Raw genomic sequence first — 56,911 nt, 5'->3', positions numbered from 1 at the left:
GGCCCGGTCGACCCGGTGCGCGACGAAGTCGTCGGTCCGGCCGGCCCGACCACCGCCACCCGCATGGACAAGTTCACCGAGATGATGCTGGCCAAGACCGGCCTGATCGCGATGGTGGGCAAGGCCGAGCGTGGCCCGGTCGCCATCGAGGCGATCAAGAACCACAAGAGCGCGTACCTGATGGCGGTCGGCGGCAGCGCCTACCTCGTCTCGAAGGCCATCAAGGCCGCCAAGGTGGTGGGCTTCGCCGATCTGGGCATGGAAGCGATCTACGAGTTCGACGTCGTCGACATGCCGGTGACGGTGGCGGTGGACGCCGGCGGCACCTCGGCCCACATCGAAGGGCCGAAGGTCTGGCAGGCCAGGATCGGCAAGATTCCCGTCGTCGAAGGCTGACAGGCGCCCTCAGGCGGGAACAGGGGAACCGGACGGCACCAGGCGGAATCGCACCGCCCGCCTTCCGCAACCTCCTTACCGCCCGAGAGATGAGCCTGACCGCATCCAGCCCTCATGACCCTCTCCTCCAAGCGCCGCTGGCCTACCGGATCGGCCTGGCGCTGATCCGGCGCCGCTGGCGCGGCAGCAGCCTGCTGTTCGACCGGCTGGTCCGGCCGGGCCTGGCGCAGCAGGTGGTGCGCTACCGGCTCTCGCCGTCGCTGCACATCGACACGCCGCTGTTCACCGACAACCTCTGGGACGAGGAGCTGCTGCTCGGCTACGAGCAGGCCTTCGTCGACCAGATGCAGTCGCTGCTGGCGGTGCTGCCCCGCCCCATCCGCTTCGTCGACTGCGGCGCCAGCTTCGGACTGTTCTCGCTGCGCATGGCCCAGGCCGAGCAGCCACCAGACGCCTGGCTGGCCTTCGAGCCCAATCCGCACATGTTCACGCTGCTGCAGGCCAATCTGGCCCGCTTCGGTGAGCGCGCGCGCTGCCTGCCCCGGGCGGTCAGCGACTGGCATGGGCGCGGCGCCCTGCACTCGCCCGCGCATGACCCGTCGCCGGACGCGATGTTCCTGGCGCCTGACTCGAGCGGCCCGATCGAGGTGAGCACGCTCGATGCCGAGCTGCCCGCCGCAGCCGAGCTGGCCCAGGGCAGCGTGATGCTGAAGATCGATGTCGAGGGCCAGGAGCTGGCGGTGCTGCGCGGTGCGCGCCGGGTGCTGGAGCAGGCCCGGGACCTGGTGGTGGCCTTCGAGGCCCATCCGGAGGTGGCGCGCCGCACCGGCATCGATCCGATGGCCTGCCTGAGCCATCTGCAGTCGATCCGGCCTTTCGAGATCCGCATCGCCGAGCGTCCGGACCTGCGGCCGGATCCGCAGCAGCCGCTGTTCGATCAGCTCAGACCGGCGCGCATCTGCAACATCATCTGCCGCTCGACACGCCGAGACGGCGGCGCCGGCGGGACAGCACCCGCCAGCGCCAGATCCAGCCGACGCCCAGATAGACCAGTGCCCCGAAGCCGCAGGCAAAGACCGTCAGCCCGAGCAGCAGCGGCTTGCCCACGCCGGTGATCCGGTCCCACCAGCCGAGATCCTCGGCCGATGCGGCGGCGGTCTCGTCGGCGCGGACCGCAGGCACAGCCGTGTCGCCAGGCACCGGCTCGGACAGCAGCCAGCCGCCGACCTGCCAGGCCGCGTAGTACACCGGCGGAAAGGTGATCGGATTGGTCACCAGCGTGCTGGCCATCGCGCTGGGCACATTGGCGCGCAGCGCGACCGCCACCGCGGCGGACACCGGAATCTGCGCGATCGGGATCAGGAAGCCGAAGAACACCCCGATCGCCGCCCCCAGCGCCACCGCGCGGCGACTGGCTCGCCACAGGCGGGGATGATGGAGCGCCGGCCCCAGCCAGCGCAGCCAGCGGTTGGAGGCGGCGGCCTCGGGCGTGGGCAGCAGTCGGCGCAACTGTTCGATCATGACAACCAGGCAAGGACAGACGTGGCGGAAGCCGGATTGAGAATGATGCGCCAGCAGAAAGTTCAATCCGTGACCGAGGCCGCCACAGCCGCCGAGACCTGTGGCAGCCGCTGCTCGAACTCGGCCGCCGGCATCGGCCGGCCGAACAGATAGCCCTGCAGTTCGTCGCAGCCGAGCTGGCGCAGCGCGGCGGCCTGCGCCTCGCCCTCGATGCCTTCGGCCACCGAGTGCTTGCCCAGCGACTGCGCCAGCGTCAGGATCGCCCGGGTGATCGCCTGCGCCGAGGCATCGCTGCCCAGGTCGCGCACGAAGGCGCGGTCGACCTTCATCACGTCGATCGGCAGGTCGCGCAGCGTCGCCAGCGAGGAGTAGCCGGTGCCGAAGTCGTCCAGCGCGATCAGCACGCCGCGCTGGCGCAGCTCGGCCAGCTGCGCGCTGGCCTGACGGGCATCGCCCACCAGCAGGCTCTCGGTGACCTCCAGCTCGAGCTGGCGCCACGGCACGCCGTGGCGCAGCAGCGCCGCCTCCACCGTCTCGACCAGCCGGCCCGACTGCAGCTGGCGCGGCGAGACATTGACCGACAGCCGGTCCAGCACCCGCCCCTGGCGGCGCCAGAGCGCCAGCTGGCGGCAGGCCTCGTCGAGCACCCAGCTGCCGATGGACTCGATCAGGTCGGACTCCTCGGCCAGCGGAATGAAGACGCCCGGCGGCACCAGGCCGCGGCCGGGATGCTGCCAGCGCACCAGCGCCTCGGCCGAGCGGATGCCGCCATCGGCCGCGGCCACCCGGGGCTGGTAATGCAGCAGCAGCTCGCGCCGGGCCACCGCCTGGCGCAGGTCGGCCAGCAGCGCGCCGCGCTCGTGCAGCCGCGCGTCCAGTGGCTCCTCGAACATCGCGTGGCGGCCGCGGCCGCCTTCCTTGGCGCAGTACATCGCCATGTCGGCATGGCGCATCAGCACCGAGCGGCTGCGACCATGCAGCGGCGCCAGCGCGATGCCGATGCTCGCGCCCAGGAAATGCTCGCGCCCCCCCACCTGGAAGGGCAGCGCCATGCGCCGGCAGATCGCCGTGGCCACCTCGGCCGCGTCGGCCGCATCCGCCGCCTCGAGCACGACCACGAACTCGTCGCCGCCCGGGCGCGCCACCGGCGAGCGCGCCGGCACGCAGGCCTCGATGCGGTCGGCCGCCTGGCGCAGCAGCTCGTCGCCCAGGCCGTGGCCCAGGCTGTCGTTGACCGACTTGAAATGATCCAGATCGATGAAGAGCAGTGCCAGCTCGGCGGGCTCGGACGCCTCCGGATCGCCCAGGCGGGCATCGAGCAGCTGGTGCAGGCCGTTGCGGTTGAGCAGACCGGTCAGGTCGTCGTGCCCGGCCTGCCAGGTCAGCTCGCGCTCGCGCAGCTCGGCCGCCAGCGCCACCGCCAGCCGGTCGCGCAGATCGGTGGCGCGGCGTCGTGCCAGCGCGCCGGGCTCGCGCGGCCAGGCCAGCAGCATCACCCCGAGCGTGCGCGACTGCCAGCGCAGCGGAAAGGCCTGCAGATCCTCGCCCAGCGCCTGGCTCCAGGCACAGGCCTGCGGCCAGGCGCCATCGTCCTGCAGCGCCAGCAGCATCTGGTGCTCCGGCGGGGTCAGCACCCGCACGCTGCGACGGATCTTGTGCAGATGCTGGCGGTCGTTCCACTGCAGCAGCAGCCGCGGCATGCGGCCGGGCTCGATGCGCGCCAGCGCCATCGCGCGGGCATCGAGCCGACCGATCGCCTCGACCAGCATGCGCCGGAAGAGTTCGTCCACCGGCTGCCGACCGACGATGTCCCGGTCCACCGAGGCCAGCAGCTCCAGCGACACGAACTGGTCGGCGATGCGCTCGGCCATGCGGTTGAAGGCCCGGCCCAGCTCGGCGAACTCGTCGCTGCCACGCACCTCGACCCGGGCGCCGGCCTCGAGCTGCTCGACCCGACGCACGCCGCGGCGCAGCTGCTGAAGCGGCCCCAGCGTGCGCCGGATCATGCTGACGCTCAGCAGCAGCACCAGCAGCAGCGTTCCCGCCAGCGTGCCGGTGACCAGGCGCCGGATCGACTGCCCGGCCAGCAGCACCGGCTCGACCGGCGCGCTCAGATCGAAGATCCAGTCGCCGGCCGAGGCCAGCAGGAAGTCACCCTCCAGGAACAGCGGCCAGCGTGCATGCAGTCGCGCGGCCTGCCCGGAGGCCTGAGCAGAGGCCTGCGCGCCGCTCTGCGGCACCGCCGGGCAGTGCAGCATCAGGCCCTGGCCGTCCTGCACGCACCAGGCCGCACCGTCCAGCCCGGCATCGAGCAGCGGCTGCCACAGGTGGGCCGGCGACAGCTCGGCCAGCCACAGCCCGGCCGGCTCGACCGGCAGCAGCAGCATCAGCGCCGCGCGGCCGTTGCGCTCGCGCACCAGCAGCTGCGCGCGGTCCGGCGTGACGGCGGGCAGCGGCGCGGCCATCTCGCGCAGCAGATCGTCCCCGGCCAAGCGCGCCCCGCGGCCGTCCAGGTGCAGCACCCGCACGAACTGCCGGCCCAGCCCGGGCAGCGCCGGCAGCTCAGCCGTCTCGCCCGCAGGCACCGGCCAGCTGTGCATCTGGTCGCGCGCCACCAGCAGCCGCTCGCGCACCTGCAGCGCCACGCCACGCAGCAGCAGCTCCTGCTCGCGCTGGCCGGCCTGGCGCTCGAGCAGCTCCAGCATCCGGCTGCTGCCCGCGCCCAGCAGCAGCAGCGGCACGGTGGCCGCGACCAGGAAGAGCAGCAGGATGCGCCGCGCCAGCGGGCTGCCCAGCAGCGGCAGCCGCCAGCGCGGACGGCGCGGCGCGGTGAGCGACGACGACGGATCGGTCACGGGCCGGCCCTGCTCCTTCAGTCGGTGAACGCGGTGGCCACGCCGATGAAGCGGCCGTTGTTGGCCCGCACCACATCGTCCTGAGAGACCGCGGCGGTCAGCGCACGCTCGCTCTCGCCGTCGGGGCCGAGGCTGTAGAGGTCGAAGTCGCTGTTGACCGGGGTCAGCGAGCGGTTCTTGCGCGCCTCGCTGGGATTGCCGGTCTCCAGGTTGTAATAGACGTAGGGACGTTTCCAGGGATCGAGCCGGCCGGCCATGCCGACGGCGGCCAGCGAGGCCGGCGAGCCCTGGTTGTCGAGCCGGTACTGGGCGAGCACCGCGGACATCGCGCCCAGCTCCTGGGCGGCCTGGCGCTGCAGCGCGCGGTCACGGTGGCTCTTCCACATCGGCAGCGCCAGCGCCAGCAGCACGCCCAGCAGACCGATGACCAGCATCAGCTCGACCAGCGTCAGCCCGGTCTGGCGGCTTGATGCCGCAACAGAAGCACAAGCACGCGACGGAGGGAGCGCAGAAGCCATGATCGACAAGCCGTGACCGGCAAAAACAGTTCGTTGCCATATCGGCCTTGCCGGTTCCGGCTTGAGGAATTGCCAACAATCGCACACTGCGCCAGACTGCACGCGGCCCCGGCGGGCCGGGCATTCCCGCTCCGGACGCCGGCCCGCCGCCCGGAGCCCTTCTTGATCCTGCCGCCCTCGCCCTCTCTCGCCGGAACCCCGCCCCCCCGGATCCTGGCCGTCGATGACGACCCGGTCTTCCGCCGCTCGGTCGCCTTCGCGCTCGACGGCTACCGCTTCCAGGGACGCGAGGTCGAGCTGCTGCAGGCCGGCAGCAGCGCCGAGGCGCTCGAGCAGCTGGCCCGCCATCCGGACATCGGCGTGATCCTGCTCGATGTGGTGATGGAGCATGACGACGCCGGCCTGCGGCTGGTGCGCCGGCTGCGCGGCGAGCTGGGCCGCCAGGACATCCGCATCGTGCTGCTGACCGGTCAGCCCGGGATGGCGCCGATGCACGACGTGATGCGCGACCTCGATGTCGACGAGTACTGGCACAAGACCGAGCTGGGCAGCGAGCGGCTCGAGGCGCTGCTCAACGCCAACCTGCGCAGCCACCAGTCGATCCTGCGCGAGCAGCAGGGCCGGCGGCGCTTCGAGCGGCTGCTGCAGGCGGTCGACCGCGCCAGCCGGGGCCAGGACCTGACCGGCCTGGCGCGCCAGCTGCTCGACGATGTGGCGGCGCTGCTCGAGACCGAGCCGGCCGGGCTGGTGGCGATGTGGCCGCCGCACACCACCGGGCCGCTGGTGATCGGCGCGGCCGGCGCGCAGACCCCGCTGCAGGGGCTGACGCTGGCCGCCGGCGACGCCGACACCGGCACCACGCCGCTGCTGGCCGCGCGCATCGAGCATGTGCTGGGCGCGCCGGCACCCGCTGCCGGCTCGGGCGACGACGAGCTGCACGAGCTGCTGCTGCCGCTGCACCCCGGCGCGCTGCCGCCATCGGCGCTGCGCGGCGCCACCGACAGCGCACAGCAGACGCTGTTCGCGCTGTGGGTGCCGCGCCCGCAGGCGCCGGACGAGGCCGAGCGCGAGATGGTGCGCCTGCTGGCCACCAATGTCGGCGCGCAGATGCGCCGCCTCGACCTGATCGCCCAGCTCGATCGCCTGGCCTACCAGGACGAGCTCACCGGCCTGCCCAACCGCAACGGCCTGCTGCGACGCATGCACGCCGCCGGCGAGCGGCTGGGCTCGATGGTGCTGCAGTTCGAGGATGTCGACCAGTTCTCGAACCTGAACCTGATGCTCGGCTTCGAGACCGCCAACCGGCTGCTGCAGGCGCTGGCCGAGCGGCTGCGCGAGGAGGCCGGCCCGGACGTGATGGTGGCGCGGGTGGACAACGACACCTTCGCGCTGCTCGGCCCGGCCGACCAGATGGTCACGCAGATGTACCGCGACCGCACCGAGGGCATCACCGTCAGCGACGGCCACTTCTCGGCGGTGCTGCACCTGACCGGCGCGCAGGTCGACCTCTCGCTGGTGAGCGGCCCGCCCGAGGAGACGCTGGCGACCGCGCGCTACCTGCTCAACGACGCCAAGCGCCACGGCTGGGGCCAGCAGGTCTGCTACCGCCCCGGCATGGAGACGCAGGCGCGTGACAACTACCGCCTGGGCCAGGCGCTGCACGAGGCGCTGCGCGCCGGCGAGATCCGCATCGCGCTGCAGCCCCAGGTCTGGCTGCAGGACGGCTCGCTCAAGGGCTTCGAGGCGCTGGCGCGATGGACCGACCGGCGCGGGCGCGAGATTCCGCCGCTGACCTTCATCGCGCTGGCCGAGGCCTCCGGCCACATCTCGGCGCTGTTCAACCAGGTGCTGGAGCAGTCCTGCCAGGCCTGGCGGCTGCTGGACTCGCTCGGCCTGGGCCATCTGCGCATCGCGGTCAACCTGTCGGCGCTGCAGCTGGCCGATCCGGCGCTGGCGCAGGACATCGCCGCGCGCTGCAGCGCCGCTGGCGTGCCGCCCGAGGCGATCGAGCTGGAGGTGACCGAAAGCGCGGTCATGGTCGACGCCGATGGCGCGACGCTGCAGCTCGACCGGCTGCGCCAGCTCGGCTTCGAGATCGCGCTGGACGACTTCGGCACCGGCTTCTCGTCGCTGGCGCGGCTGCGCGGCTTCGACCTCGACTGGATCAAGATCGACCGCGCCTTTCTCGGCGAGATCGGCCAGCGCCCGGACGAGGAGACGCTGCCGGGCATGATCGTGTCGCTGTCGCGCCAGCTCGGGCTGAAGTCGCTGGCCGAAGGCGTCGAGACCGACGCGCAGCGCCACTGGCTGATGCGCAGCGGCTGCCAGGCCGCGCAGGGCATGCTGATCGGCCGGCCGATGCCGATGTGCGATCTGCCCGGCTGGCTGCGCACCCAGGGCCATCTGCCGCAGCCGCTGTCGCTGCCGCAGTGAACGCCGGATGGCGCTCGACAGACGCCCCCGCGCCAGCGAAGGCCGCATCCTGGTGCTGCGGCTGCTGCCCTGGCTGCTGCTGATCGGCCTGATCGGCGCGCTCAGCTATCTGCGGCTGCTCGACCTGCGGCTGTCGCCGCTGCGCGCGCAGGCCCGCACCCTGCTCGAGCAGGGCATCGCGCTGACCGGCTCGGAGCTGGCCGACCTGTCGCGCTCGGCACTGGTGCTGGGCCAGATGCCCGCCATCGGCGTGGCCGCGGCCAGCGCCGACACCTCGGCGATGGCCAGCGCGCTGCTGGCGCATGCACGCGCCTCGCCGCGCCACGCGGAAATCTCCTGGATCGACGAGCACGGCCGGGAGCGGGTGCGCACCGAGCATCTCGACGGCATGGCGCTGCTGGCCACCTCGAGCGCGCTGCGCCGCCCGGCGCAGATGCCCTGGCTGGCGCATTTCGCCGACCTGCTGCCGGCCGAGGCGCGCTTCAGTCCGCTCGGGCGCGAGGGCGGGCGCCACACGCTGCGGGCGGCCTCGCCGGTCTATGACGCCGCCGGGCGGCTGCGCGGCATGGTGGTCATCCAGCATGATCTGCAGGCGATGATGGCGCGGCTGGCCCGGCTCAAGCAGCCGGCGCTGGAGCCGCTGCGCCTGTACGACAGCGAGGGCCGCGCGGTCAGCATCGCCGAGCCGCAGCCGCTGGCGATGCGCGACCCGGAACTCTGGCGCATGCTGCAGGAGCAGGGCCGCGGCCGGCGCGAGCTGGACGCCGGCATGTGGCATTTCCAGGACTTCCTGCCCGCCGAACCCGGGGCGGGCCGGCTGGCGATGCAGCCCTGGTTCTTCGTCGCCCATGTGCCGCGCGACAGCGTCGAGCCGCTGCGCCATGCCAGCGCCTGGCAGTGCCTGCTGGCCTGCACCGCCGCCTTCGGGCTGGCGGTGCTGCTGGTGCGACGCCAGCGCCGCACCGAGGTCGAGCGCGAGCGGCTGCTGGCCGATCTGCAGACCAACCACCGCGCGCTGGCCGAGGCCAAGGCCGGCGCCGACGACGCGCTGCGCCGGCTGCGCCAGCTGCAGGACGAGCTGGTGCAGGCGGAAAAGCTCGCCTCGCTCGGCCTGCTGGTGGCCGGTGTCGCTCATGAGCTCAACACCCCGCTGGGCAGCGCGCGCATGACCGCCTCGACGCTGGTGCGCCGGCTCGGCGAGGCCGAGCGCGAGCTCGGCGCCACCGCACCGCTGCCGGCACCGGTCACGCGGCTGCTGGAGCGCCAGCGCGCCGGGCTGGACATCATCGAGCACGGCCTGGAGCGCGCCAGCCAGGTCATCCGACTGTTCAAGCAGCTCGCGGTGGACCGCGGCGCGGTGGAGCGACGCCGCTTCGAGCTCGACGAGGTGCTGCAGGATGTGCGCCGGCTGCTGGTGCCGCGCCTGGGCAGCGAGGCGCCGCCCCGGCCGGTGCCGGTGTCGCTGCACATCGCCTCGGGCGCCGGGCTGGTGCTCGACAGCTATCCCGGCCCGCTCGGGCAGGTGATCGAGAACCTGATCGGCAACGCGCTGATGCATGCCTTCGACCCGCCGCCGCCCGGGCTGATGCAGGGCAGCATCCGGGTGCTGTGCCGGGTCGATCCGGCCGATGGCGACAGCGATGACGAGCGCCACGGCCATCGCCCGGACGAGCTGGCGATCGAGGTGATCGACGACGGCTGCGGCATCGACCCGCTGGTGCTGCCGCGCATCTTCGACCCCTTCTTCACCACCCGGCGCGGTCGCGGCGGCACCGGCATCGGCCTGCACCTGTGCCACCATTTCTGCACCCAGGTGCTGGGCGGGCGGCTGCTGGTGGAGAGCTGCCCCGGCGAGGGCAGCCGCTTCATCGTGCGGATTCCGCTGCGGGCGCCGTGACCGGCGGCGCCACCTCCGCCTGCAGCGCGCCCTGGAAGCGCACGACCCGCTGCGGATACGGAATGCCCACGCCCTCGCGGCGCAGCAGCGCCAGGATGGCCAGATTGACCTCCGAGCGCACATTGCCCTGACCGTTCTCCGGATCATCGATCCAGAACAGCACCGTGACCTCCAGACCATCCGCGCCGAAGTTGCTGAGCTGCACCGCCGGCCCCGGATCGGCCAGCACCCGCGGCACCCCCGACACCGTCTCGACCAGCTGCGCACGCAGTCGCTCGACATCGGTGTCGTAGTCGACGCTGACCAGCGTGCTGAGCAGCACCCGGCGGTCGGCCAGCGACAGGTTCTGCACCGCGGTGGTGATCAGCGTCTCGTTGGGCACGATCGACTCGCGCCCCGAGGGCGCGCGGATCACGGTGTAGCGGGTGGTGATGTCGGTGATCGCGCCCTCGAAGCCGCCGACGTTGACGATGTCGCCGATGCGCAGCGAGCGCTCGGCCAGGATGACGAAGCCGCTGACATAGTTGGCCGCCAGCTTCTGCAGGCCCAGGCCGATGCCCACGCCGAGCGCGCCGCCCAGCACCGACAGCGCCGTCAGGTCGATGCCCACCGCCGACAGCGCCATCAGCAGGCCCACGAAGAGCAGGATCGCTCGCAGCGCGTTGGCCGCCACCTTGCGCAGCGACAGCTGCGCGCCGCTGGCGCCGGCCAGCAGCCGCGCCTCCAGCGCCGCCGAGATCCACAGCACCACCACCATCACGAAGCCGGCCGACAGGCCGCCCTCGATGATGTTGCGCAGGCTCAGCGTGTTGGCGCCGATCTTCCAGCGGATCTGGTCGAGTTCGTCGAGCATCACCGGCAGCACCCCGGTCACCCACAGCACCATGCCCAGCCAGGCGACCCAGGAAATCGTGCGCTCGACCGCGCGCATCAGCGCCGACGCCGGAAAGGCCGCGCTGAGCACCCGCACGCTCAGCCGGATCACCGCCAGCGACAGCAGCACCGGAATCGCCAGCCGGAACACCGCCAGCGGCTGGCCCAGCTCGAGCAGCACCCGGCGCGCCACATAGGCCAGCGCCAGCGCCAGCAGCGGAAACAGCACGCCGTCGACCAGATGGGTACCGAACCAGATCGAGGGACTCGAATCGCCCGGCCCGGTGCGGTCGCGCATGCCGCGCAGCAGCCACACCAGCAGCCCGCTGGCAGCCAGCACCGCCGCCAGCACCGCCAGCTCGACCAGCGAGGACGGCCGCATCAGCGCGGCCAGCAGCGTCGGGAAATCCAGGGTGGACAGGTCAGTCGTCATCATCGGTCGGCGTCATGCAGTCGGGAGGCGCGATTGTGCCGCCCGATCGCGCTCGTCCCGGTGACAGGCTGTCATGCCCGCGCAGCGCCGGCGACAATGCCGGCGATGGACGACGACATCGAACTGATTCACCTCGACGCGGCGATGCTGGTGGTGCGCAAGCCCGCCGGCCTGCTGTCGGTGCCCGGGCGCGGGCCCGAGAACGCCGACTGCGTCGCCGCGCGGGTGCAGCGCCGGGTGCCCGACGCGCTGATCGTGCACCGGCTCGACATGGCCACCTCCGGCCTGCTGCTGATGGCGCGCGGCGCCGAGATGCACCGCCGGCTCAGCCGGCTCTTCGCCGATCGACAGGTCGACAAGCGCTACGAGGCGGTGGTGGCCGGCTGCCCGGCCGAGGCATCAGGTGCGATCGACCTGCCGCTGATCTGCGACTGGCCGAACCGGCCGCGCCAGAAGGTCGACCCGCTGACCGGGCGGGCGTCGCTGACCCGCTGGCAGGTGCTGGGCCGCGACGCGACCGCAGGCACCGCCCGGCTCGCGCTCGAGCCGGTGACCGGCCGATCGCACCAGCTGCGGGTGCATCTGCTGTCGATCGGCCACCCGATCGTCGGCGACGAACTCTATGCGCCGACGCCGTGGCGCGAGGCTGCGCCCCGGCTGCTGCTGCATGCCTGCCGGCTCGCCTTCGCGCATCCGGCCGACGGGACGCCGCAGGTCTTCGAGGACACGGCGCCGTTCTGACGCCTTCCCGGATGCAGGCCTCAGGCAGAGCGACCCGCCGCGGCACGGGCCGCCTGCTCGGCCGCCTCCGTGTCCTGGCGGATGTGCTTCATGAAGTAGCTGATGTAGAAGACCAGCATGCCGATCGTGGTGGCGAGCACCAGCGCGCTGAGAATGCCGTAGTCGGTGGAGAAGAAGTCGATCAGGGCGTGCATGGTGTCTTGTCCCCTTGCGGATTGAACATGCATCCATCTGATCGCAGCCCGGGCCGGGCGTCCTTGCGTCAGGTCAACCCGCCGGGGTATGCAGGACAGGGTCGAAAAAAAAGACCTCCCGGCTTGATCTGGGCCAGGAGGTCAATGCTCTGATGCGCCGACCACGAGGGCGATGAAACCTTCGCGCGACAGATGGAGACTAGCGCCATCGGCGCGGCGCCGCACTAGGGAATGCGTTGATCAAGCCGCGGTGAGCCTGTCAGGCGTGCGTTAGTTGGCGCGGGGCGGGCGCATGCGTGCCGGAATGCCCAGCGCGGTGTGGCCGGCCGGCACATCGTGCAGCACCACCGCATTGGCGCCGACCCGCGCGCGGTCGCCGACCGCCACTGCGCCGATGATCTTCGCGCCCGAGCCGACGAAGATGTCGTCGCCCAGCCGCGGGAAGCCGCCGCGGTTCTCGCCGATCACCACGCTGCTCTCGAGCCAGACATTGCGCCCGCCGCGCACGCTGGAGTTGATGACCACGCCCACCGGGTGGATCAGCACGAAGCCGGGCCCGAACTGCGCCTTCACGCCGATGACGCAGCCGTTGAGCCACTTGTTGAGGATGTGCGGAATCAGCGCCAGCGGCGCCAGCCCGATCCGCGCCAGCCAGGCCTGCAGCCGGTACAGCGCATTGGCCAGCGTGCCGTCGGCCAGCACCACCTTGATCAGCGAGACCGGCGGGCCGCCCTCGCCGTAGAGCACCTGCTTGGCGCGCAGGTCGGACAGCAGCAGCTTCATGCCCGCTCCCCTGCCCTCAGCGGCCCTTGACCCGCTCGCGGAAATCGACGAGCTGCAGGATGTTGTTGCGCCACTGGCGCTCGCGGGCGATGTAGGCGCGCGCGGCCTGGCCGACACGGCGCAGGTTGTCGCTGTCCTGGCTGCGGCGCAGCACCATCTGCACCGCGCTCTCCAGGTCGCCGGCCTTGAACATCCAGCCGGTCTCGTCTTCCTTCAGCACCTCGCGGATCGGCACGAAGTCCGGCGCCACCGGCGGAATGCCGCAGGCCATGAACTCGAACAGCTTGACCGGCGAGGTGTAGTCGCCCGCGCTGGGCAGCACCGCCATGTCCATCGCCGCCAGCAGGCCCGGCACCTCGTCATGCGAGACGCGTCCGGTCATCACCACCTGGTCCTGCAGGCCGTGCTTCTGCACGAACTCCTGCACCACGGGGAAGGTGGCGCCGTCGCCCACCAGCAGCAGCTTGAGCTGCGGATTGGCCTTCAGGCGGTCGGCGATTCGGTAGACGAACTGGTCGATCGCATGCCACGGCACGAAGGCGCCGAGGTAGCCGCAGACCACGCTGCCGTCCAGCTTCCACTTCGCCCGCGCGGCGGCGCGCTGCTCGGGCGTGGGGCTGAACTTGTCGATGTTGGCCGCGTTGTGCGAGACGATGGTCGGCGCGATCTTGCCGCCATGCGCCTTCGTCACATGGTCGCGGAAAGCGCCGGAGACGAAGACCAGGCCATTGGCGTTGCGGAACACCCAGCGCTCGATCATCGTGGCCAGACGCTGGAAGAACAGCGGCCGCACCCGGTAGACGGTGGTGGAGTCGTTGATCTCCAGGATCACCGGGATCCTGCGGGCCCGCGCGATCATCACCGCGACGAACATGTAGAGCGAGTAGCGCTCGTAGATCAGGTCGACGTCCCTGTGCGCGTTCAGGTACTCGCGGATGCGCCAGCCGGCCACCGCGTTGTAGCCCAGCTCGGCCAGCTCGAACAGCGGCTCGGGCAGGCTGGTGACCCACTTCATCCAGGGCCGGGCCTGCTTGGTCGGGCTCAGCGCCTTCGGGCTGGCGTAGGGGTCGGCACCGGGCAGCGAGATGATGTCCACCGTCACGCCCTCGGCGCGCAGTGCATCGGTGATGCCGCGGATGTGCACGCCCTCGACCGCCTTGCCCTGGGTGCGATGGTGATAGAGGACGCGGCGCAGGGGGGGCTGGACAGCAGGCTTGTTCATGCAGGGATCGTCGATCGTCAAGGGTCGGAAACGCGGATAAACGCGACAAACGCGGGCCGGATCTTAAGCTGCCGGATCGACAATTCCTTGGCACGCAACGATGTTTCCGCGACACACCGCGGTACCTCGTCATTTCAGATTAAGCCGCTTCGGTACCACGGCCGGGGGTGCAGGCGTGCCGCCGTCATCCGGGCGCATTAGGATCGGACCTTTTGCACGAACCGTCGCCCGGATCATGAGTTTCGCGGTCTTCCTGCTCTATGTGTTCCTCAGCTTCTTCCGGCCGATCGAGCTGTTCGCGCCGGAAATGGCGGAGTACCGGCCGATGCTGGTGCTGTGGACGCTCGGCTTCGTCCTGGCCGCCAGCCGCGCCATCGTGCGCAAGGAGATCGCCGCGCGCGGCATCGACTTCAAGCTGCTGTTCGCCTTCATGGTGATGCTGGGCGTGTCGCTGGCGCTCAACGGCTGGGCCGGTGGCGCCTTCACCGCGATGAACGACTTCACCACCTCGTCGATGCTGTTCGTGCTGGTGGCGCTGAACGTGACCTCGCTGCGCCGGCTCAAGCTCGCCTGCGCAGCAGTGGTGCTGTCGATGCTGGTGGCGGCCCTCTTCGGCATCCAGGCCTATCACACCGGGCAGTTTGCCCAGCAGCTGGTGCTGCGCCAGACCGCGCCCCAGCATGAGGACGAGGACCCGAGCCGGGCACCGCCGTCAGCCGCCTCCGAGATCCCCGCGCTGGACCAGACCGGCTGGTATCTGTGGCGCGTGCGCGGCCAGGGCTTCCTGAGCGATCCGAACGACTTCTCCCAGGTGCTGGTGATGTGCCTGCCGCTGCTGTTCGTGCTGTGGCGCCAGCGGGCCTGGCTGCGCAACACCCTGCTGATCGTCGCGCCCGGCGCGGTCATGCTCTACGCCATCGTGCTGAGCCAGTCGCGCGGCGCGCTGCTGGGTGTGGCCTCGCTGCTGTTCTTCATCGTGCGCGACTGGCTGGGCACCACCCGCACCGCGGTTCTCGGCGGCCTGGCCGGCGTGGCCTTCCTGGGCGCCAGCGCGGTGGGCGGGCGCGGCTTCTCGTCGCAGGAGCAGTCGGCCGGCGAGCGCATCGAGGCCTGGGCGGTCGGACTGGAGCTGCTGAAATGGCGTCCGATCTGGGGCGCGGGCTACGGCAACTTCACCGACCACCACCATCTGACCGCGCACAACTCCTTCGTGCTGTGCTTCGCCGAGCTCGGCCTGGTCGGCTATTTCCTGTGGGTCGGCATGATCGTGCTGACCTTCAAGAGCCTGAGCGCGGCGGTCGAGACCCTGCCCGCGCGCAGCCCGCACCGCCAGATGGTGGTGCTGCTGCGCAACTCGCTGGTCGGCTTCCTGGTCTGTGCCTGGTTCCTGTCGCGCACCTACCAGCCGGTGCTGTACTTCCTGCTGGCGCTGTGCGTGTCGGCCTGGTGGTGTGCCAGCCACGCTCCGGGCATGACCGACAAGGAATCGCCCAAATACGAAAAAATTCACACGATCCCCTGGGTTCGCAGCACCTTCATCATCATGTTCCTGACGATTGTTGCAATTCGTGGCTTCGTGTTCTCGCATCAGCTCGGGCGTGGCGGCTGATTCAGGCCATGCCGGCCCCCTCCGGTAAGGCGGCCCCAGGGAAAACCGCAATCGCACGATGCTAGAGTTCGCCCCGATTGCCTGCGGCGAATCGTTTGCATTGCGCTTTAGTCAGACTCTGTCGACTCCATCTTTGATTCCTCCAAGACTCCGATGACGCTCGTCCATGTGCTTGTCGTGCTCCTGCTGCTGCTGTGCGCCGCGGTCGTGCTGTTCATCCGCCAGCGCAACATCCAGGAATGGCTGTTCAGCTATCTGAAGCAGGACTGGCGCGCCCCGGTGCCGCCGGGCACCACGAAGCATGTGATGTTCTGCTTCGTCGACCACTACGAGCCGATGTGGAAGCAGCCGGACTACGCCACCGAATGCCGCCGGGTGGCACGCTGGCGCCAGGAGTACCCGGCGCTGTGCGACCAGTTCCGAGACGCCGACGGGCGCGGCCCGATCCACAGCTTCTTCTACCCGGAAGAGGAGTACCGCCCCGAGCACCTCGATGCACTGGTGGAGATCTGCCGCATGGGCTACGGCGAGATCGAGATCCATCTGCACCATGACAAGGACACCGAAGCCGGCCTGCGCGAGAAGCTGCGCCGCTTCACCCGCACGCTGGTCGACCGCCACGACGCGCTGCCGGTCGATCCGGTGACGAAGCAGCCGCGCTGGGCCTTCATCCACGGCAACTGGGCGCTGGACAACTCGCACCCGCACGGCTTCGGCTGCGGCGTGAACAACGAGCTGATCGTGCTGCGCGAGGAAGGCTGCTATGTCGACTACACCTTCCCGGCCTCGCCCGACCCCTGCCAGACCTCGACGATCAACAAGATCTACTACGCCAAGGACGATCCGGAGCGCTGCAAGTCGCATGACACCGGCATGCGGGTGAAGGCCGGCGGCAAGCCCTGGGGCGACCTGATGCTGATCCAGGGCCCGCTGGGCTTCAAGTGGAACGACCGCAAGTTCGGCATCATCCCGCGCATCGAGAACTCCGACATCCGCACCAGCTGCCCGCCCACGCCCGACAGGGTCGATGCCTGGATCGAGACCGGCATCCATGTCGAGGGCAAGCCGGAGTGGATCTTCGTGAAGATCCACACCCACGGCACGCAGGAGCGCGACATGGACACGCTGCTGGGCGAGCCGATGCGCCGCTGCTACGAGCATCTGCACGCGAAGTACAACGACGGCCGCGAGTGGAAGCTGCACCATGTCAGCGCCCGCGAGATGTACAACATCGTCAAGGCCGCCGAGCAGGGCCTGCCCGGCGAGCCCGGCCAGTACCGCGACCTGGTCATCCCGCGCCCGGCCTACCGCCCGATGCCGGCGGGGAACTGAGCGGTGGTCGAGCTGCTGCTGGCCATCGTCGCGATCGGAGGGGTCGTGGCGGTGGTCTACTCCTACGCCCTCTACCCGCTCGCGCTCTTCGTCGTCGGCGCGATCAGCCAGGGGCTGCGCGACGTCGCCTTCGTCTTCCGCAAGAGCGAGCGCCGGCTGGAGATGCAGCGCTCGGCCGCCGGCACCGAGCCGGACTGGCCGCCGGTGGCCATCGTCATCTCGGCCTACAACGAGGAACGCCACATCGTCTCGCGCATCGAGAACCTGCTGGCGCTCGACTATCCCGCCGACCGGCTGCGCGCCTACATCGGCTCGGACGGCAGCCGCGACCGCACCGCCGAGCTGATGGGCCGCTTCGCGGGCGAGCCGCGCCTGGTCGCGCTGCCCTTCGAGCAGAACCGCGGCAAGGCCAGCGTGCTCAACGACCTGGTCTCGCGCACCACCGAGCCGATCGTCGTCTTCTCCGACGCCAACACCTACTTCGAGCGCGGTGCGCTCAAGAAGCTGGTCTCGCGCTTCGACGACCCCAAGGTCGGCGGCGTCACCGGCGAGCTGCGCCTGCTGGGCAACGCCGGCGGCGACAACCAGGACAGCCTGTACTGGCGCATCGAGCAGTTCCTGAAGTTCTTCGAGGCCCGCATCGGCGCGCTGCTGGGCGCCAACGGCGCGATCTACGCGATCCGCCGCGCGCTGTGGCAGCCGATCCGCCCGGACACCATCTGCGACGACTTCGTCATCGCGATGAATGTCTCGGCCGGCGGCCACCGGCTGGTCTACGAGCCCAAGGCCTGGGCCGAGGAGGACACGCCCGAGGAGATCGGCGAAGAGGTCAAGCGGCGCATCCGCATCGGCATCGGCAACTTCCAGGCGCTGGTGCGCCATCCGCAGTACCTGACACGCACCTCGGCGGCCACCGCCTTCGCCTATGTCTCGCACAAGGTGCTGCGCTGGACCGCGCCGCATCTGCTGCTGCTGGCGCTGGGCGCCTCGGTGGCGCTGGCGGTGCAGACCGGCTCGTCGGGCTGGGCGCTGTACGCGCTGGGCCAGGCGCTGGCCTATCTGGCCGCCTGGGCAGGCTGGCAGATGAGCAGCCGCGGCGTGAAGCTGCCGACGCTGGTCAAGCTGGCGGCCTTCCTGTTCGCGCTGAACTGGGCCTTCCTGGTCGCCTCCTGGCGCTATGCCACCGGCCGCTATGCCGGAAGCTGGGGCCGCACCAGCCGCTGACCCGCGGAGCGATCCGCCAGAAAAATCGTGTTTCTCTCCGGGAGCGAGATGTGTTGAGGGTAGGAATCATCGGCTGCGGCAAGATCGCCGACGGCCATGTCGAACAGATCCGCGCGATCGGCCGCGGCGAGGTGGTCGCGGTCTGCGACCGCGAGCCGCTGATGGCCGAGCAGCTGGCGGTGCGCATGAAGATCCCCGGCCGCTATGACGACGCGGCCGAGATGTTCGCCAAGGAGCGCCTGGACGTGGTGCACATCGCCACGCCGCCGGACTCGCACCTGTTCCTGGCGAAGATGGCCTTCGCGGCGGGCTGCCATGTGTTCATGGAGAAGCCCTTCGCGCTGACCGCGGCGCAGGCGCTCGAGATCCTGAAGCTGGCCAGGGAAGCCGGCCGCAAGGCGGGCGTCAACTACCTCTACAACTACGAGACGCCGGGCCTCGAGCTGGAGACGCTGCTGCAGAAGGGCGAGCTGGGCGAGATCGTCCACCTCGACACCAGCTACGGCTACAACCTGTCGGGCGACTACGGCCTGGCGGTGATGACCGACCCCGGCCACTGGGTGCACCGGCTGCCGGGCAAGCTGTTCCACAACGTGCTCGACCATGTGCTGGCCAAGGTGGTGCCCTTCCTCGGCGACGAGATCGACACCCGCGTGCTGGCCTTCCGCCGCCGCGGCCCCACCGGCTCGGCCATCGTCGACGCGATGCCCGACGAGCTGCGCTTCATCCTGAGGAGCGGCGGCGTCACCGTCAGCGGCAATGTCAGCGCGCACGGCCGCCCGGTGCCGCACACGCTCAAGGTGGTCGGCACCACCGACTCGGTCGAGCTCGACTACACCTCGCGCACGCTGATCCGTGCCTCGCGCTGGTCGGCGCCCAGCGCGCTGGGCCGCCAGTTCATGGCCTGGACGCAGGCCCGGCAGCTCGCCGCCAACGGCCGGCGCAACATCGGTCGCTTCCGCAAGTACGAGTTCCACTACTTCCAGTGCATGCGCGTGCTGCTGGAGCGCTTCTACGACGCGGTCGAGGGCCGTGGCGCCGATCCGGTGCCGCCCGAGCAGATCCTGCGGGTGTGCCGCGTCATCGACCAGATCGTCGAGGGCGTCGACGCCTGCATGGCCGACCCGAAGAACTCCACCTCCGCCACGGAGGCCCGCGCATGAAGATCCTCCTCACCGGCGCCGGCGGTTTCCTCGGCAAGCAGATCACCCGCAGCCTGCTGATGGCAGGCCAGAACGACCTGCGGCTGCACTTCCGCAGCCGCGCCCCGGCCGGCCTGATCGAGTCGCTGCAGCGGGAATTCCCGCAGGCCCGCCTCGAGACCGCAGGCGCCAACCTGATCGCGCGCGGCTCCTTCGACGCGATGCTCGAGGGCGTCGACTGCGTCATCCATGCCGCCGCCGGCATGAAGGGCGCCGCCGCCGACATGTTCGCCAACACGGTGATGGGCAGCCGAAATGTCTTCGAGGCCTGCGGGCGCGTCGGCACGAAGCGCATCGTGCTGATCAGCTCCTTTGCGGTCTACAAGACCGACGCGATGAAGCCGGGCGACACGCTGGGCGAGGACACCCCGATCGAGCCGGTCGGCGTCGACAAGGGCCCCTACGGCTACGCCAAGACCCGCCAGGAGCACATGTTCCTGGACTTCGCCAGGCAGTACGGCTTCGAGACGGTGATCCTGCGCCCGGGCGTGATCTACGGCCCCGGGGGCGGCGCGCTGTCGCCGCGCGTCGGCCTGAAGGCGATGGGCCTGTTCGCCAGCCTGGGCAACGGCGCGCTGCTGCCGCTGACCTATGTCGAGAACTGCGCCGACGCGGTCGCGCGCGCCGCGGTGCACGCGCCCAGCGGCAGCGCCTTCGCGGTGGTCGACGACCAGATCCCGACCTGCCGCCAGTACCTCGACGGCTACCTGAAGAACGTGCAGAAGATGCGCGTCGTCACGCTGCCCTTCGGCGCCTTCCTGTGGGTGTCGGGCAAGCTGGTGGCCTACAACAGGAAGTCCAAGGGCCAGATGCCGGCGGTCTTCACGCCCTATGTCGTGAAGTCGATGTACACGCCGATCCGCTACAGCAACGACGGCCTGAAGAAGATCGGCTGGACGCAGCGCGTGCCCACGCCCGAAGGCCTGAGCCGCACCTACGCCTGGCTCAAGGCTCAGCTGCCGCCGCGCTGATCCTGATTGGCTGCGGCGGCGGCAGCGGCTGCCGCCCGCAGCTTGTCCTTCTTGCTCGGGCGCCGGCCCTTGATGCCGCCGGCGGACTGCTCCGGCGTGGCGGTCTCGGTCGGCTCGTAGCCGGCGAGCTGCTCGCGCGGCACGCGCCGGCCCTGGCGCTTCTCGATCAGGCGGAAATGCGCCTCGGTCGCGGCGCTGACGAAGCTCACCGCGGTGCCGCTCAGCCCGGCGCGGCCGGTGCGGCCGATGCGGTGGGTGTAGTCGTCGGTCGAGCGTGGCAGGTCGTAGTTGACCACCGCCGGCAGCGCCGGGATGTCGATGCCGCGCGCGGCCAGATCGGTCACCACCAGCACGCGGATGCGCCCGGCGCGGAAGGCCGCCAGCACCTCGGTGCGGGTGCCCTGGCTCAGCTCGCCGTGCAGCGCATGCGCCGGCACGCCCTCGCGGCCGAGCTTGTGCGCGACCAGCTCGGTGGCATGGCGGGTGGCGACGAAGACCAGCACCCGGTCCCAGCCATGCGTCTTCAGCAGCTGGCGCAGCACGCCGGTGCGCCGGCCGGCGTCGAGCGCAATCGCGCGCTCGTGGATGTCGGGATGGGCCGCGGCGCCCTCGCCGCCCTCCCCGGCCGCGCCGGCGACCGGCCCCGGCGCGATGTCGATGCGCACCGGCGCGCGCAGCAGCGCATCGGCCAGCGACTGCACCGACGCCGGAAAGGTCGCCGAGAACAGCAGGTTCTGCCGGCGCGCCGGCAGCAGCGCCAGCACGCGGGTCAGCTCGTCGGCGAAGCCCAGGTCGAGCAGCCGGTCGGCCTCGTCGAGCACCAGCGTGCGCACATGGTCGAGCCGGATCGCGTTGTGATCGACCAGATCGAGCAGCCGGCCCGGCGTGGCCACCACCAGCTCGGTGCCGCCGCGCAAGGCCATCATCTGCGGATTGATCGACACGCCGCCGAACAGCACCGACACCCGCGGCGGATCCGGCAGCCGGCGCGCCAGATCGCGCAGCAGCTCGCCGGCCTGCATCGCCAGCTCGCGCGTCGGCACCAGCACCAGCCCGTGCGGCGCGCGCGGCCAGGCACGGGTGGCGGCCAGATCGGCCTGCAGCAGCGGCAGCGCGAAGGCCAGCGTCTTGCCCGAGCCGGTCTGCGCCGAGACCTGCAGATCCGCGCCCGAGAGCGCGGCGGGAATCGCCTCGGCCTGCACCGGCGTGGGCTGCGTGAAACCGAGTTCGCGCAGCGCGCTCAGCAGGGGCGGCTTCAGGCCGAGGGAAACGAATGACATGGGCGGTCCAGGCGGAGGAGACAAGGCAGGAGGGCCGCGATTGTCGCAGCCTGCGACCCGCCCGAGCCTCACCGCCCCCGAGCGCGCTGGTAGAACGCGCTGCAGGTGCGGTAGAGCGCGCCGATCGAGGCGTGTTCGCTCACCCAGTCGCAGGCGGCCTGGCCCAGGCGCTCGCGCAGCGCGGCGTCGGCCAGCAGCCGCTCCAGCGCGGCCTGCAGCGGCTCGCCCTGGTCGGGCGGCACCAGCAGGCCGGTCTGGCCGTCGCGCACGATCTCGGGGTTGCCGCCCACCGCGGTGGCAACGATCGCCAGCCGGGTCGCGCAGGCCTCGAGCAGCGCGATCGACAGGCCCTCGGTCAGCGAGGGCATCGCGAAGATGTCGAAGCCCGGCGTGAGGTCGGCCACATCCTTGCGCTGGCCGGTGAAGATCACCCGCGCGGCCACGCCCGCAGTCTCGGCCTGCGCGCGCAGCTCGGCCTCCAGCGGGCCGGAGCCCACCAGCGCCAGATGCAGCGAGGGGTGCCGCTTCAGAAGCGCCGGCATCAGCGCGATCAGCAGCCGGTGGTTCTTCAGCGCCACCTGGCGGCCGACCGCACCGATCAGCAGCGCGTCCTCGGGCACGCCCAGGCGCTCGCGGGCGATGCGACGGCGCTCGAGCGTCCAGCGGAAGCGCTCGACCGGGATGCCGTTGAGCACCGTGGTGGCCCGCTCGGCCGGCACCAGGCCGTCGCCGACATAGCGGCCGTGCACCTGCGAGCCCACCATCGCCACGCCACGGGTGTGCCTGAGCGACCACAGGAAGTACTGGCGCAGCCGCTTCTCGCGCTCGAGCCGGAAGCCCATGTCGTGCAGGCTGCAGACCTGCACCGGGCCGCCGAACATCGTGCGGATCGCCGCGGCGGCGTGGTAGTTGGGCACGAAGTTGTGGGCATGCACCAGATCGATGTTGCGCCAGGCCATCGCGCGGCGCAGCCTCAGGATCAGCCCGAGATCGAGGCCGTCGCGCTTGTGGCCGACGATCACCTCGACGCCGGCGGCCTCCAGCTCGGGCTTGAGCCCCTCGGTGGCCAGCAGGCTGAAGACGCAGACCGTGTCGCCGCGGCGCTTCTGCTCGATCGCCAGATCGGTGACCACCCGTTCAAGTCCGCCGAACTCGAGCGAGTCGACGATGTGCATCAGCCTCATGAAATCCTGTCCTCTCCCTGTGCCAGGGTGCTTGTGGCGCGGGATGTTAGCGCAGCGCTGCGGCAAGATCGGGGCTTTCCCGACCCTCGCCCGACGCACCGACAGGAGACCTTCAGCATGCCCCTGCCCGCCCCCCGACTGCTCGGCCTTGGCCTCCTTGGCTTGAGCGGCCTGACCCTGCTGCACGGCCTGCCTCAGGCCCAGACCGTGCGCGTGCCCACCGAGCACAGCGGCCAGCCCGCCGCAGGCTGGCCCAGCGCCGAGTCCGGCCGCTTTCTCGACAGCGCGCCGGCGCCGGTGCCCACGCCGGAAGCACCGGCCGCGGCGGCCAGCCAGGCCGCCGCGCCGCGCGAGGACGGCCCGTGGCCGCCGCCGGTGGTCGAGCCGGCCCGCGCCGACGGCTGCAGCACCGCGCTCACCGGCAGCGGGCGCACCTTCCATGTCGGTCCGGGCCAGACCTTCACCGAGCTCGACGAGGTGCCCTGGCTGTCGCTGCAGGCCGGCGACGTGGTCAACATCCACCACCGCCCCGAGCCCTACCGCACCAAGATCGGCCTGCGCGCGCAGGGCCGCGCCGATGCGCCGGTGGTGCTCAACGGCGTCACCGACGCGCAGTGCCGCCGCCCGGTCATCAGCGGCGAGAACGCCACCACCGCCCGCGATGCCGCCGCCAGCGGCTTCTTCAGCAAGCAGTACAGCGAGCCCTACGGGCTGATCTTCATCTACAAGTCGCGCGACCAGGCCTGGGGCAGCCGGCCGCGCCACATCCGCATCCAGAACCTGAAGCTCACCGGCGCGCACAAGGACAGGCGCTACACCGGCATGGACGGCCAGAGCGGGCGCTATGTCGCCGGTGCCGCGGCGATCTACGCCATCGTGGTCGAGGACCTGACCGTCGAGAACTGCGAGATCACCGGCAACGGCAACGGCATCTTCGTCAACAGCCGCTCCGACGAGGAATCCAGCCGCAATGTCTTCATCCGCCACAACCGCATCTGGAACAACGGCAATGTCGGCAGCTGGCTGGAGCACAACCTGTATGTGCAGACCGCACGCGCGCTCTACGAGGGCAACGACATCGGCCAGCTGATCCCCGGCGCACGCGGCTCGTCGCTGAAGGACCGCTCCAGCGGCACGGTGGTGCGCTTCAACCGCATCACCGCGGCGGCGCGTGCGCTCGATCTGGTCGAGATCGAGGGCGGCGTGCGCCCGGTGCGCGAGGATCGCCACTATCCGGACGCCTGGGTCTACGGCAACCTGATCCTGAACGACCTGTCGCTGCCGGGCTCGGGTTCGGTCAAGCTGATCCACTGGGGCGGCGACAACGACGAGCGCCATTTCCGCAACGGCACGCTGCATTTCTTCCACAACACCGTGATCCACAGCGGCACCCAGCAGCAGGCCTGGTACATGGCGCTGTTCGACATGCCCGGCGCCCGCCAGACGGTGCGCGCCACCGGCAACCTGATCGTCAATCTGGGCAGCACCCAGATGCGGGTCGGCCACCAGGCCGGCACGGTCGAGTTTGCCGGCAGCAACTGGATCTCGCGCGACTGGGCCCAGGCCGGCCCGGACTCGGTCGTGCGGGTGCGCACCAGCGGCGCGCAGCTGTTCGAAGGCCCGCCGCCGGCCATCAGCACGGCCAGCGGCCGGATGCGCACGCCGCTGGCGCGCCTCGATCAGCCCGCCGGCGATCTGCCGACCGACTCGGCCGGTCAGCCACTGCGCCTGAGCCATCAGATCGGGGAGGAGCGCGGCCTGGCCAAACGCCCGGTCCGCGGCCGCGGCCCCGATCTGGGGGCCATCGAGCAGCCCTGAGCGCGGCACCCGCTGCGCCAGCCACCGGCGCGGCCATGAATCTGCGAGATTCGGCCACGCCGCAGCCGGAAATATTCCGCGACATCGATCGAATGAATTGCGGGGCATTTCCGGCCAGTTGTAATTGCAGGCCGCCGGCCGGTACACGAAAAACCCGGGAGGACCACGCCCCCTCCCCCGGAACAGGCGGCCGACCGGTACCGCACGGTTCGTGCCGATGCGCACGAATGAAGGAAACCCGCCCACAAATACCAGGCTGAGCCTGAAAAACCCGTCCACGGGGTTTTTCATGATCTTTCACCCTCGGATTGACCGGTTTCGAGGCGCCGCAGTTACAGATTCCCCTACTTGCTTACGGGCGGCCCCCGGCGGTCTGCCTACCTTTCGCTCCGTGAATTTCGCCCGGCACTGAACCCCCGCATCCAGATGCCGACATCCATCAGGGGGGAATGACAGTTTTCCAGATCAGGAGATTCTGTCGTCTTCTCAGGCTCATTTCCGGCTCGAAAGGTTGTCTCCATGTTTCATTGCAGCGTCGCCACCGAAAATATCGCATTTCGGGGCGCAGTCACCGGTCTGGCCGGACTGATGGCCGGCAGCGCCCTGATGGCCCTGGCGGCACGGCCGGCGCAGGCCCAGGTCGTCATCCGCACGGCGAACGCCACCACCGCCGTCACCTCGGTCACCGCCGTCACGGCAGCCAGCGCCAGCACGCTGACCCGCACCATTTCCGCGCCGCCCGGCGTGCTGGCCATCGGCAGCACCCGCAGCACGGTGGCCGCGGCCGCGCTGGGCCTGACACCCTGCCAGCCCTCGGGCAAGGGGCGGGACTTTCCGGTCGGACCGGGACTGGCCTACACCACGCTCGACCAGGTGCCCTGGGAAAGCCTGAAGGCGGGCGACACGGTGCGCATCCACCCCGCGCCGACGCCCTACCGCGGCAAGTTCGCGATCGTCGCCCAGGGCACGGCCGACGCGCCGGTGCGCATCTGCGGCGTGCGCGGCGCCGACGGCTCGCGCCCGGTCATCGACGCGGATGGCGCCACCACCCGGGCCGCGCTCTCCGGCCTCTACGGCTCGAGCACCTACGCCCGCGACATTCACCAGGACCGCAGCCTCATCGTCATCAAGTCGGACCCGGCCCAGGGCTGGACCGCCTACCCGCGCCACATCCGCATCGATGGCCTGAAGATCACCGGCGCGCATCCGAGCCGCAGCTTCCGCAATGCCGCCGGGGCGCTGCGCAGCTATCTGCCCTTCGGAGCCTGCGTCTGGGTCGAGCGGGGTCACGACATCTCGATCGTCGACAACGAGATCACCGACTGCCAGATGGGCGTGTTCAGCAAGTCGACCGACGACGGCGACTTCGCGGTGACGCGCAATCTGTACATCGCCGGCAACCGCTTCGCCGGCCACGGCATCGTCGGCAATGTGCACCAGCACAGCACCTACACCCAGAGCATCGGCACGGTGATCGAGTTCAACCGCTACGAGCCGCTGCGTCAGGGTGCGCTGGGCAACGGCGTCAAGGACCGCTCGGCCGGCACGGTGGTGCGCCACAACCGCATCGAGGAGGGCTCGCACGCGATCGATCTGGTCGAGGCCGAAGATTTCCCGCTCACCGCGATGGCCACGCCTGCCTATCGCAACACCTTCGTCTACGGCAACCAGATCATCAAGACCGGAGACACCGGCAGCGTCATCACCTATGGCGGCGATCATTTCGGCAGCCAGGCCGGCGCGACCTGGGGCGAGCCGATCTTCCGCAAGGGCACGCTGCACTTCTTCCACAACACGCTGATGCTCAAGGGCACCGCGGCCTGGGTGTTCCGCATCGCCACCACCGAGGAAAAGGTCGAGGCCTGGAACAATGTCATCCACTTTGCCCCGAGCATCCGCGACAAGAACATGCGCATGGACCGCGAGGTGGCCGCACCCTGGATCGGCGGGGGCATCGTCAACCTCGGACGCAACTGGATCAGCAGCGGCTGGCAGGACTCGGACATCTGGCACAAGGTGCGCGGCCAGCTCAATCTGGTCGAGCCGCAGCTCGGCGACACGACACAGCCCTTCGACGCCGCCTCCTTCCGCCCGGTGGCCGGATCGGCGCTGATCGACGCGGGCAAGCGCAGCACCGCCTCCCCGGTCAGTCTGGTGCTGAGCCATCAGATCGACGCGCTCGGCCTGCCGCAGCTGCGTCGCATGAGCGGCCTCGGCCACGATCTTGGCGCGGTCGAGCGATGAGCCTGCGATGAACTTCCGCTGAGCATCTGGCGGGCGGCGGCGTTGTCCGCTCCCGCCATCGGCCGATCAGTTGCAACCTCATGTAGGTGCACATGCCCGCAGGCCGTCCCGGACTGAAGCGGACAGACCACTCCTGAGGCGCAGCGGCTCGCAGCGCACTTCAAGATACTTCACACGGCTGCCACGATGACCGTGAAACAATTCACGAATAAGTTGATTTGATGCGCAGGCAAATCACATCAATGTTTCACTAATTCCTTTTTTACACCCCCTATTCGCGGGGGGTGTCATTTTGTGCATGACAGTTACATGCACGGGAAATGCTTACCCTGTTCGATTCGGCCGTCCCTATCGTCGCGAACCTGCGGCGCCGACGTCTCGTCGGCGAGGACGATTCACGACAACGAACACTGAAACAGGCGAACGGCCCATGGACAGCATGATGGACAAGACTCGGGCACGACGCGTGCGCATGCTCTGGGCAGGCACCGCCCTGGCGCTGGGTGCGGCCCTGGCCGGCTGCGGCGGCGGCGGCGAAGACACCGGATCGGGCGGCACCACGCCGAGCCCCTCGCCCGCCCCGACCCCGACGCCGCCGGTCGAGACGCTGGAGCTGAGCACCTGCGAAGCCTCGGGCAAGGGCACCGACTACCAGGTCGGTCCGGGCAAGACCTACACCGCACTCGACCAGGTGCCCTGGGAAAGCCTGAAGGCCGGCGACACCGTCCGCATCTTCTATTCGTCGACGCCCTACAAGGGCAAGTTCCTGGTCGCGGCCCAGGGCACGCAGACCGCACCGGTGCGCATCTGCGGCGTGCGCGGCCCGAACAACGAGCGCCCGATCATCGAGGGCAGCGGTGCCACCACCCGCAGCGCACTGCTCAGCGCCTACGGCAACACCGCCGAGACGCAGGACATCCACCAGACCCGCAGCGTCATCGTCGTCAAGGCACTGGCCAGCGGCACCTACACCGACTACCCGACCTGGATCCAGATCGACGGCCTGAACATCCGCGCCGCCCACCCGAGCTACACCTTCACCGATGCGGCCGGCGCGACCAAGAACTATGCGCAGTTCGGCGCCTGCGTCTGGATCGACCGCGGCCAGAACATCCTGATCGCCGACAACGAGATCAGCGACTGCCAGATGGCCGTCTTCAGCCGCTCGACCGACGACGGCGACTTCATGGTCACGAAGAACATCCGCATCGCCGGCAACTACCTGTGGGGCCACGGCATCGCCGGCAGCGACCGCGAGCACACCACCTACACCCAGAGCGTCGGACTGGTGATCGAGTTCAACCGCTACGGGCCGCTGCGCAGCGGCGCGCTGGGCAACGCGGTCAAGGACCGCTCGGCCGGGCTGGTGGTGCGCTACAACCGCATCGAGGGCGGCGCGCGCTCGGTCGACATGGTCGAGGCCGAGGACTTTCCCGTCACCGCGACCGCGCTGGCGGCCTACCGCAGCACCTTCGTCTACGGCAACCAGTTCAAGAAGAACGGCGACGACGGCAGCTTCTTCCACTACGGCGGCGACCACTTCGGTGCCGCGGCCGGCGCGAACTGGGGCGAGACACTGTTCCGGCGCGGCACGCTCTACTTCTTCAACAACACCGTGCACGGCACCGGCACCAATGTGCGCCTGTTCCAGATCTCGACGACGCTGGAAACGGTGGAGGCGTGGAACAACGTGTTCTGGTTCGACGCGTCCGTGACCTCGCTGAACCTGCGCCAGGCCGAGAACGATTCGCTCTCCACCAGCTACACGCCCGACGGCATCCTGAACCTGGGCGTGAACTGGATCCGCAGCGACTGGACCGACACCACCGCCTGGAAGACGCTCAAGGGCCAGGTCAACGGCACCGCCAACCTGCTGACCGGCAGCAGCGCGCCCTTCGACACCAGCAGCTTCGTGCCCAATGCCTCGAGCGCGATCATCGATGCCGGCAAGGCCGGTCCGAGCGCAGCCAGCGCCTACGGCGTGAACTACCAGCTCGACAGCAGCTACGCGCCGGTGGCGCGCACCGTCAAGGGCGCGGCCATCGACCTGGGCGCCACCGAGCGCTGAGGCCCGGCGGCCGGGGCGGCGCTCACAGCCCCTCGGCCGCCAGCAGATCGCGCACGCTGGCGAGCTGGCGGCGCGACACCGCCAGCCACTCGTCGGTGGCGGCGATGCGCACCGCCCAGACCTCGCTGGCCTCGGCCTCGCCGCGCTCGTCGCTCCAGCGGCGCCGCTCCAGCGCCGCCACCGCATCCAGCGCCACCAGCGCGTTGCGGTGAATGCGCAGGAAGCGGCGCCCGAGCCGCTCCTCCAGCTCGGCCAGCGACTCGTCGAGCAGCAGCGTGCGGTGTGCGGTGCGCAGCGTCACGTATTTCTGCTCGGCCTTCAGGTAGAGCACCTCGGTCAGCGGCACCCGCAGCAGCTCGCCGCGCTCATGCACCACGATGACCGGCACCGCCGGCGCGGGTTCGGCCAGCGGCGCAGGTGCGGTCGCCGGCAGCGCACCGCCCAGACGCTGCGCCACCCGCGCCAGCGCCTCCTGCAGCCGCAGCCGGCGCACCGGCTTGGTCAGGTAGTCGACCGCCTCGACCTCGAAGGCCGCCAGCGCATGCTCGGCATGCGCGGTCACGAAGATGACCCGCGGCGGCTGCGGCATCGCGCGCAGCCGCGCCGCCAGCGCCAGCCCGTCCATGCCGGGCATGCGGATGTCGAGCAGCACCACATCGGCAGCATGCAGCGCCAGCCAGTGCAGCGCCGCGGCCGCGGTGGCCGCCTCGCCGACCACCTGGGCGGCCGGATCGACGCAGTCGGCCAGCAAGGTGCGCAGCCGCAGCCGCGACAGCTCCTCGTCGTCGACCAGCAGCACCCGCAGCGGCGTCGTCATGTCCATGCCTGTCGGCCCCTTTCCTCGGTCCGGTACCCGGTCTCAGTCCGGCAGCGCGATCGCGATGCGCACCCGGAAGCGCCCGCCATCGATCGCGCCCGCCTCGAAGCGCACGCCCAGGTCATGCAGCAGCATCAGCCGTTCGCGCACATTGCGCAGCGCCATGCCGTGGCCGCGGCGCGGGCGGCCCTCGCCCAGCGGATTGGTGACCGTCAGCAGCGCCATGCCATGACGCACGCCGGTGCGGATGACGATCTCGCCGCCCTCGGTCGAGGGCTCGATGCCGTGCTTGACCGCGTTCTCCACCAGCGGCTGCAGCATCAGCGCCGGCACCCGGGCGGCGGCAGCCTGCGCATCGAGCTGCCAGCGCACCCGCAGCCGCGCACCGAAGCGCACCTGCTCGATGGCCAGATAGCGCTGCGCCAGCTCGATCTCCTGGCCGAGCGTGACCGGCGCGTCGGCGCTGGCCAGCGCGGCGCGGAACAGCTCCGACAGGTCCTCCAGCACCGCCTCGGCCCGCACCGGGTCGATCTGCACCAGCGTGATCGCGCTGTTGAGCGCGTTGAACAGGAAATGCGGCCGGATGCGCGACTGCAGCTCGGCCAGCCGCGCCTGGGTGCCGGCGGGCAGGTTGAGGCGCTCGCGCAGGCACAGCACCTGCCAGACCGCCACCGCCAGCGCCGCGCCGCTCGATGCGGCAGACAGCGCGGTCAGCGCGCCCGGCTCGACCTGCTCGAGCCAGCGCAGCTCCGCCCAGGCGCCCAGCGCGCACAGCAGGCCGATCAGGCCCATCAGCGCGGCGGCCGGCATCGGCGCCAGCCGCGCCAGCCGCGGCCGCAGCGCGCAGCCGGCCAGCAGCCACACCAGCGTGGCCGGCAGCACCGCCACCACCAGCACCGACAGCTCGCCCAGCAGACCGGCCAGATCACCGCCGCGCAGCCCCAGGCCCAGCACCAGCACGCCATGCACGAACAGCACGGTGCGCAGCACCAGCCCGCCCTGGCACAGCATCGGCACGGAACGGGGCGGCAGACCGGCGGATTCACCGGCGCTGGCGGACGGGGACGGACTCACGGGCGCGCGCTCTCTACAATCTGCGCCATTGTCGCCCGGCCGGCCCGCTTGCGCGGGGCTGCCGGGCGTTTCTGCCACTTCCGGTCGACCTCCGTCCGGACTCCCGACTGCCCCTCCGATGAGCCATCCCGCCTCCGACAACCAGCTCGACAAGAAGGCCCAGGCCTGGTCCGCCCTGTTCTCCGAACCGATGAGCGAGCTGGTCAAGCGCTACACCTCCAGCGTCTTCTTCGACAAGCGCCTGTGGCGCGCCGACATCGCCGGCAGCCTGGCGCACGCCGAGATGCTGGCCGCGCAGGGCATCATCAGCGCGGCCGACCTGGCCGATATCGAGCGCGGCATGACGCAGATCCGCGCCGAGATCGAGGCCGGCCAGTTCGAGTGGAAGCTGGATCTGGAGGATGTGCACCTGAACATCGAGGCGCGCCTGACCACGCTGGTGGGCGACGCGGGCAAGCGCCTGCACACCGGCCGCAGCCGCAACGACCAGGTCGCCACCGATGTGCGCCTGTGGCTGCGCGACGAGATCGACGCCACCGCGGTGCTGCTGGCCGACATGCAGCGCGCCCTGGTCTCGGTCGCCGAGCAGAACGTCGACACCATCCTGCCGGGCTTCACCCACCTGCAGGTGGCGCAGCCGGTCAGCTTCGCGCACCACCTGCTGGCCTATGTCGAGATGTTCGCGCGCGACGCCGAGCGTCTGGCGGATCTCAGGAAGCGCGTGAACCGCCTGCCGCTGGGCTCCGCGGCACTGGCCGGCACCAGCTACCCGCTCGACCGCGAGCGCGTGGCACGCACGCTGGGCTTCGAGGCGGTCTGCCAGAACAGCCTGGACGCCGTCTCCGACCGCGACTTCGCGATCGAGTACACCGCGTTCGCCTCGCTGGTGATGATCCACGTCTCGCGCCTGGCGGAAGAGATCGTGGTCTGGATGAGCCAGAACTTCGGCTTCATCAACCTCTCCGACCGCTACTGCACCGGCTCCAGCATCATGCCGCAGAAGCGCAACCCGGACGTGGCGGAGCTGGCGCGCGGCAAGTCGGGCCGCGTCGTCGGCCATCTGATGGGCCTGATCACGCTGATGAAGGGCCAGCCGCTGGCCTACAACAAGGACAACCAGGAAGACAAGGAGCCGCTGTTCGACACGGTCGACACGGTCAACGACACGCTGCGCATCATGGCCGAGATGATCGGCGGCGAGGTCGCGGCGGACGGCAGCCGCTCGGGCGGCCTGACGGTGAAGAAGGACGCGATGGAGCGCGCCGCGCTGCGCGGCTACGCCACCGCGACCGATCTGGCCGACTACCTGGTCAAGAAGGGCCTGCCCTTCCGCGACGCGCACGAGGTGGTGGCGCATGCGGTCAAGGACGCGATCGCGCTGGGCAAGGACCTGGCCGAGCTGCCGCTGGAGACGCTGCAGGGCTACGACGCGCGCATCACCGCCGACGTGGCCGAGGCGCTGACGCTGGCGGGCTCGCTCAACGCGCGCTCGACGCTGGGCGGCACCGCGCCGGTCCAGGTGCGCGCGCAGATCGAGCGCCACCACGCCCGCCTGGGCTGACGCCCGCGATGAGCACGCCCGCCGACAACCCCTGCCTCACCTGCGGCGCCTGCTGCGCCAGCTTCCGGGTCGACTTCTCGCCCGAGGAGCTGCAGTCGCGCGGCGGCTGCGTGCCCGACGGCCTGGCGGTCGAGCTGGGCGACATGCTGGCGCGCATGCGCGGCACCGACCATGCCCGGCCACGCTGCGCCGCGCTGGTCGGCACCGTCGGAGAAAAGGCCGGCTGCGGCATCTATGAGTGGCGCCCGGGCCCCTGCCGCGAGTTCGGCATGCTCGCGCCGCTGGGCCGCGGCGACGAGGCCTGCGCCCGCGCGCGGCTGCGCCACGGGCTGACGCCGCTGGACTGAACGAGACCGGCCGGCTCAGCCGCCGGCACGCCCGACCGTGCGGCCGCGCTGCTGCAGCCAGCCGATCACCTTCTCGACATGGTCGCCCTGGATCTCGACCACGCCGTCCTTGGCGGTGCCGCCGCTGCCGCAGGCAGCCTTCAGGCCCTTGGCCAGCCCCGTCAGTTCATCGCCCGCCAGCCCCAGCCCGCGCACCACCGTGACGGTCTTGCCCCCACGCCCCTGCTTCTCGCGGCTGACCTTGACGACGCCGTCGGGCGTGCCCGAGACGGCCGCCGCGCGGCACAGGCACTGCAGCACCGGCTGGCGGCAGTCCGGGCAGACCCGGCCGGAATCGGTGGAATAGACGAGGCGGGAATCGGCAGGCATCGGCGCGGCGCAGCGGAAGGTGGCGACAGGGAGACAGGGAATCCGGTCGCCGAGGGTAGCACCGGCCGCACGCTCACAATCCGGTCCATGAGCTCCGCCCGCCTCCTCCCCGTCCCCCTCGACCGCGCCTACCGCCTGCTCAACCACGGGCCGGTCACGCTGGTCAGCAGCGCCCATGCCGGGCGCGACGATGTCATGGCCGCCGCCTGGGCGATGCCGCTGGACTTCATGCCGCCGAAGGTGGTGGTGGTCATCGACCGCAGCACCTTCACCCGCGAGCTGGTCGAGGCCTCGGGCGAGTTCGTGCTGAACATTCCGTCGAGCGCGCAGGCTGCCGACGTGCTGGCAGCCGGATCGGGCTCGGGGCGCGAGCAGGCCGACAAGATCGGCGCCTGCGGCTTCGAGCGGCTGGCGGCCACGCAGATCGGCGCGCCGCGGATCGCCGGCTGCCTGGCCTGGCTGGAGTGCCGCGTGCTGCCCGACGTCGAGAACCAGCGCCGGCATGACCTGTTCATCGCCGAGGTGGTCGCCGCGCAGGCCGATGCGCGGGTGTTCCGCGACGGCCGCTGGCATGTCGACGACACGCCCGGCAGCACCGCGCCGCGCACGCTGCATTACGTCGCCGGCGGCGCCTTCCTGGAGACGGGGCGGGCGATCGAGGTGGGCCCGGACAGGCGCTGATCTTCGATGCGGCCAGCGCGCGACGCCGCGCTCAGTCCATGCGCCACGCCGGCAGCCGCCAGTCCAGCGCCACCGCCAGCCAGCGCAGCACGATGGTGACCGCCGCCGAGCCCAGCAGCGCCGCGTCGGCCGACCAGTGCAGCCATTGCGAGGCCAGCACCAGCGCCCAGCCGCCGATGAAGACGCACAGCGCATAGGGGCGGTGGTCGCGCAGCGTCGCCGGGATCTGGCTGCAGACCATGTCGCGCAGCACGCCGCCGAAGACCGCGGTGATCACGCCCATCAGCACCGCGATCAGCGCCGGCATCTGCACCGACAGCGCGATCTGCGTGCCGGCGGCGCCGAACAGGCCCAGGCCGAGCGTGTCGGGCCAGAACATCGCCCGCTCGGTCAGGCGCAGATGGCGGGCGCGGATCATCACCATCGCGCCGATGCACAGCCCGAACACCGCCGCGACCTGGGTGCTGTTCTCGACCCAGAAGAAGGGCCGGCGGTCGAGCAGCACATCGCGCAGCGTGCCGCCGCCGAAGGCGGTCAGGAAGGCGGCGACCACCACGCCGACCGCATCGAGCCGGCGCCGCGCCGCCTCGATCGCGCCCGAGAGCGCGAACGCCAGCGTGGCCACCAGCTCCACCGGTCCGACCAGGCCGGACAGCAGGCTCAGGGCCTGCGGCAGCAGCGAGGACTCGGTGCTCATGCCAGGAACAGCGCCGGATCGACCAGTGCGCGGTTCAGGCTGATCGACCAGTGCAGGTGCGGCCCGGTCACCCGGCCGGTGGCGCCGACATCGGCCACCCGCTCGCCGGTACGCACGCGGTCGCCGGGGCGCACATGCTCGGCCGAGAGGTGGCAGAACATCGACAGCAGGCCGCCGCCGTGGTCGAGCCAGACGGTGCGGCCGTTGAAGAAGTAGTCGGCGACATCGACCACCTCGCCGTCCAGCGGCGCCACCACCGGCGTGCCGGTCGGCGCGGCGATGTCCATGCCGCTGTGCGGATTGCGCGGCTGGCCGTTGAAGACCCGGCGCAGGCCGAAGGAGCCCGAGCGCGGCCCGGCCGTGGGCACACGCATGCGCAGCGTGGCCGGCAGCGGCCGGCTGAAGCGGGCGACGATCTGCGCCTGGCGCTCGCGCTCGCGCTCATGGCGGGCGAGGTTCTCGGGCGAAAGCTCGACATGGCGCGGCGCCACCGTCAGGCGCTGCTCGGCGTAGCGGTGCGGGGTCACGCGGTAGGGCAGCCGCTCGGGCGGACGATCGTCGCGGCGCACGATGATCTCGCCGGCGCCGGGCGCGGCCGCCAGCGCCAGCCCGAGCACCGCGGTCCAGGCGATCGGGTCGCCGACCACCAGCAGCGGCACGCCCTGATGCTCGGCGCGCGGCTCCTGCGCCGCCGGGCCGAGCGGGATCAGCACCACGCCGCCGGGCACAGCCCGCTCCTGCGGCAGCTCGCCCGCGACGAGGGCCGCCTGGGCCCGCACGCCCGGCCAGCCCAGCGCCAGGCTGGCACCGCCCAGCGCCAGGCGCAGCCACTCGCGGCGGGCGCTCATGCCACACCTCGCGGTGTGCGGCGGCGCGCGGCCATCTCGGCGCCGATGTCGGCCAGCGTCTCCGCAGCGCCGGGCTGCGCGTCGATGCTCGCACGGGCCTGTGGGTAGGCGCGGCCCTCCTCCGCCTCGATGTGGCCGGCGTAGAGCGCGGTCCAGGCCTGCCGCTCGGCCTCGAGCGGGAAATCGCGACCCGGGCCATCGCCGTCGGGCGCCTCGCGCCAGACAAGCAGCGGCTCGCGCAGGCGCGCCCACAGCGCCTCCATCCGGCGGTGCTCGGCCTCGATCGAAGTGGCCAGCGCCAGCGCGTCCGCCACGCCCGAGGCGCGAAGCCGCGGCAGCACATGGCGCTCCTCGTCCTGGTGGTGGTGCGGCGCGGCCAGGTCGAAATAGCGCAGCACGTCGGCCGCGGCCGAGCGCGAGGCCGCGTCATGGCCCTGCGCGCGCACATGCACGACCAGGCGCTCGAACAGCGCCAGCGTGCGCTCGACCCGCTCGTGGCAGGCCGAGAGCATCTCGAAGGGCTGCTCGAAGCCGATCGCGGGGGAATGGAAGCCGGGAAGCGTCATGGAGGAATGGAAGCAGGAAAAGTCCGTCAGGGCAGCCAGGGCTGCTTGCCCACCGCGGTGGCGACGATCCAGCCGACGGTGGCCAGCGCCGCCAGACCGGCCGCGGCCTGGCCGGTGCGGGTGGTCGCGCGCTTGAGCGCCACCGAGCCCAGCACGATGTAGAGCCCCAGCGCGCCGATCTTGGCCAGCAGCCAGGGAGACTGCAGCAGATCGATGCCGCCGACCACCACCATCGCGATCGCCGTCGACAGCAGCAGCGTGTCGACCCCATGCGGCAGCACCCGCAGGACCTTCCAGGCCGCCAGGCGCTCGGGCGCGGCCAGCCGCAGCCCCAGACGCAGCGCGAACAGCGCCACGCTCAGGCCGACGCAGTGCAGATGGATCTTCTTCAGCAGCAGATAGTCGAGCGCCATCGCGATCTCCGTGCTGACGCCTCAGGCCGCCAGCGCCGGCCGGCGCTGCGGGGTGCGCGGATCGCGCAGGCGCTCGAGCAGGCGATCGACATCGAGCACCGGCTCGCCGTGGGCGCCGCGCTCCTGGCAGACCAGCGTCACGAAGTCCGGCGCCCAGTCGCGCAGGCGGCCGATCTGCTCGCGCCGGACCGCGACCCGCAGGCCCACCTCGATGCCGGCGCCCTGCAGCCGGCGGATCAGCGCCGGCAGTCCGGAGGTGGCCGGCCGCAGCGACCAGACCGCGCCGGGCCCGGGCGCGCCGGTCTCCAGATCGAGCAGCAGCGCCCCCACCCGCTGCTGCCGGGCCAGCGAGGCCAGCGCCTCGAGCCGGTCGACCGCGGCGGCCTGCGGCGCGCCGGCCGGCAGCGCCAGCACCGGCATCAGCAGCGGCAGACCGGCCTCGGGCCGCGACGCGGCGATCAGCCGCAGCATCGGCACCGCGACCGCGCCCTCGCCCAGCGGCACCGCGATGCGGTCGACGCCGGCATCGCGCAGCGGCTGCAGACGGGCCTGCAGCACCGACGGCCCGGCCAGCGCAGGCAGGGCCGCATCGATGATGATGCCGTCGGCCTGGTTGCGCACCTGGGCGCAGATCGCCCTCACCCGCTCGGGCGGCGCCGTCTGGAGGTCCAGCCCCAGGGCCCCTGCCCGCACCGCCGCCGCCGCGTCCTGCGACGACCCCACCGCCACCTGCCAGCGCATGACGTCCTCCTTGCCTGTCGGTCCTTGCCTGTCGATGCGCGGATTGTCCATGACCGGGCGCCGGAGCGCCCTGACGACCGCCTCGATATACTGGCCCGTGCCCCAGACAAAGGATCACACGAGGACATCCCGCATGAAGTTCACCGGCTCCGACCAGTACGTCGCCACGCCCGACCTGATGCTCGCGGTCAACGCGGCCATCCGTCTGCAGCGCCCGCTGCTGGTCAAGGGCGAGCCCGGCACCGGCAAGACGATGCTGGCCGAGCAGGTGGCCGCCTCGCTCGGGCTGCCGCTGCTGCAGTGGCACATCAAGAGCACCACCAAGGCGCAGCAGGGCCTGTACGAGTACGACGCGGTCAGCCGGCTGCGCGACAGCCAGATGCCCGATGCCGACAGCGCCGAGCGGGTGCGCGACATCCGCAACTACATCGTGCCGGGCATGCTGTGGCAGGCCTTCAGCGCCGAGCAGCCGGTGGCGCTGCTGATCGACGAGATCGACAAGGCCGACATCGAGTTTCCGAACGACCTGCTGCGCGAGCTCGACCGCATGGAGTTCCACTGCTACGAGACGCGCGAGACCATCCGCGCGAAGCACCGGCCGCTGGTCTTCATCACCTCGAACAACGAGAAGGAGCTGCCCGACGCCTTCCTGCGCCGCTGCTTCTTCCACTACATCCGCTTCCCCGAGGCCGAGACGCTGCGCCGCATCGTCGACCTGCACTTTCCCGGCCTGAAGCAGGATCTGCTGGCCGCGGCGCTGAAGAGCTTCCAGGACATCCGCAACCTGCCGGGCCTGAAGAAGAAGCCCTCGACCTCGGAGCTGATCGACTGGCTGCGCCTGCTGCTGGCCGAGGACATCGGCGCCGAGGCGCTTCAGACCGCCGACCAGAGGGTGGCGATCCCGCCGATGGTCGGCGCGCTGCTGAAGAACGAGCAGGACCTGACGCTGTTCGAGAAGCTGGTGTTCATGCAGAGCCGCAACCGCTGAGGTACGGAGACTCTGTCCGCATCACCAGCATTTCTCGACCGGTCGCGCCGAGGACTCCAGACCGCGGGTGCCGGCCTGGTCGTAGGTGTAGTTGCCGCAGGCGTCCGCGGCCTGCGCGCCGCTGCGGGTGGCGCGGATCTGGAAGCCGCTGGAATCCTGGCGCACGATCGACAGGGTGTAGTGCCGCTGCGGCGAGACCGTCGGATAGAGGTCGCCGGCGGCGCTGCCCAGGCGGATGTTGGCGTAGGTGCCCTGCTCGGTGTAGACACGCTCCATGCGCTGCGCCAGCTCCAGCAGCGCGGCCTTGGCGTCGGCGCGCCGGGCCGAGGCGACCTGCTCGCGGTAGCTCGGCAGCGCCACCCCGGCCAGGATGCCGATGACCGCCACCGCGATCATCAGCTCGATCAGCGTGAAGCCGCGGGACCGTCGGCTGAACAGGGGACGATGGACATTCATTGCAGCTGCTCCCAGCTTGATCGGCCGGAAGTCGCGGTGATGCCGCTCTCGCGGATGCGCACCGTGGTCCCGGACGAGGTGTTGACGATCTTGTCGTCGAGCGCGCGGTCGGATGCGCGCACGATGCTCGGTGCCGACGGAATGCCGCCGACCCGCACGCCGGAGACATGCGCGAGCTGGCCCGACAGCGTGAGCCGGTCGGCCGCATCGACGCGGTTGTCGCCATTGGTGTCCAGCGCCGGGCTGTCGGCGCGGTTGCCGGTGATGGCATCGAGTTCCATCACCCAGCCGTCGCCGCCGTAGGCGCAAGGATCGCTGCTCGGGATCAGGGTCGAGACGATCACCTTGCCGGCGCGGATCAGCACCTCGGTGACGATGCGCTCGCCGCTGGCGGGCAGGTCCAGCCGCCAGCCCTTCTTCCCGGTGCGGAACGCCGCCTCGGTGAGCTGGTTGTCGCCATTGAACAGCGTCGAGGGCCGGCCCACCGCATGGGTGCTGAACCGGTAGGTGCGGCCGTCGCCGCCGGTCTGCGTGCCGAGCACCGACTGACTGACCAGCTCGTTGGCAGACACCGTCGTGCCGCTGTCGCGGATGCCGTAGAGGCTCTGCGTGGTGGTGGTGCCCAGGTCATCGCGGCTGAGGTAGCTGCCGGTGCCGAAGCTGACCAGGTAGCCGCCGGCCGGATGCGGGGTCACGTCCGGCCGGGCGGTGATGGCCTGGCCGGAGGCGGCGGAGAACAGCGGCTTCGGCGCCGCGGCCGAACCGTAGGCCACCTTCCAGCCCAGCGGATCGCTGGCGGACAGGTCGAACTTCCACAGGCGCCCCTGCTGGTCGCCGGCATAGATGATGTCGACCACGCCGTCGCCAGCGGTGCTGATGGCGGTCAGGCCGAGCAGGCCGTTCGGGCTGGCTGCGGTGCCGGTCAGGGTGCTGATCCGGCTGACCGCGCCGGTCTCGGCATCGATGGCCAGCAGCTGCGCCACGCCGGCGCTGCTGTTGAGGCCGTTGCCGGAAAAGACCATCCAGCGGCCGTTGCGCGCCTTGGCGATCAGCGGCTGCTGCAGGATGTGGCCGACCGAGGCGTCGCTGCCGTCGATCTCCCAGCGCGCGACCCTCGAGGCGGTCGCCTCGGTGAAGTTCGCCGGATCGCTGATGTCCAGCGCATACAGGCCCTTGGCGCCGGCACCGGCGGTGCCCACCAGCAGCGTCTTCCAGCCGCCGGCGTAATGCACGTCGCCGGCGGCCAGCGGACCGTCGACGCTGTACTGATGGGTGTAGCCGGCCTCGGGCAGCGCCGCCAGCCGGTCGGCGACCAGGCCGGGCACATAGGCGAAGAGCTCGTCGCCGGTGCGGGCATCGAAGGCATGCAGCTGGCCGTCGTTGGCGCCGACATAGACCACCGGCGCCATCGCTGCCCGCGCGCGGCGGAAGGTGTCGTAGGCGGCGGCCTCGGCGCTGTCGCGCACGAAGCGCCCGCCGCTGGTGACCAGCAGCGGCGTCGAGTTGACGATGTCGCCCAGCACCGTCGTCGGCCGGTTGCGGAAGGCCGACGGCGCGGTGCAGGCCGGGCAGCGGCGCAGCTCGCGGCTGGCGTCGCCGCGCAGGTAGTTCAGCCGCAGCGCGCCGTGGGTGTCGACCACGCCGGCGCCGTTGCGATTGAGCGCGGCCACCAGCGTCAGCGGGATCTCGCTGGCGCCAGGCGCGGCGGCATTGGCCGGCCAGCGAAACGGCACGCCCCGGCTGCCCAGCGCCGAGGCGGCGCGGTAGTTGACATCCGCCCCGCCCTAAAGGACGGGGATTCCGGCAGACACGACCGCTTGCGCGGCCGAGCCTTCGGCGGGTTCCTGCTTCATTGCGGCTGCGTGTCGTCCCCTCACGGGTCTGGCGCGTCTGACCTCCGCTCCACAGGCTTCGGGCCTTGCGACCCAGACCGCGTGTCCCGCGGCCCGTATGTTCTTTGCGGCGTTCAGGTCCGCGTTTTCTTCATGTCCGCACGCTTCGCACTCGAAGCGGGCTTGCGCCGGCCGGTTCTCCCTGGCGGTGTGCCCGCAGGCGCTGCACCGCTGGCTCGTGTACGCCGGGTCCACGGGCACCACTGCGCCGCCTCGGGCCGCTGTCTTGTATTCCAGTTGTCGCCGAGCCTCGCCCCACGCCTGATCCAGGATCGATCGGTTCAGTCCCGCTTTCTGCCGCACTCGTTGCCCTGGCTCGGTGGCTGTGCCCTTGGCGCTGGCGCTCATCGCCGCCACCTTCAGATCCTCGATGGCGATCACCGGATGCGCATCGGCCCACTTCGTCGTCAGCTTGTGCAGCCAGTCCTTGCGCTGTGCCGCGATCCGGGCATGCACCTTGCCCAGTCGGTCAATCGCCTTGCGCCGGTTCTTCGACCCCTTCACCTTGCGCGACACCGACCGCTGAACTCGCTTCAGGTACTTCTGCTGCCGCTTCAGCGCGTTCAGCGGCGCCACGCACTCCCCGTCCGTCGTCGCCGCGAACAGCGTCACCCCGAAGTCGATCCCCAGCGTCGGCACCAGTCCCGCCGCCGGGATCACCTCCGGTTGTTCCACCTGGATCGACACGAACCAGCGGCCCCGCTCCTGCGTCAGTGTGTAGTTCCGAACCGATCCCTCGACCGACTGCGACTGGCGCATCCGCACCCAGCCGAGTTTCGGGGGTTTCAGTCGCTGGTTGTCCGTGTCGAGCTTGCAATCCGAAGCCTTCGGGAACCGCAGCCCGGCGTCCTGGCCCCGACCCCGGAACCTCGGATAGCCGCCTTGCCCCTCGAAGAAGCGCCGGTAGCTCGCCTCCAGTCGCTTCAGGGTCTGCTGCTGCGCCTGCACGGGGGTTTCGGCCAGCCACGCCGTGTCCGGGTCGTTGCGCCACGCCGTCAGCCAGCGGCACATCGCAGCAAAGCCCGCGAACTTCTCGCCCGCCTCTCTCAGCCGCTGCTGCTCGCCGATGGCCCGGTTCCACACCCAGCGGCACGACCCGGCGAACCGGCGCAGGGTGTGCGCGGTGCCGGGTGTGGGGCGCAACTGGAAGCGGAAGGCTCGAATGGGCATGATTGATACTGTATGGAAAAACAGTCAACCATGCCACAGGAAACTCGACCACCCAGCCAATGGCTCGCTGCGCGAGCCTGCGCTCTGCCTCCCCGCCCTGAAGGACGGGGCTTCTCGCGCCTTCTGGTGAGGATCTGCCGGCCGGTGCTCCAGTCCTTCAGGCCCAGACGCTGGCCAGCCTCCCAGGTCGGCGTGGTGGCCAGTTCGCCACTGGAGAGCATCTCCAGCGCCCGGAGCTCGCCCGACCAGTCACCGGTGTTGAAGCGCGCCTGGAAGACCTGGGTGCCGCTCTTCCAGGCCCCGGTGCTGATCGCCACCCCGGCCGAGGCGGCGGTGCGATCCTGGATGTCGGCGGTGATCTGCGCGAAGGCGGCGCTGAGGGTGGCGCGGTCGGTGGCCATGTAGGCACTGCCCGTGCCGCCGGCGGTGGCCATGCGGTTCATCGCGGCGATCGAGGCCTGATTGGTCGCCACCTCGCCCAGGCCGACGACATAGGTCTGCACGTCGTACTGTCCGTTGATCGCGGCATTGCCGCTCACCGTCAGCGTGCGCAGACGGCCGATCTCGGTGAACACATCCTGGGCCGCCTGACCGAAGACCCAGTTGCCGTTGACCTGGCGGTTCATGAGTTCCGCATTGGAGTAGGCCGTCCCGCCGATGCGGATGGTCGGATCGCCATCGGTCGCCAGCAGCACATAGTTGCGCTGGCAGGTGCGGTTGGTGATGGGGGAGGACGTGCCCGACAGCGTGTTGGCGTAGTACTGGTAGGCGGTCCGCATCGCGCCGGGCAGCGGTGTCCCGATCGATCCGTTCTTGATCTCCGGAGTGTTGATGTTCTCGGTTTCCGTGGCCAGCAGGCTGAGCAGCGCCGACTGGTGCGCGGTCGAGTCGTCCTGGACCGCCCGACGCAGCAGGCCCATGCCGGCCGTGCTGCGGCTGTAGTACATCACCGGCAGCGAAGACCGTCTGTCGTAGGTCGGACCATAGAGGCCCTGGTTCTCGAAGGTGGCGAGGCCCCAGCGGAACTGGCTGCGGTAGGTGCTGATGATGTCGCGCAGCGCCGCCCGCGCGATGTTGCCCCGCGTGTTCGGATGCGCCAGCAGGACGGTGCCCTGCCCGCCCGGCAGCATGAACTCCATCGACGGCGAGTTGTCGTAGACCACCAGCACGTTCGGCTTGACGCCCGCCTCCAGATACAGCGGCGACTGCGCCAGACTGACCGTCTGCGCCAGGACCGGACCGGCGGTCAGCGCCAGCAGCGCGGGCAGCGGGAACAGGCAAATGCGGGGATTCGTCTTCATCGCGTCATCGATTCATCGCTTGATGTAGGTCGACTGCAGCACCACCACCGTCGAGCTGCGCAGTCCGACGCCGCGCGCGGTGATGCGAAAGACCTGCGGCAGGTCCGCCAGCGAGGCGGACAGGCTGGCGGAGGTGCCGGAGGTCGGGGTCAGCGGCGGCAGGCGCTCGACGATGTAGCGCGGCGGTGCGGCCAGGCCCGGCAGCGCGGAGGCGCCGGTGGCGCTGCCGTAGGCGCGGCTCTGGCCGGCCGAGGCCGACCAGTCGATCGTCTGCCACAGCGGCCGCGAGGTCGGCGCAGTCGAGCTCATCGAAGGCGGCAGGCACAGGCCCGCGGTGCAGCCGACGGTGAAGGCGCTGTCGTAGCTCAGGTTGGCCTGGATGTCGGCCTCGGCGTCGCGCAGCGCGGCCTCGGCCGCCTGCATCGCCTGCTGGCGATCGCGGGCATGGCCGGCCATGCGTTCCTGCAGCAGGCCGGCGTTCATCGCGCCGACCCCGAGCGAGGCCAGCACCGCGATCAGCAGCAACACGGTGACCAGAGAAAATCCCCGGGCACGCAAAGGCGGACGCAGAGGCAGGTGCGGGCGAAGGCGGGTGCAGGCGTGGGCGCGCGGCATCGTCGTCCTCATCGGCTGCTGTTGCGCAGCGAGGCGGAAAAGGACACGACGCTGCGCAGGCGCCGGTCGGTCGGCACGATCTGCACGCCGTCGAACATCACCGGCTGCACCGCAGTGGTGACCTGATCGTCGGCACCCACCAGCAGCAGCGCCACCTCGGCCGAGACCACCTGCAGCCAGTCGGCCACCTGCGCCGGCGCCACGAAGGCCTCGGCGGTGCCGTCGGCGTTGGTGTCCAGCCCCAGCCGCAGCGACAGGCGCTCGACGCCGGTCAGCAGTTCCTGAGGCTGCGCCGAGCCGTCATAGGCCGGCGCGGTGTTCGACCACAGCGCCATCATGCCGGCGCGACCGGTGCGCCGGCTCGGTGCCAGGTAGTAGGTGGTGGTGGCCAGGCGGTGCACCACCGCGTCCTGCAGGAAGACGCGGCCCAGATCGGCCTGGGCATTGCCCGGCTGCAGGCTGCCGGCCGCGCTGTGCTCGATCGCGCCGTCGCCGCCGGGCGTGGCATTGCTGGCCTGGAAGACCACCGCGCCGCTGCAGTCCGACAGCAGCAGCAGATCACCGCGCTGGATGACCGAGGTCGGCGTCACGTTGACCACCGAGGTGCCCGAGACCATCGCCGCCGTCAGCGCCCAGCCCGGGCCGACGGTGCGACGCACCGTGACCACATCGCCCGCCCGGTCCGGTGCCGGCGACAGCCCGGAGACCGAGGCGTCGAGCGCCGGCTGCCAGGCCCCGCCGTCATGCCGCGAGACCTGCAGGCCCCGCGCGAAGTCGATCTGGAAGTTGCCCGGGTTCCTGAGCAGATTGGTCAGCGTGGTGCCCGCGCCCTGGCCGCGGCAGCCGCGGAATCCGGCCATGCGCAGGTCCGTGCCGAGCCGCTCGGCCACGAAGCGCCCGCCCTCCTGCAGCCGCGCCACCTGCGACTGCGCGTTGAAGGTCAGGCGGCTGCCCAGGAACAGCGATCCGGCGATGCCGACCAGGAACAGCCCGATCGTCAGGCCGATCATCAGCTCGACCAGGGTCATGCCGCGCATGCGGTGTCGCAGAGGCCGCCGCAGGCTCATGGCTGCACCACCATCACCAGCCGCGAGGTCCGCTCGCGTTCGCGCCAGAAGATCTTGACCACCAGCCGCGTGCCGCTGCCGTCACAGGCGGGGTCGGCGGCGCTGCCGTCCTCAGGCGTGGCATCGCGGCAGATCACGCCCTGGCCCTGGGGCATCAGCGCCGCCAGGTCGGCACGCCAGCGGAAGAAGTCGCGCTGCGCGATCTGCGCGTCGCTGCATGGCGCGGCCAGGCTGCAGGCCGGGCTGAGCGCCACCGGCACCAGCAGCGCGTCATAGCGGCCGGCCGCGACGCCGGCCGGATTGGCGCGCATCCGGTCGGCCGCATCGGAAGCCAGCACGGTGGCCTGGCTCATCCAGGCGGCGCCGGACTGCGCGCCCAGGCTGCGCAGCTGCAGCGCCGCATGGCCCAGCGCCGCCAGCGACAGCACCACCAGCGTGACCAGCGCCTCGGTCATCGCGAAGCCGGACTGCGGGCGCGATCGTCTCACCGGCAGTCTCCGATGCGGCTCACATCGGCCAGGCCGGTCGGCTGGATCGCAAAGGCGCTGCCCTGCGTCGCGCCGTTGCCGGGGCACAGGCGCATCGTCAGCGTGACGCTGCGGCCGAGAAAGCCGCTGGGCGCGAAGCTCACCGGCGCATCGCCGCCGAAGCGCAGCGGCGCCGGCGGCGCGGCAAAGCGTCGCACCACCGTCTCGGCCGGCCCGGCGGTGCCGGAGCCGTCGGCATCGATCACCACCTGCCAGCCGCCGCCGTACTCGTTGCCGGCCGCCGGTGCGGCCGCCAGCGGCAGCAGCAGCACCGGCAGGCCGGTGCGCACCGCCTCCGAGCGCGCCAGCGCCAGCGCGGCCGAGAACTCCGCCGACACCGCCGCCAGGCGCTGGCGCGCCGCGAACGTCGCCAGCGAAGGCAGCACGAAGGCAGCCACCAGCGCCACCAGCGCCATCGTCACCAGCAGCTCGATCAGGCCGAAGCCGCACGCCGGCCGGGCCGCAGACCGGGCAGGCGGCAGCCACCGGGACGGCGGACAGGACGATGGCAGAAACAGCGCACCAGGGTTCATCCGGGGAATTTCGGCCTCGGCACCGGCGCGCTGAAGCGGGACAGCGCCGGAACATCCGGGACAAGTCCGGCCAGATCGCCGCTTGCGCTCCGCTCTGGCTAGACTATCGGACATGCTGATCGACTTCCTCCAGACCCTGCGCGCCGCCCGGCTGCCGGTGTCGGTGCGCGAGCTGCTGGTGCTGCTCGAGGCGCTGAAGCTCGGCGTGCTCGACGACGACGAAGGCCGTCGCCTGCCCGGCCTCGACGACTTCTACTTTCTCGCCCGCACGATCATGGTCAAGGACGAGGCGCACTTCGACCGCTTCGACCGCGCCTTCTCCGCCTACTTCAAGGGCGTGGAGATGCTGACCGAGAACACGCGCGAGCTGCCCGAGGACTGGCTGCGCCGCATGCTCGAGCGCGAGCTCTCCGCCGAGGAGCGCAGCCGGCTGCAGGCGCTGGGCTGGGACGAGCTGATGGAGACGCTCAGGAAGCGCCTCGAGGAGCAGAAGGAACGCCACGAGGGCGGCTCGAAGTGGATCGGCACCGGCGGCACCAGCCCCTTCGGCCACGGCGGGCACAACCCGCGCGGCATCCGCATCGGCGGCCCCGGACGCGAGCGCAGCGCGGTCAAGGTCTGGGAGCAGCGCGCCTACCGCGACTACGACGACACGGTCGAGCTGGGCACGCGCAACATCAAGGTCGCGCTGCGCCGGCTGCGCCGCTTCGCGCGCGAGGGCGCCGAGACCGAGCTCGACCTGGACGACACCATCCACTCGACCGCGGCGAACGCCGGCCTGCTCGACATCCGCCTGGTGCCCGAGCGCCACAACAAGGTCAAGGTGCTGCTGCTGATGGACGTCGGCGGCACGATGGACGACCACATCCCGAAGGTCGAGGAACTCTTCAGTGCCGCGAAAAGCGAATTCAAGCACCTCGAGTTCTACTACTTCCACAACTGCGTCTACGACCATGTGTGGAAGAACAACCGCCGCCGCCACGCCGAGAAGCTGCCCACCTGGGACCTGATCCGCAAGTACAACAAGGACTGGAAGCTGATCGTGGTCGGCGACGCCACGATGAGCCCCTACGAGATCACCCAGGTCGGCGGCAGCGTCGAGTTCCACAACCCGGAGGCCGGCGCCGACTGGCTGCAGCGCCTGACACGCGCCTTCCCGAAGTCGGCCTGGATCAATCCGGAGCCGCAGGGCGTCTGGACCTACCGCCAGAGCATCGCAATGATCGAGCAGCTGATGGGCCACCGCATGTTCCCGCTGACCGTGGCCGGCCTCGAGCAGGCGATGCGGCTGCTGTCGAAATGAGGCCGATGAGACGCGGGGTGCGTCCGCTGACCTGGCCGACCGCGCTGGCTGCGCTGGCCCTGCTGGCCACGACCGCCGTCCAGGCCCAGACCACGCCCGAGGAGGTGACCTGGGCGCTGGAGATCGAGGCGCCCGAGCCGCTGCGCGCGCTGCTGCAGCGCCATCTCGACCTGTCGCGCTATCTGGCCAGCCCGGAGACCGCGCAGGTACCGCGCACCGAGCTGATGCGCCTGCGCCAGGCCGCGCCGGCCCAGGCGCGCGCGCTGCTCGAGACCGAAGGCCGCTTCGGCGCGACGGTGCGCACCGAGGCCACCGACCACGGCGAGCGGGTCCCGGTCGTGCCGGGCGGCCCGGCGCTGCCGAAGATCCAGCTGCGCCTGATCGTCGATCCCGGACCGCAGACCCGGGTGGAGAGCGCGCGCATCGAGTTCGAGGGCGCGCTGTCGCTGGCCGCCGACGCGGGAGAGGCCCGCGCGCAGGAACTGCAGCGCCAGGCACGCGAGAGCTGGGCGCTCGGCCCGGGTCAGCCCTTCACCCAGGACGGCTGGAGCAGCGCCAAGGGCACCACGCTGGCGCTGCTGCGCGCCCAGGGCCACGCGACTGCGGCCTGGAGCGGCACCGTCGCGCAGGTCGATGCCGCCCAGGCCCAGGCCCGGCTGTTTCTGGTCGCCGACAGCGGCCCGCTCTACCGCTTCGGCGAGATCCGCTACGAGGGGCTCGACCATGTGCGGGTCGATGCGGTGCGCGCTCTCGAGAACTTCGCGCCCGGCGACCCGCTGCGCGAGCAGACGCTGCAGGAATTCCAGGCGCGGCTCGGCCGCTCCTCGCTGTTCGACACCGTCGCGGTGCAGATGGAGCCCGATCCGGCGCTGGCCGAGGCCATGCCGGTCACGGTACGGCTGCGCGAGCGGCCGCTGCAGCAGGCCACGCTCGGCCTGGGCGTGTCCGATGCCAGCGGCCCGCGCATCACGCTCGAGCACCAGCACCAGCGCTGGTTCGGCTGGGGCTGGCAGGCACGCACCCGGCTGCAGCTGGCGCACACCGACCGGCTGGCCGCGCTCGATCTGACCTCGCATCCGCATCCCGGCCCCTATCGCAATGTCGCCGCCGCACTGGCCCAGCATGCCGAGGCCAGCGGTCTGGCGGTGACCACGCAGAGCGCACGGCTCGGCCGCAGCAAGGACGACGAGCGGCTCGAGCGGCTCTATTACCTGGAATGGCAGCGGGTGCGCACCCGGGTGATCGACGACGGCTCGGTCAATGACGACACCACCGCGCTGAGCCTGAACTACCAGTGGATCTGGCGCGATCTCGACAACGCGCTGCTGCCGACCCGCGGCACCAGCCTGTCGCTGCTGACCGGCGCGGGCCAGTCCTACCGCGCCACCCCGCGCGAGACCGGCGTGTTTGCACGCGCCACCGGCCGGCTGACCCGCTACGAGCGGCTCGGGCCCTGGTACGCCAGCGCCCGGGTCCAGCTCGGCCAAGTGTTCGCCCGCGATGCGGTGGCGGTGCCCTACACGCTGCTGTTCCGCGCCGGCGGCGACGACAGCGTGCGCGGCTACGGCAGCCAGGACCTCGGCCCGGTCGACGCCGATGGCGCTGCGGTCGGCGGCCGGGTGCTGGCGGTGGCCAGCGTCGAGGCCGGTCACCCGCTGCGCCGGGGCGATCCGGCCTTCCAGGGCGCGGTCTTCGTGGATGCCGGCAATGCCGAGGCCTCCTGGAAAGGCTTCAACCCGCTGCTCGGCTATGGCGTGGGCCTGCGCTGGCGCAGCCCCGTCGGCGCGCTGCGGCTGGACCTGGCCTATGGCCAGCAGGCCCGCCGGCTGCGACTGCACTTCAGCCTGGGCATCACCTACTGACCGCTTGACTGACCGCCTGACTGATTGATGGATGCCTGATGCCTGATCCGACCGCCCAGGCGAACAGCGACAGCCCAGCCGCTGCCGCCGCTTCTGCACCGTCCGCCCACCCGGCGCCGGCGCGCCCGGTGCTCGGGCGCGCGCTGGTCGTGCTGCTGGCCTTGCTGCTGCTGGCGCTGGCCGCCGGCGCGCTGCTGCTGTCGGCGATCAAGACCGAGGCGGGCAGCCGCCGGCTGCTGTCGCTGGTGCCGGGGCTGCAGGTCGAAGGGCTGCGCGGTCCGCTGGCCGGCGACCTGGACATCCGCTCGCTGAGCTACCCGCTCGGCCCGAGCCAGACGCTGCACATCGACGGCCTGTCCTGGCGCACGCCAGTGCTCGACTGGCCGAGCGGCCAGGCGCCGGCGCTGCGACTGGCGCGGCTGCAGATCGGGACGATCGACCTGCAGGGCCGCTCCGCCGACAGCGCGCCGACGATGCTGCCGCGCTCGCTGGTGCTGCCGCTGTCGCTGCACATCGACGAGATCCGCATCGGCCGGCTGATGCTGGACGGCCTGCGGGAGCAGCCGCTGCAGGATCTGTCGGCCCGGCTGGCGCTGCCCGCCGGACCCGCCGGCCTGCACCGGCTCGACGCGATCCGGCTGCGCCGCGATCAGCTGCAGCTGCGCGGCCGGCTCGAGATCGGCGCGGCCGCGCCGCTGCCGGTGCAGGCGCAGTTCAGCGCCCGAGCCGAGGCGGGCCCCGGCGGCAGCGGCAGCGGCGGCAGCAGCGGCAACGCCACGCTGCCGACCGACTGGCAGCTCGATCTGGGCCTGAGCGGTCCGCTGGCCCGGCTGGAGGCCAAGGTGAAGCTGCTCGCACGCGGCCAGGCGCTCGAGGCCGAGGCCCAGCTGCGGCCGGAGCTGCCGCAGCCGCTCTCCCGGCTGCAGGCCCGGCTGCAGGAGGTCGATCTGGCGCCGCTGTCGAGCCGGCTGCCGCAGACCGCGCTGAGCGGCAGCATCGAGGCCCGGCTCGAGCCGGGCGGCACCGGCAGCGCCGGCGGCGCCAGCGCCAGCGGCCGTGCAGCCGCGCCGCTGCAATTGCAGATCGACCTGACCAACCGGCAGCCCGGGCGGCTCGACCGGCAGCGCCTGCCGCTGGAGTCGCTGCGCATCGGCGCGACCGGCGATCCGGCGCATCCCGACATCGGCACGCTCGAGACGCTGCGACTGGTGCTGCACGATGGCAGCGGCCCGGCCGGCACAGTGCTCGGCAAGGGCCGCTGGAGCCGCTCCGGCCCGGACAGCGGCAACCGGCTCGAGCTGGCGCTGAGCGCCACGCTGCAGGAGCTGCAGCCGGCCCGGCTCGATCCGCGGGCACCGGCGATGCGGCTGAGCGGCCCGCTGACCCTGAGCTGGAGCCAGCCGCCCGCCGACCATGCCGATCAGCCGCCGCGCGCGACCCTGCAGACCGATCTGCGCGGCCGCCATGAACGCCAGGACCTGCCCGATCTGCAGCTGCAGATGCAGATGCGCGGCACGCCCGAGCGCATCGACCTCGAGAAGCTGCGCATCGGCAGCGACGGCGCCCGGCTGCAGGCCGAGGGCCGAGCCGAGCGGGTCGATGCCGGCCGGCGCTGGCAGCTGCAGAGCCGGGCGACGCTGGAGCGCTTCGATCCCTCGCTCTGGTGGCCGGGCGAGGCGCAAGGCGCCTGGCAGCGCGGCCCGCATCGTCTGGACGGCCGGATGGATCTGGCGCTCGGCCTGCCGGCCACGCCGCCGCCCGGGGGCGACCCCGGCGCCTGGCTGGCCGCACTGGACGGCCAGGCCCGGCTCGAGATCGCGCCCAGCCTGCTGGCCGGGGTGCCGCTCTCCGGCCTGCTGCAGATCAAGGGACCGCCCCAAGGCGCCGCTGCCGACCGCATGCTGCAGGCCGAGCTGGATGCGCGCGTCGGCGCAGCCCCCGGCCCGGCCGGACAGGCCGGCGCCACCGACCTGAGCCTGCGCGGCCAGCTCTTTCCCGCCACCGGCACGCCTCGCCGTGCCGGCGGCGAGGACCGCTGGCAGCTCACGCTGCGCAGCGGCGCGCTGCAGGCCCTGCAGCCCTGGCTGCGGCTGGCCGGCAGCGAGGCCCGGCTGGCCGGCGAGATCGACGGCAGCGGCACGCTGCAGGGCCGCTGGCCGCAGCTGCGGCTGCAGGCCCGCCTGGACGGCCGCCAGCTGCAGCTGCCCGATGGCCTGGACCTGCGCCAGCTCGGTCTGCGGGTCGATGCCGGCCTGCGCAGCGCCACCGACCCGATCGAGCTGGATCTGGATCTGGCCGGCCTCGCGCGCCCCGGTCTGCAGCTCGAGCGGCTGACGCTGCGCGGCCGCGGCAACCCGGCCGAGCACCGGCTGGAACTCGACAGCGAGATGACCGCCAGCCCGGCGCCGGCACCGGACGGCGCGGCCAGCACGGCCAGCCCGCCGCGTCGGCTGCAGGCACGGGCGGTGCTGGAGGGGCGCCTGTCGGCAGGTGGCCGCAGCTGGCCGCCCGCACCCGAGGCGCCGCTGGACTGGCAGGGCCGCCTGCGCGATGTGGCGCTGCTGGGCGCGCTGCCCGCCGCCCTGGCGCCCCGGAACGGCAGCGTCAACAACAACAGCAGCAGCAACGGCAGCAGCAGCGCCAGCCCCCCTGCCCTTCAGCCGCTGCTGCGGCTGGCCGAGCTGCCGCTGGCGCTGCAGCGCCAGCCCGATGGGCGCCTGTCGGCCCGCGCCGGGGCCGCACGCCTGGAGACGCTCGACGCCCGGCTGGCGCTGGACCAGCTGGAGTGGCAGTCGGCCGTGCCCGGCACCGCCGCCGCGCCGCGGCTCGCGCTGCAGGCCCGGCTCGAGCCGCTGGCGCTGGCGCCGGTGCTGCAGAAGCTCCAGCCCGACCTGGGCTGGAGCGGCGACCTCACGCTCGACGGCCGGCTCGACCTGCAGTCCCGCGACGGGCGCACCACGATGTCGGCGCTGCTGCGCCGTGCCAGCGGCGACCTCAGCCTGGAGGATGCCGAACTCGGCACCGGGCCGCGCCGGCTCGGCCTGGGCGAGATCGCGCTGCAGATGCAGGCCGACGGCGGTCTGTGGCAGTTCAGCCAGCGCATCGACGGCAGCCAGCTCGGCCACATCGAAGGCCGCCAGACGGTGCGCACCTCGCCCGACCGGATGTGGCCGCCGGCCGAGGCGCCGCTGGAAGGCCGCCTGGCGCTGGAGGTCGCGCAGCTCGAGCACTGGGGCGGCTGGCTGCCGGCCGGCTGGCGCCTGAGCGGCCGGGTCGGTGGCCAGGCGCGGCTGGCGGGCCAGTTCGGTCAGCCCCGCTACGCCGGCGATCTGCAGGGCGACCGCATCGCGGTGCGCAATGTGCTGGAGGGCATCGACTGGCGCGATGCCACGCTGCGCGCCAGCCTCGACGGCGACACCGCGCGCATCGAGCGCTTCACGATGCGCGGCGGCACCGGCTCGCTCGAGCTGAGCGGCCAGGCCACGCTCGATGCCCGGCCGGTGCTGACGCTGCGCATGACGGCCGACCGCTTCGCCGCGCTGCAGCGCATCGACCGCCGCGCCAGCCTCAGCGGCCGTGCCGACCTGCGCGTCGATGCGGCCGAGACCCGACTGCAAGGCGCGCTGAAGGTCGACGAGGGCCGCTTCGACTTCAGCCAGTCCGATGCGCCCAGCCTGGGCGACGATGTCGATGTCGACCGGGGGCGCGGCGCGAACCGCCAGCGCGAGACCGCCGCCCGCGGCAGCCAGCGCAGCACCGCGCTGGACCTGCGCGTCGATCTGGGCGAGCGCTTCCAGCTGGTCGGCCGCGGCCTGAGCACCCGGCTGACCGGCGAGCTGCGCCTGAGCAGCCCGGCCAACCGGCTGGCGGTCAACGGCAGCATCCGCGCGGTCGACGGCACCTACGCCGCCTACGGCCAGAAGCTGCGCGTCGAGCGCTCGGTCATCAGCTTCACCGGCCTGCCGGACAACCCGCGGCTGGACATCGAGGCGATCCGGCCGGACCTGGAGGATGTGCGGGTCGGCATCAGCGTGACCGGTACCGCGCAGCTGCCCCGCATCCGGCTGATCAGCGAGCCCGCGATGAGCGACACCGACCGGCTGTCCTGGCTGATCCTGGGCCGCGCCTCCGATGGCCTGGGCCGCACCGACATGGCGCTGCTGCAGCGCGCCGCCACCGCACTCATCGCCGGCGAGAGCGACGCGCCCTCGCTGGTCGAGCGCATCGGTCTGGACCAGTTCTCGGTGCGCCAGGACGGCGAAGGCGACAGCCGCGAGACGGTGGTCACGCTGGGCAAGCAGATCAGCCAGCGCTGGTATGTCGGCTACGAGCGCAGCCTCAACGCCGCCAGCGGCACCTGGCAGCTGATCTACCGCGCGGCCCGGCGCTTCACGCTGCGCGCCCAGTCAGGCGCCGAGAACGCGCTCGACCTGATCTGGACCTGGCAGTGGGGCTCGGGCTCGCTGCTGCCGCCGATCGGCCAGTCTGCAGAGCCCGCCAAGGACAAGGCCCCGGCGCGATGAATGCCCGCTGGCCGCGGATCGTGATCCGAAGGGCTGCGCTACAATTGCAGGCTTCGGTTCAGTTCAGCTCTCCGTAGTTCAATGGATAGAACGGGCGCCTCCTAAGCGCCAGATACAGGTTCGATTCCTGTCGGAGGGACCAATCCATCATTCGCATGAGCCGTTCTCTGATCCCCCCTCGTCGCGCTCCAAGACCGGCCGATGCGCGCAGCCGTGCTCAGCTTCGCTTCGACCGGCTCTTCCGTGAAGTCGGGCGGTGGCGGGATCTGCTGGCGCAGTGGGAGGCTTTTGTGGGTCCGTGCCAGCGGCGTCTTGCCGAGGAAATGACGCCACTCCAGCAGCACTACCGCCAGCGTCGCCGCGAGATGGCCTTCCTGATCGAGGATCTGCTGCTGCATCCGCCAGCGGGTCGGCCTCTCGGCCGTCAGCAGCGTGCCAAGCTGAGCAGACTGCTGGTCTCGCTGGCGGCCTCGGTGCTCGACGAAACAAGCTCGGATGAGGCGTCCGACGCGCCCCTCAAGGCGCTGCATGACCGTTACAGCGAACTGGCGTACGACCAGATCAACGCGCAGGAGCAGGCCAGCGTTCAGGAGATGCTCAAGGGCCTCGGCCTGGGTGTCCGCGCGGAAGATCTGCAAGGACTCTCGCTGCCCGAGATGATGTGCCAGGTCGCCGAGCAGTTATTCAAACAGGAAGACGCTCAGATCGAGGCACAGGCCCGCAAAAAGCCGCTCTCCACCGCTGCGCAGGCCCGGCGCGAGCAGGCCGAGCGCGAAGTCGGTCTGTCGGTGCGCGAGGTCTATCGCAAGCTGGTCAGTGCACTGCACCCCGATCGCGAAGCCGACCCTCAGGAACGCGAGCGCAAGACAGCGCTGATGCAGCGTGTCAACCAGGCCTACGAAGCCCAAGACCTGCTGACCCTGCTGACCCTGCAGATCGAAATCGAGCAGATTGACGCGGCCGATCTGGCCACGCTGCCGGCGCAGCGCATCGCCCACTACAACAAGGTGCTGACCGAGCAGTGCGAAGAACTGCGTGCCGAAGTGATGGCACATGTGTTCCGGTTCGCCATGGTGGCAGGCGAAGAGCTGCCACTTGATCCAGAGATCATCACCCCCCTGCTGATCGACCAGATGCTCAGCCAGGACATCAGGATGCTGCGCGGCAAGATCCAGACGCTGGAGGATGATCTGGTCGCGTTCCGGGACCGGAAGTACCTGGGAGCGTGGCTGAAAGGCCTGCGCTAGAAGCGGTGCGCCAGCGCCAGCTCCACCTGGGTCTGGCGGGTGGCGAAGCGGCTGGCGGTGCGGGCGTTGTAGAGCATCGGCACCTCGCCGACCAGGCGGTGGTCGGCATGGCGCAGCTGCACCGACAGCCGCGTGTCCGGGCCGAGGTCATGCGCGAGCCGCGTCGCCAGCGTGAGCACCCGGGTGACCGGCGCGCGCACGCTCGACAGGTCGTCGAGACCGGGGCGGCTCCAGTGCTGCAGGTCGGCACCGCCGGACAGTTGCCAGCGGCCCTGGCGCCAGTGCAGCGCCGCGCCCAGGTGCATGAAGCGCGCCCGGTAGCGGGTCTCGCGCTGGGCATCGAACTTCAGCAGCCGGTTCGGCACGCTGATGATGAAGGCCTGCGTGCAGTCCTCGCCGGGTCGGGCGATCAGCTGCGTGGCGCCGAATTCCAGATCGTGGCTGCAGCCGCCGACGCGTGCCGTTCCGCCCAGCGCGGCATTGGACACCTCGCTGCGACCGAGCCCGGCCGCGGCCGTCAGCACCAGCCCGGGCCAGGGCAGCGTGCGCTGGCCCAGCAGATCGAGCTGCCACTGGCGATCGCGCGGGCGCTCGACATCGAAGCGGGTCAGCTGCGCGTTCAGGCCGCTGACCTTCAGGCTGCCGCGGGTGGCCTGCGACAGCCGGTCGGCCTGATGCCCCCAGGCACCGGCCTGGAGCGCCCAGCGGGTCAGACCGGATGCATCGGTCGGCAGATGCCAGCGCAGCGAGGTGTCCCAGCCCTGCAGCCGGTGCAGGTCCTCGCCATCATGCAGCGTCATGTCGCGCAGCGTCAGCCCGGCCTGCCAGGCCGGCCAGCGTGCGGACAGCGACAGCCGCTCGATGGCGGCCGCCTTGCGCTCGCTGCCGATCGCCCGGCCGAGCGGTCGGGCGATGTCATGTCCTGCCTCGACCTGCCAGCGCAGGCCGGTGGCAGGCGGCTCGTCGATCAGCGGCAGCGTGTCGAGCGCCACCGCCCCGGCCGGTGCGGCCACCAGGGCCAGCAGCCAGCCGGCGCCAGCCCTTGTGCTCATGGCTGGACTCAGAAGGTCACCCGACCCTGGATCGCGACGCCGCCGACCTCGGCCGCGGTCGCGGTGCTGCCCGGCGTGCGCACCGCGATGCGCGACAGGCCCAGGCGGGTACCGTCGGCGCGGCGCATGTCGGCGCCGGTGGCGACCATGCGCACCCGGAAGGTGCCGGTCTCGGCCAGCGTCTTGTCGATCAGCGAGGTGTTGTCGGGGAAGTTCTTGCGCAGGCCGTCGGCGATCTTCTGCAGGTCGATGCCGACGCCGCTGTCGCAGCTGCACAGGATCTTCGCGCTGATGTCGGTGATCGCCTTGGTGCCGGTGCCGATCTCGATGCCGGTGCCGGTCTTCAGGTAGAGATGCAGCCGGGCCGCATCATCGATCATGGCCTTGACCGTGCCCTCGCTGTCGCGCGACAGCGTCACGCCGGCGAGCCGGGCCTGCAGGATGCCGCCGGTGGCGGTGTTCTCGATCTCGATGCCCAGCACCAGGTCGGCGCCGCCCTTCGGCAGGGCCAGGCTGGTGGCGGTCAGCGGCAGCCAGACCTGCTCGAGCGAGGCCAGGGTCTGGCCGCTCAGCGTCAGACCGGCCGAACCCTCGAACTGGGTCATGGTCACGGTGACCTCCGCACCCTGTAGCGGAACGATCTCGATGCTGTCGTCGCTCAGGTAGACGTACTGCGGCTTGGCCAGCTCGGTCACGTTGGAGAGCTGGGTCCTGGCCGCGGCCACCGCGCTGCTGTCGCTCAGATCGACCGAGCCGACCAGGGTCAGCACCGCGGAGCTCGACAGCAGATCCTTGGCCGCCGACAGCGAGGCGGCCTCGCGGGTCTTCTGCGCCAGCACCGTCAGCCCCTGGGTGGAGAGATCGACCGCAGCGGCTAGCTGGCTGGCGCTCCAGACCGCATTGCCGCTGCTGTCCTTGTTGCCGGCCTCCAGGCCGGCGCTGACCGCGGCATTGACCATCGCACGCAGCGAGGTCTCGCTGGCGAAGACCGGCGTGCTGCTGCTGCGCGCCTGGGTGGCGATGGCCGCGACCGCACCGCGGAAGGCTGCCGCCGGGCTGCCGCCGGCCTCGGCGCTGAGTTCGGCGATGTCGGCCAGCACCTTGGCCACCGCGGCGGCGGTGGTCGCACGGGCGCTGTCGGTGGAAGCGCTGAAGGGGTTGAAGGAGGTCACGTCGACGCCAGCCAGGCCCAGACCGCTCAGCACCGCCTGGAACTCGGTGTCGGACAGGCCGCTGACCACCTTCAGCGTGGTGAAGGGCGACACCACGCCGCTGCCGGCCGGCGCGATGAACTGGCCCTTGGGTGCCTTCAGCGTCGTCAGGTCATAGCCGGTCTCGGCCACCGAGGCGATCTGCGAGCTGCAGGCGCTCGAGAAGGCATAGATGTTGGGTCCCATATGATCATTGGCCCATACGCAGCTGGCCACTGTACCGAGCAAGACAGGTCATGCGCGAGGTGTTGA

Annotated in this window: 47 protein-coding genes, 1 tRNA gene and 1 pseudogene (1 of these 49 cut by a window edge); 22 read left to right on the top strand and 27 right to left on the bottom strand. The window is 71.2% G+C overall.

Translation table 11 applies throughout. The annotated features are described in order from the left end of the window. A protein-coding gene (locus tag NFT33_RS09875) for a fumarate hydratase (protein WP_251675003.1) crosses the window boundary here: on the top strand, window positions 1–396 show its 3' end. It extends 1,128 nt beyond the left edge of the window; the window shows 396 of its 1,524 coding nt (coding positions 1,129–1,524); the start codon falls outside the window, past its left edge; it ends in the stop codon at window positions 394–396. Window positions 397–485: 89 nt separating this feature from the next. Then, window positions 486–1,193: pseudogene (locus NFT33_RS19235) on the top strand (FkbM family methyltransferase); the annotation flags it as partial. A gap of 169 nt (window positions 1,194–1,362) precedes the next feature. On the opposite strand, the gene NFT33_RS09865 reads toward NFT33_RS19235, so the two are convergent. From NFT33_RS09865 to NFT33_RS09855, 3 genes are all read right to left on the bottom strand, one after another. Beyond that, a complete protein-coding gene (locus NFT33_RS09865) occupies window positions 1,363–1,905 on the bottom strand; it encodes a DUF2062 domain-containing protein (RefSeq protein WP_251675001.1) in 543 nt (180 codons plus the stop codon). Window positions 1,906–1,979: 74 nt separating this feature from the next. Further along, window positions 1,980–4,772 (bottom strand): putative bifunctional diguanylate cyclase/phosphodiesterase, encoded by a 2,793-nt coding sequence (locus NFT33_RS09860; RefSeq protein WP_251674999.1) that lies wholly within the window; start codon window positions 4,770–4,772, stop codon window positions 1,980–1,982. Window positions 4,773–4,789: 17 nt separating this feature from the next. Further along, window positions 4,790–5,290: a prepilin-type N-terminal cleavage/methylation domain-containing protein gene (locus NFT33_RS09855; RefSeq protein ID WP_251674997.1), complete on the bottom strand. Its 501-nt coding sequence runs from the start codon at window positions 5,288–5,290 to the stop codon at window positions 4,790–4,792. A gap of 162 nt (window positions 5,291–5,452) precedes the next feature. Here NFT33_RS09855 and NFT33_RS09850 point away from each other — a divergent pair, with 162 nt between their 5' ends. Further along, entirely contained in the window at window positions 5,453–7,723 is a 2,271-nt protein-coding gene (locus tag NFT33_RS09850; RefSeq protein WP_251674994.1) for a two-component system response regulator, read from the top strand. Between the two features lie 7 nt (window positions 7,724–7,730). After that, window positions 7,731–9,620 carry a sensor histidine kinase gene (locus tag NFT33_RS09845; protein ID WP_251674992.1) on the top strand — a complete coding sequence of 630 codons (1,890 nt, stop codon included), beginning with the start codon at window positions 7,731–7,733 and terminating at the stop codon, window positions 9,618–9,620. Here the strand turns inward: NFT33_RS09845 and NFT33_RS09840 are convergent. Further along, on the bottom strand, window positions 9,589–10,929 hold the full coding sequence (locus NFT33_RS09840; RefSeq protein WP_251674990.1) for a mechanosensitive ion channel family protein: 1,341 nt from the start codon (window positions 10,927–10,929) through the stop codon (window positions 9,589–9,591). The genes NFT33_RS09845 and NFT33_RS09840 overlap by 32 nt on opposite strands. A gap of 102 nt (window positions 10,930–11,031) precedes the next feature. Here NFT33_RS09840 and NFT33_RS09835 point away from each other — a divergent pair, with 102 nt between their 5' ends. Continuing rightward, window positions 11,032–11,667, top strand: coding sequence for a pseudouridine synthase (locus tag NFT33_RS09835; RefSeq protein ID WP_149503948.1), 636 nt, complete (start codon window positions 11,032–11,034; stop codon window positions 11,665–11,667). 20 nt (window positions 11,668–11,687) lie between these two features. Here the strand turns inward: NFT33_RS09835 and NFT33_RS09830 are convergent, their stop codons facing one another. The 3 genes from NFT33_RS09830 to NFT33_RS09820 form a co-directional block, all read right to left on the bottom strand. Then, window positions 11,688–11,861 (bottom strand): DUF3149 domain-containing protein, encoded by a 174-nt coding sequence (locus tag NFT33_RS09830; protein WP_149503949.1) that lies wholly within the window; start codon window positions 11,859–11,861, stop codon window positions 11,688–11,690. A gap of 270 nt (window positions 11,862–12,131) precedes the next feature. Continuing rightward, a complete protein-coding gene (locus NFT33_RS09825; protein WP_251674988.1) occupies window positions 12,132–12,644 on the bottom strand; it encodes a serine O-acetyltransferase in 513 nt (170 codons plus the stop codon). A gap of 16 nt (window positions 12,645–12,660) precedes the next feature. Beyond that, on the bottom strand, window positions 12,661–13,866 hold the full coding sequence (locus NFT33_RS09820) for a glycosyltransferase family 4 protein (protein ID WP_251674986.1): 1,206 nt from the start codon (window positions 13,864–13,866) through the stop codon (window positions 12,661–12,663). Window positions 13,867–14,101: 235 nt separating this feature from the next. Here NFT33_RS09820 and NFT33_RS09815 point away from each other — a divergent pair, with 235 nt between their 5' ends. The 5 genes from NFT33_RS09815 to NFT33_RS09795 all read left to right on the top strand — a co-directional run bounded on the left by NFT33_RS09815 (window position 14,102) and on the right by NFT33_RS09795 (window position 20,204). After that, a complete protein-coding gene (locus NFT33_RS09815; RefSeq protein WP_251674984.1) occupies window positions 14,102–15,475 on the top strand; it encodes an O-antigen ligase family protein in 1,374 nt (457 codons plus the stop codon). A 153-nt stretch (window positions 15,476–15,628) separates the two neighbouring features. Then, a complete protein-coding gene (locus NFT33_RS09810; protein WP_149503952.1) occupies window positions 15,629–16,807 on the top strand; it encodes a hypothetical protein in 1,179 nt (392 codons plus the stop codon). A 3-nt stretch (window positions 16,808–16,810) separates the two neighbouring features. Further along, window positions 16,811–18,031: a glycosyltransferase family 2 protein gene (locus tag NFT33_RS09805; protein ID WP_251674982.1), complete on the top strand. Its 1,221-nt coding sequence runs from the start codon at window positions 16,811–16,813 to the stop codon at window positions 18,029–18,031. A gap of 53 nt (window positions 18,032–18,084) precedes the next feature. Then, a complete protein-coding gene (locus NFT33_RS09800; RefSeq protein ID WP_251674980.1) occupies window positions 18,085–19,194 on the top strand; it encodes a Gfo/Idh/MocA family protein in 1,110 nt (369 codons plus the stop codon). Continuing rightward, the gene (locus NFT33_RS09795; RefSeq protein ID WP_251674978.1) at window positions 19,191–20,204 is read left to right on the top strand and encodes an NAD-dependent epimerase/dehydratase family protein; all 1,014 of its coding nucleotides are present in this window, start codon (window positions 19,191–19,193) and stop codon (window positions 20,202–20,204) included. The genes NFT33_RS09800 and NFT33_RS09795 overlap by 4 nt, the downstream gene beginning before the upstream one ends. On the opposite strand, the gene NFT33_RS09790 is transcribed toward NFT33_RS09795, so the two are convergent. Both NFT33_RS09790 and NFT33_RS09785 read right to left on the bottom strand, forming a co-directional pair. Further along, complete coding sequence (locus NFT33_RS09790) at window positions 20,186–21,484, bottom strand: DEAD/DEAH box helicase (protein WP_251674976.1); 1,299 nt, start codon at window positions 21,482–21,484, stop codon at window positions 20,186–20,188. The two genes, NFT33_RS09795 and NFT33_RS09790, sit on opposite strands and share 19 nt — an antisense overlap. A gap of 68 nt (window positions 21,485–21,552) precedes the next feature. Further along, entirely contained in the window at window positions 21,553–22,668 is a 1,116-nt protein-coding gene (locus NFT33_RS09785; RefSeq protein ID WP_251674974.1) for a glycosyltransferase, read from the bottom strand. Window positions 22,669–22,830: 162 nt separating this feature from the next. On the opposite strand from NFT33_RS09785, the gene NFT33_RS09780 reads away from it, so the two are divergent. The 3 genes from NFT33_RS09780 to NFT33_RS09770 all read left to right on the top strand — a co-directional run bounded on the left by NFT33_RS09780 (window position 22,831) and on the right by NFT33_RS09770 (window position 28,798). Further along, complete coding sequence (locus NFT33_RS09780) at window positions 22,831–24,486, top strand: right-handed parallel beta-helix repeat-containing protein (RefSeq protein ID WP_251674972.1); 1,656 nt, start codon at window positions 22,831–22,833, stop codon at window positions 24,484–24,486. A 588-nt stretch (window positions 24,487–25,074) separates the two neighbouring features. After that, on the top strand, window positions 25,075–26,730 hold the full coding sequence (locus NFT33_RS09775; RefSeq protein WP_251674970.1) for a right-handed parallel beta-helix repeat-containing protein: 1,656 nt from the start codon (window positions 25,075–25,077) through the stop codon (window positions 26,728–26,730). Between the two features lie 430 nt (window positions 26,731–27,160). Then, complete coding sequence (locus NFT33_RS09770; protein WP_251674968.1) at window positions 27,161–28,798, top strand: hypothetical protein; 1,638 nt, start codon at window positions 27,161–27,163, stop codon at window positions 28,796–28,798. Window positions 28,799–28,820: 22 nt separating this feature from the next. Here the strand turns inward: NFT33_RS09770 and NFT33_RS09765 are convergent, their stop codons facing one another. Both NFT33_RS09765 and NFT33_RS09760 read right to left on the bottom strand, forming a co-directional pair. Further along, complete coding sequence (locus NFT33_RS09765; protein ID WP_149505273.1) at window positions 28,821–29,615, bottom strand: LytR/AlgR family response regulator transcription factor; 795 nt, start codon at window positions 29,613–29,615, stop codon at window positions 28,821–28,823. Window positions 29,616–29,657: 42 nt separating this feature from the next. Further along, window positions 29,658–30,689, bottom strand: a complete 1,032-nt coding sequence (locus NFT33_RS09760; RefSeq protein ID WP_251674967.1) for a sensor histidine kinase — start codon at window positions 30,687–30,689, stop codon at window positions 29,658–29,660. Window positions 30,690–30,807: 118 nt separating this feature from the next. Here NFT33_RS09760 and argH point away from each other — a divergent pair, with 118 nt between their 5' ends. Then, window positions 30,808–32,250, top strand: a complete 1,443-nt coding sequence (argH, locus tag NFT33_RS09755; protein ID WP_251674964.1) for an argininosuccinate lyase — start codon at window positions 30,808–30,810, stop codon at window positions 32,248–32,250. Between the two features lie 8 nt (window positions 32,251–32,258). After that, on the top strand, window positions 32,259–32,597 hold the full coding sequence (locus NFT33_RS09750; RefSeq protein ID WP_251674962.1) for a YkgJ family cysteine cluster protein: 339 nt from the start codon (window positions 32,259–32,261) through the stop codon (window positions 32,595–32,597). Window positions 32,598–32,612: 15 nt separating this feature from the next. On the opposite strand, the gene NFT33_RS09745 is transcribed toward NFT33_RS09750, so the two are convergent. Then, window positions 32,613–32,966, bottom strand: a complete 354-nt coding sequence (locus tag NFT33_RS09745; RefSeq protein WP_251674960.1) for a translation initiation factor Sui1 — start codon at window positions 32,964–32,966, stop codon at window positions 32,613–32,615. Between the two features lie 87 nt (window positions 32,967–33,053). Between NFT33_RS09745 and NFT33_RS09740 the strand changes: the two genes are divergently transcribed. Continuing rightward, window positions 33,054–33,647: a flavin reductase family protein gene (locus NFT33_RS09740; protein WP_251674958.1), complete on the top strand. Its 594-nt coding sequence runs from the start codon at window positions 33,054–33,056 to the stop codon at window positions 33,645–33,647. Between the two features lie 31 nt (window positions 33,648–33,678). Here the strand turns inward: NFT33_RS09740 and NFT33_RS09735 are convergent, their stop codons facing one another. From NFT33_RS09735 to NFT33_RS09715, 5 genes are read right to left on the bottom strand one after another with little or no spacing between them, the layout of a single operon-like run. Beyond that, window positions 33,679–34,344, bottom strand: coding sequence for a trimeric intracellular cation channel family protein (locus NFT33_RS09735; RefSeq protein ID WP_251674956.1), 666 nt, complete (start codon window positions 34,342–34,344; stop codon window positions 33,679–33,681). Beyond that, window positions 34,341–35,192 carry a peptidoglycan DD-metalloendopeptidase family protein gene (locus NFT33_RS09730; protein ID WP_251674954.1) on the bottom strand — a complete coding sequence of 284 codons (852 nt, stop codon included), beginning with the start codon at window positions 35,190–35,192 and terminating at the stop codon, window positions 34,341–34,343. Before NFT33_RS09730 ends, NFT33_RS09735 begins: the two co-directional genes overlap by 4 nt. Beyond that, window positions 35,189–35,758 carry a hemerythrin domain-containing protein gene (locus NFT33_RS09725; RefSeq protein WP_251674952.1) on the bottom strand — a complete coding sequence of 190 codons (570 nt, stop codon included), beginning with the start codon at window positions 35,756–35,758 and terminating at the stop codon, window positions 35,189–35,191. The genes NFT33_RS09730 and NFT33_RS09725 overlap by 4 nt, the downstream gene beginning before the upstream one ends. A 26-nt stretch (window positions 35,759–35,784) precedes the next feature. Further along, entirely contained in the window at window positions 35,785–36,171 is a 387-nt protein-coding gene (locus NFT33_RS09720; RefSeq protein ID WP_149503974.1) for a SirB2 family protein, read from the bottom strand. 21 nt (window positions 36,172–36,192) lie between these two features. Further along, a complete protein-coding gene (locus tag NFT33_RS09715) occupies window positions 36,193–36,963 on the bottom strand; it encodes a hypothetical protein (protein WP_251674949.1) in 771 nt (256 codons plus the stop codon). 82 nt (window positions 36,964–37,045) lie between these two features. Between NFT33_RS09715 and NFT33_RS09710 the strand changes: the two genes are divergently transcribed. Continuing rightward, window positions 37,046–37,900, top strand: coding sequence for an AAA family ATPase (locus NFT33_RS09710; RefSeq protein WP_251674947.1), 855 nt, complete (start codon window positions 37,046–37,048; stop codon window positions 37,898–37,900). A gap of 21 nt (window positions 37,901–37,921) precedes the next feature. Here the strand turns inward: NFT33_RS09710 and NFT33_RS09705 are convergent, their stop codons facing one another. From NFT33_RS09705 to NFT33_RS09665, 8 genes are read right to left on the bottom strand one after another with little or no spacing between them, the layout of a single operon-like run. Beyond that, window positions 37,922–38,356, bottom strand: coding sequence for a type IV pilin protein (locus NFT33_RS09705; protein WP_309296135.1), 435 nt, complete (start codon window positions 38,354–38,356; stop codon window positions 37,922–37,924). Next, window positions 38,353–40,089, bottom strand: coding sequence for a pilus assembly protein (locus NFT33_RS09695; RefSeq protein ID WP_251674944.1), 1,737 nt, complete (start codon window positions 40,087–40,089; stop codon window positions 38,353–38,355). The genes NFT33_RS09705 and NFT33_RS09695 overlap by 4 nt, the downstream gene beginning before the upstream one ends. A 51-nt stretch (window positions 40,090–40,140) precedes the next feature. After that, window positions 40,141–41,391, bottom strand: coding sequence for an RNA-guided endonuclease InsQ/TnpB family protein (locus NFT33_RS09690; RefSeq protein WP_251675203.1), 1,251 nt, complete (start codon window positions 41,389–41,391; stop codon window positions 40,141–40,143). After that, window positions 41,295–42,719, bottom strand: coding sequence for a pilus assembly protein (locus tag NFT33_RS09685; protein ID WP_251674941.1), 1,425 nt, complete (start codon window positions 42,717–42,719; stop codon window positions 41,295–41,297). Before NFT33_RS09685 ends, NFT33_RS09690 begins: the two co-directional genes overlap by 97 nt. A gap of 12 nt (window positions 42,720–42,731) precedes the next feature. After that, window positions 42,732–43,334, bottom strand: a complete 603-nt coding sequence (locus NFT33_RS09680) for a pilus assembly PilX family protein (RefSeq protein ID WP_220786185.1) — start codon at window positions 43,332–43,334, stop codon at window positions 42,732–42,734. Between the two features lie 8 nt (window positions 43,335–43,342). Beyond that, complete coding sequence (locus tag NFT33_RS09675; RefSeq protein ID WP_251674938.1) at window positions 43,343–44,371, bottom strand: PilW family protein; 1,029 nt, start codon at window positions 44,369–44,371, stop codon at window positions 43,343–43,345. A 26-nt stretch (window positions 44,372–44,397) separates the two neighbouring features. Further along, a complete protein-coding gene (gene pilV / locus NFT33_RS09670) occupies window positions 44,398–44,889 on the bottom strand; it encodes a type IV pilus modification protein PilV (RefSeq protein ID WP_220786184.1) in 492 nt (163 codons plus the stop codon). Beyond that, the gene (locus tag NFT33_RS09665; protein WP_220786183.1) at window positions 44,886–45,461 is read right to left on the bottom strand and encodes a GspH/FimT family pseudopilin; all 576 of its coding nucleotides are present in this window, start codon (window positions 45,459–45,461) and stop codon (window positions 44,886–44,888) included. Before NFT33_RS09665 ends, pilV begins: the two co-directional genes overlap by 4 nt. A gap of 112 nt (window positions 45,462–45,573) precedes the next feature. Between NFT33_RS09665 and NFT33_RS09660 the strand changes: the two genes are divergently transcribed. The 5 genes from NFT33_RS09660 (at window position 45,574) to NFT33_RS09640 (ending at window position 54,396) form a co-directional block, all read left to right on the top strand. Beyond that, a complete protein-coding gene (locus NFT33_RS09660; RefSeq protein WP_251674936.1) occupies window positions 45,574–46,764 on the top strand; it encodes a vWA domain-containing protein in 1,191 nt (396 codons plus the stop codon). Between the two features lie 5 nt (window positions 46,765–46,769). Then, window positions 46,770–48,626 carry an autotransporter assembly complex protein TamA gene (locus tag NFT33_RS09655; RefSeq protein WP_251674933.1) on the top strand — a complete coding sequence of 619 codons (1,857 nt, stop codon included), beginning with the start codon at window positions 46,770–46,772 and terminating at the stop codon, window positions 48,624–48,626. Window positions 48,627–48,664: 38 nt separating this feature from the next. Then, window positions 48,665–53,149 (top strand): translocation/assembly module TamB domain-containing protein, encoded by a 4,485-nt coding sequence (locus NFT33_RS09650; protein ID WP_251674930.1) that lies wholly within the window; start codon window positions 48,665–48,667, stop codon window positions 53,147–53,149. A gap of 67 nt (window positions 53,150–53,216) precedes the next feature. Further along, a tRNA-Arg gene (locus tag NFT33_RS09645) sits at window positions 53,217–53,291 on the top strand. A 13-nt stretch (window positions 53,292–53,304) separates the two neighbouring features. Beyond that, the gene (locus NFT33_RS09640) at window positions 53,305–54,396 is read left to right on the top strand and encodes a J domain-containing protein (RefSeq protein ID WP_251674928.1); all 1,092 of its coding nucleotides are present in this window, start codon (window positions 53,305–53,307) and stop codon (window positions 54,394–54,396) included. Here the strand turns inward: NFT33_RS09640 and NFT33_RS09635 are convergent. Further along, window positions 54,393–55,448, bottom strand: coding sequence for a hypothetical protein (locus tag NFT33_RS09635; protein WP_251674925.1), 1,056 nt, complete (start codon window positions 55,446–55,448; stop codon window positions 54,393–54,395). The two genes, NFT33_RS09640 and NFT33_RS09635, sit on opposite strands and share 4 nt — an antisense overlap. Before the next feature lie 8 nt (window positions 55,449–55,456). Next, window positions 55,457–56,845: a hypothetical protein gene (locus NFT33_RS09630; RefSeq protein WP_251674923.1), complete on the bottom strand. Its 1,389-nt coding sequence runs from the start codon at window positions 56,843–56,845 to the stop codon at window positions 55,457–55,459. Between the last annotated feature and the right edge of the window lie 66 nt (window positions 56,846–56,911).

Origin of the sequence: Sphaerotilus sp. FB-3, assembly GCF_023706025.1 — a bacterium.
GTDB lineage: Bacteria > Pseudomonadota > Gammaproteobacteria > Burkholderiales > Burkholderiaceae_C > Sphaerotilus > Sphaerotilus sulfidivorans.
This window is presented reverse-complemented; position numbering and strand designations above follow the sequence as displayed.

What these genes read in the sequence shown, in the direction of transcription:
- NFT33_RS09680 (WP_220786185.1), bottom strand. Translation starts at nt 43,334, where the DNA reads ATGCCGCGCGCCCACGCCTGCACCCGCCTTCGCCCGCACCTGCCTCTG.
- NFT33_RS09765 (WP_149505273.1), bottom strand. Translation starts at nt 29,615, where the DNA reads ATGACGACGCCGCTGCGGGTGCTGCTGGTCGACGACGAGGAGCTGTCG.
- NFT33_RS09740 (WP_251674958.1), top strand. Translation starts at nt 33,054, where the DNA reads ATGAGCTCCGCCCGCCTCCTCCCCGTCCCCCTCGACCGCGCCTACCGC.
- NFT33_RS09810 (WP_149503952.1), top strand. Translation starts at nt 15,629, where the DNA reads ATGACGCTCGTCCATGTGCTTGTCGTGCTCCTGCTGCTGCTGTGCGCC.
- NFT33_RS09855 (WP_251674997.1), bottom strand. Translation starts at nt 5,290, where the DNA reads ATGGCTTCTGCGCTCCCTCCGTCGCGTGCTTGTGCTTCTGTTGCGGCA.
- NFT33_RS09650 (WP_251674930.1), top strand. Translation starts at nt 48,665, where the DNA reads ATGCCTGATCCGACCGCCCAGGCGAACAGCGACAGCCCAGCCGCTGCC.
- NFT33_RS09845 (WP_251674992.1), top strand. Translation starts at nt 7,731, where the DNA reads ATGGCGCTCGACAGACGCCCCCGCGCCAGCGAAGGCCGCATCCTGGTG.
- NFT33_RS09705 (WP_309296135.1), bottom strand. Translation starts at nt 38,356, where the DNA reads ATGAATGTCCATCGTCCCCTGTTCAGCCGACGGTCCCGCGGCTTCACG.
- NFT33_RS09665 (WP_220786183.1), bottom strand. Translation starts at nt 45,461, where the DNA reads ATGAACCCTGGTGCGCTGTTTCTGCCATCGTCCTGTCCGCCGTCCCGG.
- NFT33_RS09795 (WP_251674978.1), top strand. Translation starts at nt 19,191, where the DNA reads ATGAAGATCCTCCTCACCGGCGCCGGCGGTTTCCTCGGCAAGCAGATC.
- NFT33_RS09720 (WP_149503974.1), bottom strand. Translation starts at nt 36,171, where the DNA reads ATGGCGCTCGACTATCTGCTGCTGAAGAAGATCCATCTGCACTGCGTC.
- NFT33_RS09675 (WP_251674938.1), bottom strand. Translation starts at nt 44,371, where the DNA reads ATGCGCGGCATGACCCTGGTCGAGCTGATGATCGGCCTGACGATCGGG.
- NFT33_RS09775 (WP_251674970.1), top strand. Translation starts at nt 25,075, where the DNA reads ATGGCCGGCAGCGCCCTGATGGCCCTGGCGGCACGGCCGGCGCAGGCC.
- NFT33_RS09820 (WP_251674986.1), bottom strand. Translation starts at nt 13,866, where the DNA reads ATGAACAAGCCTGCTGTCCAGCCCCCCCTGCGCCGCGTCCTCTATCAC.
- NFT33_RS09830 (WP_149503949.1), bottom strand. Translation starts at nt 11,861, where the DNA reads ATGCACGCCCTGATCGACTTCTTCTCCACCGACTACGGCATTCTCAGC.
- NFT33_RS09750 (WP_251674962.1), top strand. Translation starts at nt 32,259, where the DNA reads ATGAGCACGCCCGCCGACAACCCCTGCCTCACCTGCGGCGCCTGCTGC.
- NFT33_RS09770 (WP_251674968.1), top strand. Translation starts at nt 27,161, where the DNA reads ATGGACAGCATGATGGACAAGACTCGGGCACGACGCGTGCGCATGCTC.
- NFT33_RS09840 (WP_251674990.1), bottom strand. Translation starts at nt 10,929, where the DNA reads ATGATGACGACTGACCTGTCCACCCTGGATTTCCCGACGCTGCTGGCC.
- NFT33_RS09655 (WP_251674933.1), top strand. Translation starts at nt 46,770, where the DNA reads ATGAGACGCGGGGTGCGTCCGCTGACCTGGCCGACCGCGCTGGCTGCG.
- NFT33_RS09715 (WP_251674949.1), bottom strand. Translation starts at nt 36,963, where the DNA reads ATGGACAATCCGCGCATCGACAGGCAAGGACCGACAGGCAAGGAGGAC.
- argH (WP_251674964.1), top strand. Translation starts at nt 30,808, where the DNA reads ATGAGCCATCCCGCCTCCGACAACCAGCTCGACAAGAAGGCCCAGGCC.
- NFT33_RS09835 (WP_149503948.1), top strand. Translation starts at nt 11,032, where the DNA reads ATGGACGACGACATCGAACTGATTCACCTCGACGCGGCGATGCTGGTG.
- NFT33_RS09815 (WP_251674984.1), top strand. Translation starts at nt 14,102, where the DNA reads ATGAGTTTCGCGGTCTTCCTGCTCTATGTGTTCCTCAGCTTCTTCCGG.
- NFT33_RS09730 (WP_251674954.1), bottom strand. Translation starts at nt 35,192, where the DNA reads ATGAGCGCCCGCCGCGAGTGGCTGCGCCTGGCGCTGGGCGGTGCCAGC.
- NFT33_RS09745 (WP_251674960.1), bottom strand. Translation starts at nt 32,966, where the DNA reads ATGCCTGCCGATTCCCGCCTCGTCTATTCCACCGATTCCGGCCGGGTC.
- NFT33_RS09660 (WP_251674936.1), top strand. Translation starts at nt 45,574, where the DNA reads ATGCTGATCGACTTCCTCCAGACCCTGCGCGCCGCCCGGCTGCCGGTG.
- NFT33_RS09825 (WP_251674988.1), bottom strand. Translation starts at nt 12,644, where the DNA reads ATGAAGCTGCTGCTGTCCGACCTGCGCGCCAAGCAGGTGCTCTACGGC.
- NFT33_RS09640 (WP_251674928.1), top strand. Translation starts at nt 53,305, where the DNA reads ATGAGCCGTTCTCTGATCCCCCCTCGTCGCGCTCCAAGACCGGCCGAT.
- NFT33_RS09685 (WP_251674941.1), bottom strand. Translation starts at nt 42,719, where the DNA reads ATGAAGACGAATCCCCGCATTTGCCTGTTCCCGCTGCCCGCGCTGCTG.
- NFT33_RS09630 (WP_251674923.1), bottom strand. Translation starts at nt 56,845, where the DNA reads ATGGGACCCAACATCTATGCCTTCTCGAGCGCCTGCAGCTCGCAGATC.
- NFT33_RS09785 (WP_251674974.1), bottom strand. Translation starts at nt 22,668, where the DNA reads ATGAGGCTGATGCACATCGTCGACTCGCTCGAGTTCGGCGGACTTGAA.
- NFT33_RS09790 (WP_251674976.1), bottom strand. Translation starts at nt 21,484, where the DNA reads ATGTCATTCGTTTCCCTCGGCCTGAAGCCGCCCCTGCTGAGCGCGCTG.
- NFT33_RS09710 (WP_251674947.1), top strand. Translation starts at nt 37,046, where the DNA reads ATGAAGTTCACCGGCTCCGACCAGTACGTCGCCACGCCCGACCTGATG.
- NFT33_RS09735 (WP_251674956.1), bottom strand. Translation starts at nt 34,344, where the DNA reads ATGAGCACCGAGTCCTCGCTGCTGCCGCAGGCCCTGAGCCTGCTGTCC.
- NFT33_RS09725 (WP_251674952.1), bottom strand. Translation starts at nt 35,758, where the DNA reads ATGACGCTTCCCGGCTTCCATTCCCCCGCGATCGGCTTCGAGCAGCCC.
- NFT33_RS09635 (WP_251674925.1), bottom strand. Translation starts at nt 55,448, where the DNA reads ATGAGCACAAGGGCTGGCGCCGGCTGGCTGCTGGCCCTGGTGGCCGCA.